The sequence below is a fragment of the Mesorhizobium sp. P2_B5 genome, assembly GCF_056404775.1.
In genome coordinates this window covers 112,695-164,300 of record NZ_JBFUDJ010000001.1, presented here as the reverse complement: position 1 = coordinate 164,300, position 51,606 = coordinate 112,695, and the positions used below count along the sequence as shown (strand labels likewise).

66 protein-coding genes and 1 tRNA gene (2 of these 67 running past the window's edge) are annotated in these 51,606 nt (G+C 62.0%); 35 read left to right on the top strand and 32 right to left on the bottom strand.

What is annotated here, in order from left to right; genetic code table 11:
• Together AC1D1N_RS00865 and AC1D1N_RS00860 are read right to left on the bottom strand one after the other, a co-directional pair.
• Positions 1–1,780: the 5' portion of a response regulator gene (locus AC1D1N_RS00865; RefSeq protein WP_477346166.1), read on the bottom strand. 563 nt of this gene lie to the left of the window's left edge; only the first 1,780 of its 2,343 coding nucleotides appear in the window; it begins with the start codon at positions 1,778–1,780; the stop codon falls past the left edge of the window.
• Between the two features lie 128 nt (positions 1,781–1,908).
• Complete coding sequence (locus AC1D1N_RS00860; protein WP_477346165.1) at positions 1,909–2,124, bottom strand: tautomerase family protein; 216 nt, start codon at positions 2,122–2,124, stop codon at positions 1,909–1,911.
• A 111-nt stretch (positions 2,125–2,235) separates the two neighbouring features.
• Between AC1D1N_RS00860 and AC1D1N_RS00855 the strand changes: the two genes are divergently transcribed.
• The 4 genes from AC1D1N_RS00855 to AC1D1N_RS00840 all read left to right on the top strand — a co-directional run bounded on the left by AC1D1N_RS00855 (position 2,236) and on the right by AC1D1N_RS00840 (position 5,615).
• Positions 2,236–3,129 (top strand): LysR family transcriptional regulator, encoded by an 894-nt coding sequence (locus AC1D1N_RS00855; protein ID WP_477346164.1) that lies wholly within the window; start codon positions 2,236–2,238, stop codon positions 3,127–3,129.
• A 122-nt stretch (positions 3,130–3,251) separates the two neighbouring features.
• Entirely contained in the window at positions 3,252–3,728 is a 477-nt protein-coding gene (locus tag AC1D1N_RS00850) for a carboxymuconolactone decarboxylase family protein (RefSeq protein ID WP_477346163.1), read from the top strand.
• Positions 3,728–4,585 carry a sigma-70 family RNA polymerase sigma factor gene (locus AC1D1N_RS00845; protein WP_477346162.1) on the top strand — a complete coding sequence of 286 codons (858 nt, stop codon included), beginning with the start codon at positions 3,728–3,730 and terminating at the stop codon, positions 4,583–4,585. Before AC1D1N_RS00850 ends, AC1D1N_RS00845 begins: the two co-directional genes overlap by 1 nt.
• Positions 4,586–4,721: 136 nt before the next feature.
• Entirely contained in the window at positions 4,722–5,615 is an 894-nt protein-coding gene (locus AC1D1N_RS00840; RefSeq protein WP_112559558.1) for an aminoglycoside phosphotransferase family protein, read from the top strand.
• 109 nt (positions 5,616–5,724) lie between these two features.
• Here the strand turns inward: AC1D1N_RS00840 and AC1D1N_RS00835 are convergent, their stop codons facing one another.
• Entirely contained in the window at positions 5,725–6,309 is a 585-nt protein-coding gene (locus AC1D1N_RS00835) for a TetR/AcrR family transcriptional regulator (protein ID WP_477346161.1), read from the bottom strand.
• Positions 6,310–6,412: 103 nt separating this feature from the next.
• Between AC1D1N_RS00835 and AC1D1N_RS00830 the strand changes: the two genes are divergently transcribed.
• The 3 genes from AC1D1N_RS00830 to AC1D1N_RS00820 all read left to right on the top strand — a co-directional run bounded on the left by AC1D1N_RS00830 (position 6,413) and on the right by AC1D1N_RS00820 (position 9,264).
• Positions 6,413–7,228: an oxidoreductase gene (locus AC1D1N_RS00830; RefSeq protein ID WP_477347335.1), complete on the top strand. Its 816-nt coding sequence runs from the start codon at positions 6,413–6,415 to the stop codon at positions 7,226–7,228.
• Positions 7,229–7,314: 86 nt separating this feature from the next.
• Positions 7,315–8,175 carry an alpha/beta fold hydrolase gene (locus tag AC1D1N_RS00825; RefSeq protein WP_477347333.1) on the top strand — a complete coding sequence of 287 codons (861 nt, stop codon included), beginning with the start codon at positions 7,315–7,317 and terminating at the stop codon, positions 8,173–8,175.
• A gap of 87 nt (positions 8,176–8,262) precedes the next feature.
• Entirely contained in the window at positions 8,263–9,264 is a 1,002-nt protein-coding gene (locus AC1D1N_RS00820; protein WP_477346160.1) for an NADP-dependent oxidoreductase, read from the top strand.
• 98 nt (positions 9,265–9,362) lie between these two features.
• On the opposite strand, the gene AC1D1N_RS00815 is transcribed toward AC1D1N_RS00820, so the two are convergent.
• On the bottom strand, positions 9,363–10,280 hold the full coding sequence (locus AC1D1N_RS00815; RefSeq protein WP_112559554.1) for a polyprenyl synthetase family protein: 918 nt from the start codon (positions 10,278–10,280) through the stop codon (positions 9,363–9,365).
• Between the two features lie 131 nt (positions 10,281–10,411).
• Between AC1D1N_RS00815 and AC1D1N_RS00810 the strand changes: the two genes are divergently transcribed.
• From AC1D1N_RS00810 to AC1D1N_RS00795, 4 genes are all read left to right on the top strand, one after another.
• Entirely contained in the window at positions 10,412–11,119 is a 708-nt protein-coding gene (locus tag AC1D1N_RS00810) for a biosynthetic peptidoglycan transglycosylase (RefSeq protein WP_477347331.1), read from the top strand.
• A gap of 198 nt (positions 11,120–11,317) precedes the next feature.
• On the top strand, positions 11,318–11,500 hold the full coding sequence (gene rpmF, locus AC1D1N_RS00805) for a 50S ribosomal protein L32 (RefSeq protein ID WP_008834724.1): 183 nt from the start codon (positions 11,318–11,320) through the stop codon (positions 11,498–11,500).
• Positions 11,501–11,716: 216 nt separating this feature from the next.
• Positions 11,717–12,664 carry an agmatinase gene (locus tag AC1D1N_RS00800; protein ID WP_477346159.1) on the top strand — a complete coding sequence of 316 codons (948 nt, stop codon included), beginning with the start codon at positions 11,717–11,719 and terminating at the stop codon, positions 12,662–12,664.
• 162 nt (positions 12,665–12,826) lie between these two features.
• Positions 12,827–13,228 (top strand): hypothetical protein, encoded by a 402-nt coding sequence (locus tag AC1D1N_RS00795; protein WP_477346158.1) that lies wholly within the window; start codon positions 12,827–12,829, stop codon positions 13,226–13,228.
• An 8-nt stretch (positions 13,229–13,236) separates the two neighbouring features.
• Here the strand turns inward: AC1D1N_RS00795 and AC1D1N_RS00790 are convergent, their stop codons facing one another.
• The 3 genes from AC1D1N_RS00790 to AC1D1N_RS00780 form a co-directional block, all read right to left on the bottom strand.
• A complete protein-coding gene (locus tag AC1D1N_RS00790) occupies positions 13,237–13,668 on the bottom strand; it encodes a GlcG/HbpS family heme-binding protein (RefSeq protein WP_112559550.1) in 432 nt (143 codons plus the stop codon).
• A gap of 160 nt (positions 13,669–13,828) precedes the next feature.
• Positions 13,829–14,026, bottom strand: a complete 198-nt coding sequence (locus tag AC1D1N_RS00785; RefSeq protein WP_477346157.1) for a hypothetical protein — start codon at positions 14,024–14,026, stop codon at positions 13,829–13,831.
• Positions 14,027–14,145: 119 nt separating this feature from the next.
• Complete coding sequence (locus AC1D1N_RS00780) at positions 14,146–14,673, bottom strand: winged helix-turn-helix transcriptional regulator (protein WP_112559548.1); 528 nt, start codon at positions 14,671–14,673, stop codon at positions 14,146–14,148.
• Positions 14,674–14,775: 102 nt separating this feature from the next.
• Between AC1D1N_RS00780 and AC1D1N_RS00775 the strand changes: the two genes are divergently transcribed.
• Together AC1D1N_RS00775 and AC1D1N_RS00770 are read left to right on the top strand one after the other, a co-directional pair.
• The gene (locus tag AC1D1N_RS00775; protein ID WP_477346156.1) at positions 14,776–15,609 is read left to right on the top strand and encodes an alpha/beta fold hydrolase; all 834 of its coding nucleotides are present in this window, start codon (positions 14,776–14,778) and stop codon (positions 15,607–15,609) included.
• A gap of 92 nt (positions 15,610–15,701) precedes the next feature.
• Positions 15,702–16,358, top strand: a complete 657-nt coding sequence (locus AC1D1N_RS00770) for a glutathione S-transferase family protein (RefSeq protein WP_436261707.1) — start codon at positions 15,702–15,704, stop codon at positions 16,356–16,358.
• Positions 16,359–16,373: 15 nt separating this feature from the next.
• Here AC1D1N_RS00770 and AC1D1N_RS00765 read toward each other — a convergent pair whose 3' ends face one another.
• From AC1D1N_RS00765 to AC1D1N_RS00750, 4 genes are all read right to left on the bottom strand, one after another.
• Positions 16,374–16,763 (bottom strand): hypothetical protein, encoded by a 390-nt coding sequence (locus tag AC1D1N_RS00765; protein WP_477346155.1) that lies wholly within the window; start codon positions 16,761–16,763, stop codon positions 16,374–16,376.
• 62 nt (positions 16,764–16,825) lie between these two features.
• Positions 16,826–17,089 (bottom strand): ArsR/SmtB family transcription factor, encoded by a 264-nt coding sequence (locus tag AC1D1N_RS00760; protein WP_023706277.1) that lies wholly within the window; start codon positions 17,087–17,089, stop codon positions 16,826–16,828.
• Positions 17,090–17,121: 32 nt separating this feature from the next.
• Positions 17,122–18,465 (bottom strand): MFS transporter, encoded by a 1,344-nt coding sequence (locus tag AC1D1N_RS00755; RefSeq protein WP_477346154.1) that lies wholly within the window; start codon positions 18,463–18,465, stop codon positions 17,122–17,124.
• An 8-nt stretch (positions 18,466–18,473) separates the two neighbouring features.
• Entirely contained in the window at positions 18,474–18,668 is a 195-nt protein-coding gene (locus tag AC1D1N_RS00750) for a DUF1192 domain-containing protein (protein ID WP_112559543.1), read from the bottom strand.
• 163 nt (positions 18,669–18,831) lie between these two features.
• On the opposite strand from AC1D1N_RS00750, the gene AC1D1N_RS00745 reads away from it, so the two are divergent.
• From AC1D1N_RS00745 to AC1D1N_RS00735, 3 genes are all read left to right on the top strand, one after another.
• Positions 18,832–19,842 carry an NAD(P)H-quinone oxidoreductase gene (locus AC1D1N_RS00745; protein ID WP_112559802.1) on the top strand — a complete coding sequence of 337 codons (1,011 nt, stop codon included), beginning with the start codon at positions 18,832–18,834 and terminating at the stop codon, positions 19,840–19,842.
• A gap of 297 nt (positions 19,843–20,139) precedes the next feature.
• The gene (locus AC1D1N_RS00740; protein WP_023670143.1) at positions 20,140–20,280 is read left to right on the top strand and encodes a DUF1127 domain-containing protein; all 141 of its coding nucleotides are present in this window, start codon (positions 20,140–20,142) and stop codon (positions 20,278–20,280) included.
• Positions 20,281–20,602: 322 nt separating this feature from the next.
• Positions 20,603–21,301 carry a DUF1013 domain-containing protein gene (locus tag AC1D1N_RS00735; protein ID WP_112559542.1) on the top strand — a complete coding sequence of 233 codons (699 nt, stop codon included), beginning with the start codon at positions 20,603–20,605 and terminating at the stop codon, positions 21,299–21,301.
• An 86-nt stretch (positions 21,302–21,387) separates the two neighbouring features.
• Here AC1D1N_RS00735 and AC1D1N_RS00730 read toward each other — a convergent pair whose 3' ends face one another.
• From AC1D1N_RS00730 to AC1D1N_RS00720, 3 genes are all read right to left on the bottom strand, one after another.
• Positions 21,388–22,107 carry a helix-turn-helix transcriptional regulator gene (locus AC1D1N_RS00730; RefSeq protein ID WP_112559541.1) on the bottom strand — a complete coding sequence of 240 codons (720 nt, stop codon included), beginning with the start codon at positions 22,105–22,107 and terminating at the stop codon, positions 21,388–21,390.
• 66 nt (positions 22,108–22,173) lie between these two features.
• On the bottom strand, positions 22,174–22,584 hold the full coding sequence (locus tag AC1D1N_RS00725) for a hypothetical protein (protein ID WP_436261702.1): 411 nt from the start codon (positions 22,582–22,584) through the stop codon (positions 22,174–22,176).
• Between the two features lie 181 nt (positions 22,585–22,765).
• Positions 22,766–22,936 (bottom strand): hypothetical protein, encoded by a 171-nt coding sequence (locus AC1D1N_RS00720; RefSeq protein ID WP_112559800.1) that lies wholly within the window; start codon positions 22,934–22,936, stop codon positions 22,766–22,768.
• 210 nt (positions 22,937–23,146) lie between these two features.
• On the opposite strand from AC1D1N_RS00720, the gene AC1D1N_RS00715 reads away from it, so the two are divergent.
• The 4 genes from AC1D1N_RS00715 (at position 23,147) to AC1D1N_RS00700 (ending at position 24,842) form a co-directional block, all read left to right on the top strand.
• Complete coding sequence (locus tag AC1D1N_RS00715; RefSeq protein ID WP_477346153.1) at positions 23,147–23,482, top strand: ArsR/SmtB family transcription factor; 336 nt, start codon at positions 23,147–23,149, stop codon at positions 23,480–23,482.
• Positions 23,479–23,949 carry an SRPBCC domain-containing protein gene (locus AC1D1N_RS00710; RefSeq protein WP_112559539.1) on the top strand — a complete coding sequence of 157 codons (471 nt, stop codon included), beginning with the start codon at positions 23,479–23,481 and terminating at the stop codon, positions 23,947–23,949. The genes AC1D1N_RS00715 and AC1D1N_RS00710 overlap by 4 nt, the downstream gene beginning before the upstream one ends.
• On the top strand, positions 23,942–24,397 hold the full coding sequence (locus tag AC1D1N_RS00705; protein WP_112559538.1) for a DUF417 family protein: 456 nt from the start codon (positions 23,942–23,944) through the stop codon (positions 24,395–24,397). Before AC1D1N_RS00710 ends, AC1D1N_RS00705 begins: the two co-directional genes overlap by 8 nt.
• A gap of 265 nt (positions 24,398–24,662) precedes the next feature.
• The gene (locus AC1D1N_RS00700; protein ID WP_436262101.1) at positions 24,663–24,842 is read left to right on the top strand and encodes a hypothetical protein; all 180 of its coding nucleotides are present in this window, start codon (positions 24,663–24,665) and stop codon (positions 24,840–24,842) included.
• Between the two features lie 31 nt (positions 24,843–24,873).
• Here the strand turns inward: AC1D1N_RS00700 and AC1D1N_RS00695 are convergent, their stop codons facing one another.
• From AC1D1N_RS00695 to tkt, 7 genes are all read right to left on the bottom strand, one after another.
• Positions 24,874–25,596, bottom strand: coding sequence for an SGNH/GDSL hydrolase family protein (locus tag AC1D1N_RS00695; protein WP_436261700.1), 723 nt, complete (start codon positions 25,594–25,596; stop codon positions 24,874–24,876).
• Between the two features lie 60 nt (positions 25,597–25,656).
• Entirely contained in the window at positions 25,657–26,400 is a 744-nt protein-coding gene (locus tag AC1D1N_RS00690; RefSeq protein ID WP_436261699.1) for a DUF899 domain-containing protein, read from the bottom strand.
• Positions 26,401–26,574: 174 nt separating this feature from the next.
• Complete coding sequence (locus AC1D1N_RS00685) at positions 26,575–27,600, bottom strand: class I fructose-bisphosphate aldolase (protein ID WP_436261698.1); 1,026 nt, start codon at positions 27,598–27,600, stop codon at positions 26,575–26,577.
• A 120-nt stretch (positions 27,601–27,720) separates the two neighbouring features.
• The gene (locus AC1D1N_RS00680) at positions 27,721–28,923 is read right to left on the bottom strand and encodes a phosphoglycerate kinase (protein WP_436261697.1); all 1,203 of its coding nucleotides are present in this window, start codon (positions 28,921–28,923) and stop codon (positions 27,721–27,723) included.
• Between the two features lie 123 nt (positions 28,924–29,046).
• Positions 29,047–30,939: a potassium/proton antiporter gene (locus AC1D1N_RS00675; protein ID WP_477346152.1), complete on the bottom strand. Its 1,893-nt coding sequence runs from the start codon at positions 30,937–30,939 to the stop codon at positions 29,047–29,049.
• Positions 30,940–31,134: 195 nt separating this feature from the next.
• Positions 31,135–32,145: a type I glyceraldehyde-3-phosphate dehydrogenase gene (gene gap / locus AC1D1N_RS00670; RefSeq protein WP_192259316.1), complete on the bottom strand. Its 1,011-nt coding sequence runs from the start codon at positions 32,143–32,145 to the stop codon at positions 31,135–31,137.
• A gap of 183 nt (positions 32,146–32,328) precedes the next feature.
• Positions 32,329–34,320 carry a transketolase gene (tkt, locus tag AC1D1N_RS00665; RefSeq protein WP_436261695.1) on the bottom strand — a complete coding sequence of 664 codons (1,992 nt, stop codon included), beginning with the start codon at positions 34,318–34,320 and terminating at the stop codon, positions 32,329–32,331.
• A 261-nt stretch (positions 34,321–34,581) separates the two neighbouring features.
• Here tkt and AC1D1N_RS00660 point away from each other — a divergent pair, with 261 nt between their 5' ends.
• From AC1D1N_RS00660 to AC1D1N_RS00645, 4 genes are all read left to right on the top strand, one after another.
• Positions 34,582–34,854, top strand: coding sequence for a DUF4164 domain-containing protein (locus tag AC1D1N_RS00660; RefSeq protein ID WP_023670128.1), 273 nt, complete (start codon positions 34,582–34,584; stop codon positions 34,852–34,854).
• 12 nt (positions 34,855–34,866) lie between these two features.
• Entirely contained in the window at positions 34,867–35,232 is a 366-nt protein-coding gene (locus AC1D1N_RS00655; RefSeq protein ID WP_023670127.1) for a cell division protein ZapA, read from the top strand.
• 198 nt (positions 35,233–35,430) lie between these two features.
• On the top strand, positions 35,431–36,090 hold the full coding sequence (locus AC1D1N_RS00650) for a peroxiredoxin (protein ID WP_112559528.1): 660 nt from the start codon (positions 35,431–35,433) through the stop codon (positions 36,088–36,090).
• Between the two features lie 144 nt (positions 36,091–36,234).
• The gene (locus tag AC1D1N_RS00645) at positions 36,235–37,107 is read left to right on the top strand and encodes an MBL fold metallo-hydrolase (RefSeq protein ID WP_477346151.1); all 873 of its coding nucleotides are present in this window, start codon (positions 36,235–36,237) and stop codon (positions 37,105–37,107) included.
• Positions 37,108–37,402: 295 nt separating this feature from the next.
• Here AC1D1N_RS00645 and rpoH read toward each other — a convergent pair whose 3' ends face one another.
• Entirely contained in the window at positions 37,403–38,314 is a 912-nt protein-coding gene (gene rpoH / locus AC1D1N_RS00640; protein WP_112559526.1) for an RNA polymerase sigma factor RpoH, read from the bottom strand.
• Positions 38,315–38,482: 168 nt separating this feature from the next.
• Positions 38,483–39,541 (bottom strand): RluA family pseudouridine synthase, encoded by a 1,059-nt coding sequence (locus tag AC1D1N_RS00635; protein WP_477346150.1) that lies wholly within the window; start codon positions 39,539–39,541, stop codon positions 38,483–38,485.
• A gap of 26 nt (positions 39,542–39,567) precedes the next feature.
• Here AC1D1N_RS00635 and AC1D1N_RS00630 point away from each other — a divergent pair, with 26 nt between their 5' ends.
• From AC1D1N_RS00630 to AC1D1N_RS00605, 6 genes are all read left to right on the top strand, one after another.
• Positions 39,568–39,948, top strand: a complete 381-nt coding sequence (locus AC1D1N_RS00630) for a fimbrial protein (protein ID WP_477346149.1) — start codon at positions 39,568–39,570, stop codon at positions 39,946–39,948.
• Positions 39,949–39,958: 10 nt separating this feature from the next.
• The gene (locus AC1D1N_RS00625; protein WP_477346148.1) at positions 39,959–40,372 is read left to right on the top strand and encodes a VOC family protein; all 414 of its coding nucleotides are present in this window, start codon (positions 39,959–39,961) and stop codon (positions 40,370–40,372) included.
• An 84-nt stretch (positions 40,373–40,456) separates the two neighbouring features.
• Positions 40,457–40,531, top strand: a tRNA-Glu gene (locus AC1D1N_RS00620).
• Positions 40,532–40,753: 222 nt separating this feature from the next.
• Positions 40,754–40,906, top strand: a complete 153-nt coding sequence (locus AC1D1N_RS00615; protein ID WP_477346147.1) for a hypothetical protein — start codon at positions 40,754–40,756, stop codon at positions 40,904–40,906.
• A 56-nt stretch (positions 40,907–40,962) separates the two neighbouring features.
• Positions 40,963–41,943, top strand: coding sequence for a hypothetical protein (locus AC1D1N_RS00610; RefSeq protein ID WP_477346146.1), 981 nt, complete (start codon positions 40,963–40,965; stop codon positions 41,941–41,943).
• Between the two features lie 124 nt (positions 41,944–42,067).
• Positions 42,068–42,280, top strand: coding sequence for a hypothetical protein (locus AC1D1N_RS00605; RefSeq protein WP_477346145.1), 213 nt, complete (start codon positions 42,068–42,070; stop codon positions 42,278–42,280).
• Here AC1D1N_RS00605 and AC1D1N_RS00600 read toward each other — a convergent pair whose 3' ends face one another.
• From AC1D1N_RS00600 to AC1D1N_RS00580, 5 genes are read right to left on the bottom strand one after another with little or no spacing between them, the layout of a single operon-like run.
• The gene (locus AC1D1N_RS00600) at positions 42,281–42,799 is read right to left on the bottom strand and encodes a hypothetical protein (protein WP_477346144.1); all 519 of its coding nucleotides are present in this window, start codon (positions 42,797–42,799) and stop codon (positions 42,281–42,283) included.
• A gap of 3 nt (positions 42,800–42,802) precedes the next feature.
• Complete coding sequence (locus AC1D1N_RS00595; RefSeq protein WP_477346143.1) at positions 42,803–43,525, bottom strand: hypothetical protein; 723 nt, start codon at positions 43,523–43,525, stop codon at positions 42,803–42,805.
• Positions 43,515–43,913 carry a hypothetical protein gene (locus AC1D1N_RS00590; RefSeq protein ID WP_477346142.1) on the bottom strand — a complete coding sequence of 133 codons (399 nt, stop codon included), beginning with the start codon at positions 43,911–43,913 and terminating at the stop codon, positions 43,515–43,517. The genes AC1D1N_RS00595 and AC1D1N_RS00590 overlap by 11 nt, the downstream gene beginning before the upstream one ends.
• The gene (locus AC1D1N_RS00585; protein WP_477346141.1) at positions 43,913–44,308 is read right to left on the bottom strand and encodes a hypothetical protein; all 396 of its coding nucleotides are present in this window, start codon (positions 44,306–44,308) and stop codon (positions 43,913–43,915) included. The genes AC1D1N_RS00590 and AC1D1N_RS00585 overlap by 1 nt, the downstream gene beginning before the upstream one ends.
• Positions 44,309–44,314: 6 nt before the next feature.
• Positions 44,315–44,611 (bottom strand): hypothetical protein, encoded by a 297-nt coding sequence (locus AC1D1N_RS00580; protein ID WP_477346140.1) that lies wholly within the window; start codon positions 44,609–44,611, stop codon positions 44,315–44,317.
• Between the two features lie 268 nt (positions 44,612–44,879).
• On the opposite strand from AC1D1N_RS00580, the gene AC1D1N_RS00575 reads away from it, so the two are divergent.
• Entirely contained in the window at positions 44,880–45,110 is a 231-nt protein-coding gene (locus AC1D1N_RS00575) for a hypothetical protein (protein WP_436261687.1), read from the top strand.
• 37 nt (positions 45,111–45,147) lie between these two features.
• Here the strand turns inward: AC1D1N_RS00575 and AC1D1N_RS00570 are convergent, their stop codons facing one another.
• Together AC1D1N_RS00570 and AC1D1N_RS00565 are read right to left on the bottom strand one after the other, a co-directional pair.
• Positions 45,148–46,209: a glycosyltransferase family 2 protein gene (locus AC1D1N_RS00570; protein ID WP_436261686.1), complete on the bottom strand. Its 1,062-nt coding sequence runs from the start codon at positions 46,207–46,209 to the stop codon at positions 45,148–45,150.
• Complete coding sequence (locus AC1D1N_RS00565; protein WP_352591265.1) at positions 46,203–46,721, bottom strand: cupin domain-containing protein; 519 nt, start codon at positions 46,719–46,721, stop codon at positions 46,203–46,205. Before AC1D1N_RS00565 ends, AC1D1N_RS00570 begins: the two co-directional genes overlap by 7 nt.
• 1,054 nt (positions 46,722–47,775) lie before the next feature.
• Here AC1D1N_RS00565 and AC1D1N_RS00560 point away from each other — a divergent pair.
• The 3 genes from AC1D1N_RS00560 to AC1D1N_RS00550 all read left to right on the top strand — a co-directional run bounded on the left by AC1D1N_RS00560 (position 47,776) and on the right by AC1D1N_RS00550 (position 49,870).
• Positions 47,776–48,357 (top strand): VOC family protein, encoded by a 582-nt coding sequence (locus tag AC1D1N_RS00560; protein WP_436261684.1) that lies wholly within the window; start codon positions 47,776–47,778, stop codon positions 48,355–48,357.
• A 25-nt stretch (positions 48,358–48,382) separates the two neighbouring features.
• Positions 48,383–49,267 (top strand): glutathione S-transferase family protein, encoded by an 885-nt coding sequence (locus AC1D1N_RS00555; RefSeq protein ID WP_436261683.1) that lies wholly within the window; start codon positions 48,383–48,385, stop codon positions 49,265–49,267.
• Between the two features lie 234 nt (positions 49,268–49,501).
• Positions 49,502–49,870 carry a hypothetical protein gene (locus tag AC1D1N_RS00550; protein ID WP_477346139.1) on the top strand — a complete coding sequence of 123 codons (369 nt, stop codon included), beginning with the start codon at positions 49,502–49,504 and terminating at the stop codon, positions 49,868–49,870.
• Positions 49,871–49,971: 101 nt separating this feature from the next.
• Here AC1D1N_RS00550 and AC1D1N_RS00545 read toward each other — a convergent pair whose 3' ends face one another.
• On the bottom strand, positions 49,972–50,187 hold the full coding sequence (locus AC1D1N_RS00545) for a hypothetical protein (RefSeq protein WP_142869957.1): 216 nt from the start codon (positions 50,185–50,187) through the stop codon (positions 49,972–49,974).
• 293 nt (positions 50,188–50,480) lie between these two features.
• Between AC1D1N_RS00545 and AC1D1N_RS00540 the strand changes: the two genes are divergently transcribed.
• Positions 50,481–51,386 (top strand): DUF2865 domain-containing protein, encoded by a 906-nt coding sequence (locus AC1D1N_RS00540; protein ID WP_477346138.1) that lies wholly within the window; start codon positions 50,481–50,483, stop codon positions 51,384–51,386.
• Between the two features lie 81 nt (positions 51,387–51,467).
• Here the strand turns inward: AC1D1N_RS00540 and AC1D1N_RS00535 are convergent, their stop codons facing one another.
• Positions 51,468–51,606, bottom strand: the final stretch of a protein-coding gene (locus AC1D1N_RS00535) for a hypothetical protein (protein ID WP_477346137.1). Its footprint extends 215 nt past the window's final position; only the last 139 of its 354 coding nucleotides appear in the window; its start codon lies off the right edge, out of view — the gene reads right to left on this strand; it ends in the stop codon at positions 51,468–51,470.

The following is a 51,606-nucleotide window of genomic DNA, read 5'->3' as shown; positions in this document are numbered from 1 at the left end:
TGCCGAGCAGGATGGCCGAGCGCGCCGGCTTGGTCAGATGCGCGGCAATGCCGAAATCGATGACCATCTTGCCGAAATCGACCTGGTCGACCGAAGTCAACAGCACCATCGGGATAGCGGAGAGACGGCTGTCGGCGGCGATCGCCTTGGCGACGTCGGCGCCGTTCATGCCGGGCATCTGGTAGTCGAGGATAATGCAGTCGACCGCCGCACCGAGCTGGCTGGCCCGATCGAGGAAGGCGAGGCCGACAGCGCCGCTTTCGGCAGCCGCGCAGTCGAAGCTCCAGCTTCTGAGCTGTTCCAGCAGGATCTCGCGGTTGACCGGGTTGTCGTCGATGACCAGCACGCGGGCGCCGGTGACGTCGACCGGCACGATCTCGTCGCGCGAGTCCTGCTGATGCGCAGGCAGCGGCACGGCGAACCAGAACACCGAGCCGCGGCCGATCTCGCTTTCGACGCCGATCTTGCCGCCCATCAGGTCGACGAGGCGGGCGGCAATGGCAAGGCCGAGGCCCGTGCCTTCATGGCGGCGCGTCGACGAGCCGTCGACCTGGGCGAATTTCTCGAACACGTTCTCCAGCTTCTCGGCCGGAATGCCGATGCCGGTGTCCTCGACGCGGACCTTGAGCTGGACCAGACCGTCGACCACCTCGCCGCCGACATCGATCAACACATGACCTTTTTCGGTGAACTTCACCGCGTTGCCGAGCAGATTGGTGACGATCTGGCGGAAGCGTCCGGCATCGCCGACGACATGGGCCGGCAGGCGCGGGTCGACACGCACGATCAGCTCGAGGTTCTTTTCGGCGACGCGCGCCGACACCAGCGTCGCCACGTCCTCGACCGCTTCGGCAAGCCGGAAGGGCGCCGGATCGAGCGTCAGCTGGCCGGCATTGATCTTAGAGAAATCGAGAATGTCGTTGATGATGGTAAGCAGCGCATTGCCGGATTTGACGATGACATCGGTGAAGGTTTTCTGGCGCGCGGTGAGGTCCGTCTTGGCAAGCAGCTCGGCCATGCCCAGCACGCCGTTCATCGGCGTGCGGATCTCGTGGCTCATATTGGCCAGGAATTCCGATTTGGCGCGGTCGGCCGCTTCGGCCTTGAACAAGGATGCGGCGGATTCGGTGAAAGCGCGGCGGATCGCCTTTTCCATCGGCCGGAAAATCCACAAGGCGGCAATGGCAAGAACCGCAAACAAAAGACCGCTTGCCCACAAAAGCAGCCGGTCGCTGGAGGCGTCGGCAAGATGGCGTTCGCCGTCCATGGCGGTGCGCACCCGCACCAGCATCGGCTGGACGAACAGATCGTTCTGGTTGAGGATTTCGCGCGAACTCCATTCGTCGGTCGTTTGCGCCGCCGACATCAGGTTGAAGTTGCGCACCATATCGCGCGACGACCAGAACAGGTCGCCGTTGACGGAAGCGGAGGAGAGTTCGTTGAGGGTCCTGGCCGACAGGCTCGGCTTGATCGCGGCAAGCTGGGCCGAGAGCGTTTCGATCTCGCCGGTCAGGCGTTGCGAATGGCCTCGCGCGGCGGCGGCAAGGCCGTCACGGGTTTCCGTGCGCCAGGCGGTGCTGGCGGTTTCGGCAAAACTGGAGGCATTGCGCAGATCGCGGGTGAAGACGACGAGATTGCTGCTCAGCGCGTCGACGTCGTGACGAAAGGAATTGACGCGGTTGAGCGCAAACATCACGGCGCCGGAGGCCAGCGCGAAGATCAGCAATCCCGAGATATAGCGGATCCGGATCGAACGGATGAAGAAAGAGTATTCCGGCATGCGCAACCCCAACACATACGCATCATTTTAATGGTCGGGATTACGCTTGATTTACATTAAAATTTCGTTCGCGCCGGATCCGTTGCATTCATATGTGCCAAGCACGGACTGGATGCGATATCCCGAACTCAGGCGTCCCTAGCCCGGTAGGCATCCGGAATGACGAAAACTTCGTCGGCGCGACCGTAGCCTCCGTCAGCGACTTCCTCGATCAGCACCATTGTGTAGGGGCGAACGCCTTCGCCGAAATACTCGACGAACATTTGCGTGGTCCTGTGAACGAGTTCTTCCTTTTGTGCCTTCGTCAGAGCGGCCTGCGGTGTCTTGAAGTTGGCAAACGGCATTTTCAGTTTCCTTCAGGTTGAATGCTGCTGGAGTGGATATAGATTGCCGTTTCAGTCCGGATAATCAGCCTCCTGTTGACAGCAGTATTCGGGTCAAGCGAACAATAGGCTATGGATCGACTCGATAGGATGCGGCTGTTCGTTCGCGTGGTGGAACGGCGCAATTTCACAGCGGCGGCGGCCGATCTCGGCCTGCCGCGTTCGACTGCCACCGAAGCAATCAAACAATTGGAGGATCATCTCGGCACGAGGCTCTTGGACCGGACCACGCGCCACGTCGCCACGACGCTGGACGGACAGGCCTATTACGAGCGCTGCCTCTCGATCCTGGGTGAAGTGGAGGATGCGGAGGCCGGATTCCGCAGCGCCGAACCGCGTGGCCTGTTGCGCATCGACGCGCATCCGCTGCTGACGCAGAAATTCCTGCTGCCGGAGTTGCCTGCATTCCTCGAACGCTATCCCCAGATCGATCTCCATATCGGCCAGGGCGACCGGCTGGTCGACCTGGTGCGCGAAGGTGTCGATTGCGTCATCCGTGCGGGCGAACCACAAGACAGCGCCATGATCATGCGACGGCTGGCAATGATCAGCGAAATCACCTGCGCCAGCCCGACCTATCTGGAGCGTCAGGGGAGGCCGGCGTCGCCTGACGCGCTGGGAGGCCACGAGGCCATCGGTTTCGTCTCCTCGCGCACGGGCGAAGTCCTGCCGCTGGAGTTCACGATCGGCACAAAGGTGCATCGCGTCACGCTGCCGGGCCGGGTGAAGGTCAACAATTCGGACACCGCAGCCGCGTTGGCGCGCCTGGGCTTCGGGCTTCTGCAAGCACCACGCTATCGACTCGAAAAAGATCTGGCGGACGGGACACTGGTCGAGGTGCTGCAGGATTTTCCGCCGACGCCGACGGCATTATCGGCGCTCTATCCGCAGAACCGGCAGCTTGCTCCCCGGCTACGCGCTTTCCTGGAATGGGCGTCCCGCATCTTCGCCGAGGCAAGGCTGTGAAGCTCGGATCGGCTTCATCGCTGCGTCAATCCCAGCTGTTGCGCAAAAAAAATCTGGCCTGATGTCACACCAGCCGATCCTGTCTCGTCATGAGAGCGTACCCAACAACAAGGACTGCAATCATGACCGCCAAAATTGACCTCTTCGCCGCCGCCCCTGCGCTGATCAAGCAATGGCAGCGCGCATCCACCGAACTCTCTGTCGCCGCCGGGCTCGAGCACAGCCTCAACGAGCTGGTCAAGCTTCGGGCGTCGCAGATCAATGGCTGCGCCAACTGCATCAATCTGCATGCGACCGAAGCGCGCGAGAATGGCGAGACCGAGCAGCGAATCTATCTGCTGCCGGCCTGGCGCGAGGCGCCCTGCTACAGCGATCGTGAGCGTGCCGCGCTCGGCTGGACCGATGCGCTCACGCGCCTCTCGGAAGGACAGGACCGCGAACGCGCCTATGCCGACCTGAAGGCGCACTTCACTGACGAGGAGCAGGTGAAGCTCACCGTGTTGATCAATATCATCAATGGCTGGAACCGCATCGCCGTCGGCTTCGGGCTTTACACTGACGCAGCAGCGATACGCTCCAGCGCCAAGGCGGCGGCCTGATGACGGAGGCCGCTCCTGAAGATACGGCAGCGGGCTTCGGCCCGCTGCGGCCGGAGCTGATGCGGGTCGCATACCGCATGCTCGGTTCGGTGACCGACGCCGAGGATGTCGTGCAGGAGGCCTTCATTCGCTGGATGGGAACCGACCGGTCGCAGGTGCGCGAGCCCGAAGCGTTCCTGCGCCGTACGGTGACGCGGCTTTGCCTCGACCAGCTCAAATCCGCGCGACGCCAGCGCGAGACCTATATCGGCCCTTGGCTGCCCGAACCGATCGTGGAAGAGGACGACCTGGAAGACGTCACCTTGCCGCTGATGCTGGTGCTGGAGCGGCTTTCGCCGCTGGAGCGGGCGGCCTTTCTGCTGCACGATGTGTTCGGGCTGGAATTCGAGGAGGTCGCGACCGCTATCGAGCGCGACTCCGCGGCCTGTCGCCAACTTGCCGCGCGTGCCCGCGCCCATGTCCGCCAGGCCCGGCCCCGCTTCAAGGTGGAGAAGCAGCGTGGCCTCGAGATCGCCGAGGCTTTCTTCACGGCATCGCGCAGCGGCGACATGCAGGCGCTCGGCGCGCTGTTGACGGAAGATGTCAGCGCCCATGCCGATGGCGGCGGCAAGCGTCCAGCAGCCATGCAGCCGCTGCTCGGCTTCGATGCCGTCATGAAGCAGTACGAGCAGGTGGCGGTCTGGTTGCGCGAGAACGGCTCGACGCTGGTGCGCGTCGGCTTCATCAATGGATTGCCAGGGTTCATCACGCTGGAAGCCGATGGCGAATTGCAGACGACCGCGCTCGACATCGAGGGTGGAAAGATCGCGGCCATCTATGTCATGCGCAATCCAGACAAGCTCCGGCATCTGCATTAGGTAGTAGACTCACAAGCGCGCAGCCACGGGCAGTCGGCAAACGACCTCATTCCGGCTATTGGTCACCTGCCAACAGGGCAAATAGAGGACATACAGTCACTGCACATGTGGTCAAACCACTTGGGAGCGGCAGCTCATGCATAGCGACCAGATGCGCATCGAAATCGACCTCGCACGAGACCTGATCCGCGATCAGTTCCCTCAGTACGAAGATCAGAAGATCGTGCCGCTCGTAACAGCAGGTACCGTCAACGCAATTTTCCGCATCGGCTCGAAGTACGCCGCACGCTTCCCCTTGCGATTGATGGACCAAACCCAATGCACCATCCTGCTGAGGGCGGAAGCGGCTGCGATGAGCGAACTGAAGGAATATTGCCCGTTTCCAACTCCTCAACCGATTGGGCTAGGCAGGCCGAGCCCAGCCTATCCCATGCCCTGGCTCGTACAGAGTTGGATAGAGGGCGAAACGGCGACGCCCAACGGGCTGAGCGGCTCAACAGCCTTCTCACTCGATCTTGCCCGTCTCGTGACCTCGCTTCGCAGGGGAGACGTGAAGGGGCGACGTTTCGATGGGCGAGGGCGAGGCGGGAACCTCTCAGATCATGATGATTGGATGGAGGTCTGCTTCTCCAATAGTGAAGACCTTCTCGACGTCGCGCGTCTCCGGCACCTATGGGCTGTCCTACGCGAACTGCCTCCTCCAGGTTCCGAGGTAATGAGCCATAAGGACCTCATCCCGGCAAACCTCTTGGTACAAGGGGAAAGTCTGGTCGGAGTTCTTGACGGTGGCAGCTTCGGCCCAGCCGATCCGGCGCTCGATCTCGTCGTTGCATGGCATCTGCTCGACCGTGCCCGTCGGGCAGCCTTTCGCGAAGCTATTCAGGCCGGTGAGTTGGAATGGAGGCGCGGCGCCGCATGGGCTTTCCAGCAGGCGATGGGTCTCGTTTGGTACTATCGGGTGACCAATCCGACCATGAGTGCTCTGGGGCGGAGCACGATCTCGCGTCTGCTTGAGGATCTCGCGGTCTAGTCCGCGAAATTCGGTTTCAGTATGGCCGTATCTGGCCGGTTCGTTCGCGAGCTGACCGACCGCTCCCACCAATCTCAGTTTGTTCGCGTTTATGGGTTCACGGCCTAGTCTAGGATGCCTTCCCACCCTCAGGTGTCTGGATCAGCCTGCGCGCCGCATCTGCTCCTGCCGCAAGGATGCGATCCGACAATTCCGTTCCTGCCACCGCGCGGGCCAGTTGAAGCGCTCCGATGAGGGTCGCAAAGACACCCAGCGCATCGCCTTCCGGGTCCTTGCCCTGCGGCAGCGCGGCAGACACCTGCCGCACCTGGGTCAGGAAGCGCTGGGTATAGACCTCGCGCGTTTCAGGCGGCTGGCGCGCGATCTCCGGCAGCAGCGCGGCGGACGCGCAGCCCTTGTCCGGATTGTCCCGGTGCTCGGCCGACAGATACGCCTGAATGGCCATTTCCGGACCGCCCGACGCCAACAACTCCTGAATTTGCTGCGACTGGGCATCCAGGGCCGCCGCCACGCTTTCGCGGATGAGCTCCGCCTTTGATTGGAAATGCGGATAGAAGGCTCCGTTCGTCAGCCCGGCGTCGCCCATGATGGTTGCCAGTCCCGACGCGGCGATGCCGTCACCCCGAAAACGCTGGGCGGCGACCTCCACGATCCGGCCGCGTGACGCGTCCTTCCGGCCTTTTTCGTAGCGCATGACTACGTTTCCTTTCTGTTATTGCATTATGAACATAATGTGATATTATGAGTGTAATTCAAATGGCGCTAGAAAGCTAGCCCTCACGATTTTGGAGCAGAAAATGAAAACGAATTCCGGAAAAACCGCTGTTGTGACCGGGGCCTCCTCGGGCATCGGCCACGCCACCGCCGAGGCCCTTGCACGGGCAGGATTTACCGTCTTCGGCACGAGCCGCCGCAAGGCCAGCAACGGCGCGGACGGGGTGACGATGCTGGCTTGCGACGTGACCGATGGTGACTCCGTCAGCGCCCTCGTCTCAACTGTGCTCGCGCAGACCGGCCGCATCGACCTCCTGGTCAACAATGCCGGTGTCGGCCTGCTGGGAGGCGCCGAGGAATCCTCGGTTGCACAGGTGCAGGCCCTGTTCGACGTCAATCTGTTCGGCGTCATCCAAATGACCAATGCGGTGTTGCCGTCGATGCGGCGGCGCGGCCAAGGGCGCATCATCAATATGGGTTCGATTCTGGGATTGGTACCCGCGCCATACTCAGCTCATTACTCGGCAGTCAAGCACGCGCTCGAAGGCTATTCGGAATCGCTCGACCACGAGGTGCGCGCCTTCAATATTCGCGTCTCGGTCATCGAACCGGCATTCGTCCGCACCGTCTTCGATCAAAACGGGATCGAGCCGGATTCCGTGTTGAAAGAATACGACTGGGCTCGCGCCGGGGTCGAGGCGCTGCTTCGCGATGTGATGCCCAAAGCCGATCGGCCGGAAGTTGTGGCGGATGTGGTCGTCAAGGCGGCGATCGATGCTCGTCCGCGACGGCGCTATACCGCGGGCAAGGCAGCGCGCCAGGTCAGCATGCTGCGCCGCTTTGCCCCTGCAGAGATATTCGACAAGAGCTTGCGCAAGCAGTTCCGCTTGCCGGTCTGAACCACAGCAAGGCGAAGGAGTTCACGCACATGAGACTGGCAACCACAACGCAATTGGTCAGGCGCCACAGCACCGAGGTGCCAAGCATGACATTCAATCAGTCGCCCCGTTCACGGGTATCGTTCCAGGACGCGCCAACGCGCTCTGTCGATGTCGGCGGCACAGCATTTGTTTACCGGGAACTCGGGCCCAGGACGGGCGTGCCGGTGATCCTGCTCAACCATCTGGCCGCTCAGCTGGACAATTTTGATCCACGCATCGTCGATGGCCTTGCCGCGACCCGGCGAGTGATTGCCTTCGACAATCGCGGCATCGGTGCTTCGGGTGGCAAAACGCCGTCAACCATTTCCGAGATGGCGCGGGATGCCGTTGCCTTTATCCGGGCGTTGGGGTTCGAGGAAGTCGATCTCTTCGGCTTCTCACTCGGCGGCTTCGTGGCGCAGGAGATTGTGCTGACTGAGCCCAAGCTTGTGCGCAAACTCATCCTGGCTGGCACTGGGCCGGCCGGTGGCCAAGGCATCGACAAGGTGACGCCGCTGACGATCGTGGACATGATCAAGGGCGCGCTGACTTTTCGGGATGCGAAATATTATCTTTTCTTCACAACGACGCCGAATGGGCGCCGCGCCGCGAAGGCATTTCTGGAGGGGCTGAAAGAGCGCCGGACCAATCGGGACAAGGCGATATCGCTGCGCGCGTTCGGCGCGCAACTCAAGGCGATCAAGGCCTATGGACTGCAGGCGCCGCAAGACCTGAGCGCCATCCGCATTCCCACTTTGGTTGCGAATGGCGATCAGGACAAGATGGTGCCGAGCAGCAATACGCACGATCTCGCCCGGCGAATCCCGGGGGCACAACTGGTGATCTACACGGATGCCGGGCACGGCGGGGTCTTCCAGAATTACGCCGATTTCGTCCCGAAAGCCCTTTCTTTCCTAGAGGCCTGACGCCTCCCCACAGGGCGGCTTTGCAGCGGAAACGCGTGGCTTGTTTCGCCCAGGAACACCAACAGACACTTTCAGAAAGTCACTGCCATGAAGGCGTTCGTTGTCGATAAATATAACAAGAAGGGCATTCTGCGGCTGGCCGAGATGCCGGAGCCGGAGCTGCTGAACAATGATGTCCTGGTCGAGGTCCATGCCGCAGGGGTGAACCTGCTGGATTCCAAAATCAGAACCGGCGAATTCAAGCTCATCCTGCCCTATCGCCGGCCCTTCATCCTGGGCCACGACGTGGCTGGGAGGGTTGTCAGGGTGGGCTCGAAAGTCCGCAAATTCAAACTCGGCGACGCTGTCTATGCGCGGCCGCGCGACGGTCGGATCGGGACATTTGCCGAATTCATCGCAATCGATGAAGCCGATGTGGCCCTGAAGCCCGCAAACCTCAGCATGGAAGAAGCGGCTTCAATCCCTCTGGTGGGTCTGACCGCCTGGCAAGCTCTCATCGAGAGGGCAGGGCTGAAGAAGGGCCAGAAGATCTTCATCCAGGCTGGCTCCGGCGGCGTGGGAACATTCGCCATCCAACTGGCCAAGCACCTCGGCGCGACCGTTGCGACAACGGCGAGCGCGGCGAGTGCCGACCTGGTCAAGGGTCTCGGCGCCGACGTCGTCGTCGACTACAAGAAAGACGACTTCGAGAGCGTCTTATCGGGCTACGACGTCGTCCTGAACAGCCAGGACGCCAAGACGCTTGAAAAATCCCTGAATGTGCTGAAGCCGGGCGGCAAGCTCATCTCCATTTCCGGTCCGCCGGATCCCGAATTTGCCAGGAAGCAGGGACTGAACGTGGTGCTAAGGCTCCTGCTGCGCCTGCTGAGCCGCGGTATCCGGACCAAAGCCAAGCGCCGAGGCGTGGGATTTTCGTTCCTGTTCATGTGGGCGCAAGGTGATCAGCTGAGCAAAATCACGTCCCTCATCGAAGATGGGGCGATCCGCCCGGTTGTCGACAGGGTCTTTCCCTTTGAAGCAACCAACGAGGCGCTGGCTTACGTCGAAACAGGACGTGCCAAGGGCAAGGTCGTCGTCAAGGTCAGATAGCGAGCCCACTCGCTTCGGGGCAATCAAGTGACCCCGGGCAAAGCAGCGCAAAACGGACAAATTCGAGAACGGTTTCAGCTATCCAATTGGCCAAGACGTCAGTTGTTGCGGATTGCCACGAAGCTTGCTGCTGCCTTCAGCAAGGCTGCCTGTTCGCCGTAAGGCTCAAGCAATTCATGCGCCTGCTTGACCAGGCCATGGAGCTGGCTGCGGGCCCAATTGGTGCCGTGCAGCGCCACCAGCGTCGCCTTGCCGGCGGCGGCGTCCTTGCCGGTCGCCTTGCCCATCTGGCTGGCATCGGCGGTCAGGTCGAGGAGATCGTCGGCAAGCTGGAAGGCAAGCCCGACCGCCGAGCCGAATTCGGCCAGCCGATCACGGTCCTGCGGAGCGGCGCCGGCAATGATGGCGCCGGCTTCGCAGGCGAAGCGGATCAGCGCGCCGGTCTTCATCGCCTGCAGCCGGATGATGCCGGCCTCGTCCGGCCGGCTGCGCTCGGCTTCGAGATCGAGCGTCTGGCCGCCGACCATGCCGCCGGCGCCGGCGGCACGGGCCAGCGCCAGCACAAGGGCTGCCCTGCGCTCCGCCGGCAAGGCCGTCGCCTCATCGGCGAGGATATCGAAGGCAAGCGTCAAAAGCCCGTCGCCGGCCAGGATGGCGGTGGCGTCGTCGAAGGCCTTGTGCACGGTCGGCTGGCCGCGGCGCAGATCGTCATCGTCCATAGCAGGCAGATCGTCATGGATCAGCGAATAGCAATGCACGCATTCGAGTGCCGCCGCCACGCGGAGTGCCGCCTCGCCATCGGCGCCAAAAAGAGCGGCACTTTCCATGACCAGGAAGGGGCGCAGCCGCTTGCCGCCGTTCAGCACGCCATGCCGCATGGCCGCCATCAGGCGCTCCGGCCGGGCGATCTCGCCGGCAAGCGTGCGGCCGTCAAGCAACAGCCTGAGCTCGGTCTCGATCGCCGCCGCCCGCACCAAAAGTGCGGCTTCAAAGGCCATTTGCTCGTCTTTCGTCATGGCCGGGAGCGGTAGCCGACACTCAGACGTTGCGCAAGAAGCCTCGCGCCATTATGCCGGAGGCGGGAGAGTGGCGCGGGTGGGGCGGCTTGACGGAACCGATCGTCGATCATGAAACCGAAGGGCTGGACATGGCGCGACCGAGGCGCGTGAACCGCGCCGGTCTGAAGCGCCTGGCACGGCGCTGCCTGGTCGTCGCCGCCGTGCTGGCGGCGATACCCATTGTGCTCACGTTCCTTTACCTGCCGTCCTTCGTGCATCCGATATCGACCTTGATGGTGAAGGACCTGGCGACGTTTTCCGGCTACGACCGGCGCTGGGTGTCGATCGACGATGTTTCGCCGGTGCTGGCCAATTCCGTGATCATGTCGGAGGATGGGCAGTTCTGCTTCCATCGCGGCATCGACCTTGGCGAGTTGCGCGGCGTCGTCGACGACGCGCTGGCCGGCGAGGCAACGCGCGGCGCCTCGACCATCACCATGCAGACGGTGAAGAACCTTTTCCTGTGGTCGCGGCCGCTAGGCTCGGTGCGCAAGGTGGTCGAACTGCCGCTGGCCGTTTATTTCGACGCGGTGATGTCGAAACGGCGGATCATGGAGATCTACCTCAACATCGCCGAGTGGGGACCGGGCATTTACGGCATCGAGGCGGCGGCGCAGCATCATTTCGGCGTTTCGGCAAAACGGCTGTCGCGGCGGCAGGCCGCCCTGCTCGCGGTCTCGCTGCCCAATCCGATCGCCCGCAATCCGGCCAAGCCCGGTCCGGGTCTGCGGCGGCTGGCGTCGCTGATCGAACGCCGCGCCGGTCGTTCCGGGGCCTATGTCGGGTGTTTGGACTAAGCTGCGCCGATATTCAGACGAGGCCGGCTTGACCTCAAATGCCGGCACACCTTGTGGTGCCGGCAAAAAAATTCGCCGCAGTGCTGGCCAAAACGGCGCAGGGCGTGTATAGGCACCCGACTTTCTCAGATTATGGCCCTGACGCGGCCCTTTAACGAGGGCTATCGGGGCATTTTGACCATGTAGTGGAGCATATCCATGGCCGTTCCGAAACGAAAAACCTCTCCGTCCAAGCGCGGCATGCGCCGCTCGGCCGACGCTCTCAAGGCCCCGACCTATGTCGAGGACAAGAATTCCGGCGAAATGCGCCGCCCGCACCACATCGACCTGAAGACCGGCATGTATCGCGGCCGCCAGGTTTTGACGCCCAAGGAAAGCTGAGACCAGCTTTTCGAAGGTTGAATACCAAAAGACCGGCCATTGGCCGGTCTTTTTGCGTTTGATGGCCGCCTGGCTGCTTCGCGCCGTTCTCTATGCCAAAGGCCGAACCGTCGCTGGCGATACACGCAGCCGTCGCGGTGCTGTATTGCGTTGCGTCGCCGCGATTGCGGCTGAAGCACGTGCCTGCACCGTTGGTGGGGCGACAGAGGAAACCGCATGACCAAGCTCACCACAGCGCCGCGCGATGTGTTTCAGACCTTCATGAATTTCCCGCTGGTCGAGGATCTCGATGCGCTGAAGGCCGATGTCGCCATCATCGGCATGCCTTACGGCAGTCCCTACACGATCGACGAGCTGATCAACGACCAGACCAACGCGCCGACCGCGGTTCGGCGCGCCTCGCAGCGCATCAGTCTCGGGCTCGACCGTTATGATTTCGACATTGGCGGGACCCTGTTCGACGGACAGGACGTCAAGGTGGTCGATGTCGGCGATGTCCCCGGCGATGCGGCCGGCGGCCACTACGGGCGGGCCGAAGCGGCGATCCGCAAGATCCGCGCCGCCGGCGCCTTGCCGATCACCATCGGCGGCGATCACGGTATTCCGATCCCGATCTTCCGTGCTCTCGACGGCGAAGGGCCGATCACCCTGGTGCAGATAGACGCCCATCTCGATTGGCGCGACAACGTCAACGGGGTCAGGGAAGGCTATTCCAGCCCCATCCGCCGCGCTTCGGAGATGGCGCATATCGCCGAGATTTTCCAGCTCGGCATCCGCGGACAGGGCAGCGCCAGACTTGAGGAGGTCGAGGCGGCCCGCGCCTACGGCTCCAACATCATCACCGCCGATGAATGGCAGGATATCGGAACGACGGCGCTGCTCAAGCGCATCCCGGATGGCGGCCGCTACTACCTGACCATCGACGCCGACGGTCTCGATCCCGCGGTGATGCCGGCAGTCGAAGGGCCGGCGCCTGGCGGCATCAGCTACCGGCAGACGATCGAGTTGATCAAAGGGCTGTTCGCCAAGGGGCGCGTCGTCGGCATGGACATCGTCGAGATCGCGCCGGCGCGCGACGTCAACGAGATCACATCGATGACCGCCGGCACTATCGTCCTCAACGCCATCGGCGCTGCCGTGCGCACCGGGCAGTTCAGGCGCTGAGCCGGGTGACACGGTTGTTGCACCCGGTCTTCGACCGTGTTCACGGCTGTTAGCGAAAAATCTTGACGGCGTGCTTGCGGGGCATTCTACAGAAGGTGCCCCCATTGTTTACGCAATTCCGGACCGCTCACACTTTCCTGGAATTGCTAGAGGAGACGCCTGATGTTCGGTGCCATCCCGCTGCTGATCGTGCCCTTCGTGGCCTACAATCTCGGACTCCTCGGAATATTCGGCAGTGGCGACGATCCGTGGGCCACCGAAATCTTCTCATTCCGCATGATGTCTGGCGGGGTGTTTTCGATGACGCTCGGCAACCTGATGGTGGTGATCGGGCTGATCTTCCTGTTCCTCGAAATGGTGAAATCGGTGCGCACCACGAACGCCTCGATCATGGACCATCTGTTGTCGACGCTGGTCTTCGTGGCGTTCCTGGTCGAGTTCCTGCTGGTGAAGGGCGCGGCGCACTCCGTCTTCTTCACGCTGATGGTGATCGCCCTGTTCGACGTGCTGGCCGGTTTCTCGGTCTCGATGCGGTCTGCGAGCCGGGATATCAACCTGAACTAGCCGAAGCCTCAGCCCGGGTCGGCGGTGAAGCCGGCGGCCTCGATGCCGGCAATGGCGGCGGCTTCGTCATTGTCCGACGTATCGCCCGAAATGCCGACGGCGCCGATGACGGCGCCTGTATGATCGCGGATCAAAACACCGCCGACGACCGGCAGGACGCGCCCGCCCGAGACGTCGGAAATGCCGGCGACGAGATGCGGCCGCTCCTTGGCGAAGGCCTCGACGCGGCGCGAGCCCATGCCGATGGCTAGCGCGCCATAGGCCTTGCCGGCCGACATTTGCGGGCGCAGGAACGAGGCGCCGTCCTGGCGCTGGAAGGCGACGAGATGAGCGCCGGCATCGAGCACGGAGACGCCGAGCGGCTTCAGCTTCAGCTCGGCGCCCTTGGCGAAAGCGGCGTCGATGATGTGCTTGGCCTTTTCGAGGGTCAGTGCGGTCATGGGTGTCTCCTGTTCAAAACGCGTCAATCATCGGCCTGACACGCGAGATGCGAAATCCCGGTTGCGGTTGAAATTGCTTCGCGTGGGAAAGCGGAATGGCAGGCGGGGGCGTGGCCGATATGCTCAGCCGCTTCCAGTCTGCCATCGACCATGGGAATCGTCAGGCGATTTTTTTCTTGGTCCGCGCCGGCTTCTTGACCGGGGCGGCAGGTGCGTTGGCGAGATCTTCGGCTTCCTTGGCAAGGCGCAATGCCCGGAGCTTGTTGGTCTTGGCCTGGCGAGCGTCGGCCTCGGCGACATACTCCGCCATCGCCTTTTGCCGCACCGTGGCTGCATCTTCCTGCTTCTTGAAACGCATATCTGCCCGGGCGCGGGCAGTATCCTTAGAGTTCTCAACCAAGAGCGTTATCCACCCATAAATTATGTTTTTCAGCCCCTTGATAGCAGAGCCGCCCCATAAATGGGAAAATAAGTTGGTCAGGAGGCGGCGGCCTGGCCGGCGCTCGACGCCTTGCGAGCGACCACCGCCTCGTATCCGGCCTGCAATGTGGCGCGGACGGAAGGCCGCCCCGCCGCTGCAACGGGCGTCCCCAGATGGTCGTGGCGCAACTCGTCCATGAACTGCTCCCACATTGGCGGACCGCCTTTTTCCAGGAGCTCGGCGCGGATCGAAAGTTCTTCGCTGACCGGCAGCCAGACGCGGCCCCAGGCGCCGAGATGGGCCATGATCGGCACCAACGTGATGGCCATTTCGGTCAGGCTGTAGATCGCCTTCTGCTTGTGCGAGGGGTCGTCGGCCTTGGTCAGCATGCCGAGTTCCATCAGCCGCTTCAGCCGGTCGGCCAGGATGTTGGAAGCGATGCCCTCGATCGAGCCGTTGAGCAGCTCGCGAAAGTGGCGTTTGCCGCCAAAAATCATGTCGCGCAGGATGATCAGGCTCCAGCGGTCGCCGAATACTTCCAGCGACAGATTGATCGGGCATCCCGAGCGGTGTTCGGTTTTCATCCGATTCTCCCCAAAAAACTGGTTGCATTATCGTATCGGTTTTATTATCGTGCAACCGATTGCAAAATGCAATCAGTTTGAAGCTTAAGCGAGGAGATTCCCATGACAAAGGCCGCAGCACCCGAAATCGTCTCCCAGGCGTTTGGCGACCCCCGGGATCCAGCCATGCTGCTGATCATGGGCGCCATGGCCTCGATGCTGTGGTGGCCGGAGGCGCTTTGCAAAAAACTTGCCGGCGAAGGCCGTTTCGTGATCCGCTACGACAACCGCGACACCGGCCTGTCGACCAAATATGCGCCGGGTGAACCGCCCTACACGTTCGACGACATGGCGGACGATGCCGTGCGCGTCCTCGACAGCCACGGCATCGGGAAGGCGCATGTGGTGGGGATGTCGATGGGCGGCATGATCGCGCAACGACTGGCGTTGAAACATCCCTCGCGTGTCATCACACTGACGGTGATCAGCAGTTCGCCGGTGGGCATCGACACATCGCATCTGCCGGGGACGACCGAGGCCTATATGGAGCACTCGGCCGACGGCGCCAAGGTCGACTGGTCGGACCGCGAGCAGGTGGTCGGCTTCGTCGTCAAGGACGCCCACGCCATCGCAAGCACCGCGCATCCGTTCGACGAGAAGGCGATGCGGGCATTCATCGAACAGGACTATGACCGATCCGGCGGTTTTTTGAGCGCGACCAACCATTTCATGCTGAAAGGCGGCGAGGATCTGACAGGGCGCCTGCACGAGATCAAGGCTCCGCTGCTCGTCATCCACGGGACGTCAGATCCGATCTTTCCAGTTGAGCATGGCGCGGCCCTTGCCGATGCCATCGCCGGCGCACGGCTTGTCCGCATCGAAGGCGGTGGCCACGAACTGCATCCCCAGGATTGGGACACGATTGCAGCAGCTATCATTGCCCATACCGAGCCCTGACAGAGGCTTGACAGGCTCCTCTGCGGAAAAGCCAGGTGACATTTCGGTGTCGTCAGGCAGTGTCAACGAATTCGAAAACAAGCGAGCAAAGCATGTCTCTGACGTTCCATTTTCATCCGCTGGCTTCGTTCTGCTGGAAGCCGCTGATCGCGTTCTATGAGAACGAGATCCCTTTCACGCCGGTCATCGTCGATCTCGGCGATGAGCAGTCGCGCGCGGCGTTCCTGAAAGTGTCTCCGACCGGCAAGATGCCGGCGCTGCGTGATGAAGCGCGCAAGCGCACGGTGCTGGAATCGACCATCGTCATCGAATATCTCGCCGCGCACTATCCAGGCCCGGTCGAACTCATCCCCGCAGACATCGATCTGGCGCTGGCCGTCCGCCAGGCCGACCGTTTCTATGATTTCTACGTCCAGGCGCCGATGCAAAAGATCGTCGGCGACAGGCTGCGGCCGCAGGACAACACCGATCCGTTCGGGGTCGAGGAGGCGCGCGCGCAACTGCGCAACGCCTACGCGATCGTCGAGGAGGAGATGCGCTCGAAAATCTGGGCGGCCGGCCACACCTTCACCATGGCCGACTGTGCGGCCTCGCCGGCGCTGTTCTACGCCAACAAGGTCGAGCCGTTCGGCGACAAATATCCGGCCGTGAAACGCTACCACGACCGCCTCCTCAAGAGGCCCTCTTTCGCCAGGGTGGTCGAGGAGGCGCAGCCCTATTTCAAGTTCTTTCCCTACAATAACGGCTGATCTGAACGATCTCGCCTATGGCGCGATCAGCTTCTCGCGCCCTTCCGGCTCCACCATCTTGAGCCGGGTTTCGGGTCCGTCGGCTTCGAGGATGACATAGCTGACATCGTCGCCGCCAACGAAGCTCAGCCCGGCGCTGGCGGTCGAGGCAGCGATCTTGACCGAGGGCTGGCCGTTTTCGGGGATCAGCCGGAACAGCACGGTCTCAGCCTCGCCTGCCGTCGCCGGCAGGATCGAAATGCTGGAGCGCAGCCGGCCTTCGCTGTCGACGATCTCAAGCCCGCTGCCGCGCAAGATGCCGGTGCCGTCCTGCGCTTTGGCCGGGAGAACCTGCATCAAGGCGGTGGCGACGACCAAAACCAGATTAACCGCAGTCACGGCACCAAGAAGCGTTTCGCGTCGCATCGGTGGTCCTCCTGTCGTAAGGCAAGGCAAGGACCGGCTGTATTTTCCGCGTCGCGCCCGGCCTATGCTTCCCAGAACTGGTCTAGCCAAATATTGAGCTTGAGGAAGCCGGCACTGCTGACCGTATAGACCCGCCTCGTGCCTTCGGCCTTGGCCTGAACCAGACCGGCGTCCAGCAAAACTTTCAAATGCTGGGACACGGCCGGGCGAGAGACTGGCAGGCCCGAAGCCAGTTCGTTGACGGTTTTCGGGCCGCGCCGGAGCTCTTCCAGGAGATAGCGCCGGTTGGGATCGGCAATCGCCATGAAGGCGTCAGAAAAGATCATGCCTATACTTGTGGGGCAAAGTTTTTCAAATCTCAACCGTCAGCTTCCGCTTTTCTGAGCCGCAATGCTTCAGGGGTGACCGAGCGGTCGGCCGGCTGGGTCTTGAAGGCATCGCGGTCTTCGATCGGCACCGGCGCGCGGCGGCTGATGCGCAGCAGCGTGTAGGCGGCGAGGCTGAGATGCGCCAGAGCGGTGGCCAGGAACAGGCCTTCGGGGCGGAACCAGCCCATCAGGGCGGCGGCAAGCAAGGGCCCAATCATGGTGCCGAACCCGTACAAAAGCAGCAGGCCGCCCGAGACCTTGACGAAATCCTCGGCGCGCGCGTGGTCGTTGGCATGCGCCACCGCGATCGAATAGAGCGTGTAGGCAAAGGCGCCATAGGCGGCGGTGAGCACAATGACGAGAACCGAGGAGTGCGGTTCGAACAGGAAGATCAGGATGGCGAACAGTGCGGCGCCGAAAGCGGCGCCTGCCAGCACGAAACGACGGTCGGTCTTGTCGGAGAGGCGCCCGGCCGGAAGCTGCATGGCGGCACCGGCAACAACCACAAGGCTCATCATCAACGCGATCTCGGCCGTGGAAATGCCGATACGGGCGCCATAGACGGCGCCCAGCGTGCCCCAGGCGCCGTTGGCGATGCCGACCAACAGGCAGGCGACCGCCGACACCGGTGAGTTGGCATAAAGCCCTTTGACGTCGAGCTTGACGTCCTGCAACGGCTTGGGAGACGAGGCCGATGACACCGCAGTCGGGATCAGCGACAGGCAGAACAATATGCCGGTGATCATGAACAGCGATGCCGATTTGACGTCGCCGCCGGCAACGATCATCTGGCCGCCCATGATCGAGGCATAGGTGACCATCATGTAGAGGCCGAAGACGGTGCCGCGGTTCTCATTGGTGGCCTTTTCGTTCAGCCAGCTTTCGATGACCATGAAGGCGCCGGCCATGGTGAAGCCGGTGAAGGCGCGCAGCAGGATCCAGACATATTCGTCGATGATCAGGCCGGTGAGTAGGGCGACGATGGCGCCCGACGCGGCAAAGGCGCCGAACGCCCTGACATGCCCGGCGCGGCGCACCAGCCGCGGTGCGAAGAAGCAGCCGGTGACGAAGCCGCCGGCCCAGGCGGTGCCCATCAGGCCGAGCGATGCGGTGGAAAACCCTTCGATCTGGCCGCGCAACGGCAGCAGCAGGCCGTGCAATCCCGAAGCCGCGAGCAGGAAAGCAGTGCCGCGAAGCAGCGAGAGGATCGGTCTGTAACTTGCAAACATTGTTTGATCCGGCTGGAGGGGCGTGTCATTTCTGAAGACGGGAGCAGCTCTGAAGACAGGCGCATTCGGGCTTTTCGGCGGCGGATGCTCCGACGTCGAAACCAACGCGAAAACTAGCCGCGGCGAAACAGGGCTTCGGCCGCCGATTTGGTGCTGCCCTTGGTCTGCAATTCGGCTTCCAGCCGGGCGATCTCGTCGCGCAGGATGCCGATCCGCTCGGTCAGGTCACCGACCGAAAGCAGCGACAGATCCTGTCCGATCTCATGCGGCCTGGATTTCTTTTTGGGTTCGTCGTCGAAGATCGCCATCGTCGCTCCTCCCTGATTCAGCATTTGGCCGATCCAGCATCGGCCTGATTCAGCATTTGCCTGATCCGGCAATCAGCATACATAGGGCAGGGGTGCTGATGCAAACAGTCGGCAAGAAACTGGCAGCCGGCGACAGACCGGCAGGATCGGGATGGAAAATTTCATGGCGAGCGGACATAAAATTCCGACCAGGATGACGGCCATTGCAATTTCGCAACCGGGCGGACCGCGGGTGCTGAAACCGGAAACGCGCGACGTGCCGGTGCCCGGCCCCGGCGAAATCCTGATCCGGGTGCGTGCGGCCGGCGTCAACCGGCCCGACGTGCAGCAGCGCAAGGGCGCCTATCCGCCACCGCCCGGCGCCTCGGACCTGCCCGGCCTCGAGGCATCGGGCGAAGTGGCAGCCCTTGGCGACGAGATTTCGCGCTGGCGCCTCGGCGACCGGGTCTGCGCGCTGACGCCTGGCGGTGGTTATGCCGAATATGTCAAGGTTCATGCCGGCAGCGTGCTGCCGCTGCCTGCCGGCTTCACCCATACAGAAGCGGCCGCCGTGCCGGAAAACTATTTCACCGTCTGGCACAATGTGTTCGAGCGCGGCGGCCTGAAGAAAGGCGAGACATTGCTCGTGCATGGCGGCTCGTCCGGCATAGGTACCACGGCGATCCAGTTGGCGTCGGCCTTCGGCGCCTATGTCGTCACCACCGCCGGCAGCAAGGAGAAGTGCGACGCCTGCCTGAAGCTCGGCGCCGACCGGGCGATCAACTACCGCGAGGAGGATTTTGTCACCGCTGTCAAGGATGCCACCGGCGGCAAGGGCGCCGACGTCATTCTCGACATGGTCGGCGGCGACTATGTCGCGCGCAACTATGAGGCGGCGGCGGTCGAGGGCCGGATTGTCCAGATCGCCGTCCAGGCCGGCGCGGTGGCGAGCGCCGATTTTTCAAAAATCATGGTCAAGCGGCTGACCCATACCGGCTCGACGCTGCGGCCCCGCACGGTCGAGTTCAAGGCAGCGATCGCTGCAGCGCTCGAAGCGCAGGTGTGGCCGCTGCTCGGCACACGCAAAGTGTCGCCGGTCATGGACATGATCTTCCCGCTGGCCGACGCCTGGCGCGCGCATGAGCGCATGGAAGAGGGCGAGCATATAGGCAAGATCGTTCTCGACGTCGGCTAGGGCATATCGATGTTCAGGTGAGGCCGGTCTGCAAATGATGGCGTCCTGCGCTTCCGGTGCTCACGTACAAAAAGTACGCTCCGCTCCGGTTCTCGGACGCCACCATTTTCGACTCGGCCTGACCTGAATCTCGACACGCCCTGGGCGTTTATCCGCTGCTAGCAAGATGAACAGAACCTTAATGGTGCAATGCAGCATTTGCATTGCGGCTATGCAAAGACGTCTGTTCAATTCGTGTGCAGCACTGCCTATCTAAGCGTCATCGAAACAATTTGATCCAACAACTGGAGGAATACCATGAACCCGATCCGCGCCTTCCGTAACTGGCGTATGTACAACGAAACCGTGCGCGAGCTGAACAAGCTCAACGCCCGTCAGCTCAGCGACCTCGGCATCAGCCGCGGCGACATCGAGCGGATTGCCCGCAAGGCCATCTAATTCGGAGCATGGCCGGTCGTAAGGCCTGGCCATGTGCTGGAAGCAAGAGCCGCAGCAGACGTTTACCGTCGCCGGTTCCGAGCCCGCTGGACCCTGTCCGGCGGGTTTTGTCGTTTTGGACCCTCTTTTTATGACTCGGCATCAACGATCGCCGAGGCCGAGGCTTTTCCGACCTCCACGCAGTCTGCGTCCGGCGGGCACCCTGCGCCAAAAACATTGCGAAACGGCGGCGGAGCGGTTATACAGGCCGCGAATTTCCCATTTTGGTGGCTCTAAACCACCGCCCGCGCGGGAACGCGGGCGAACGAGAAGGATTTTGGAAATGGCCAATACGCTGCTGATGCCCAAGGCGACCGCCGTCTGGCTGGTCGACAACACCGCGCTCTCCTTCGAGCAGATCGCGCAGTTTTGCGGACTGCATCCGCTCGAGGTCAAGGCGATCGCCGACGGCGAATCGGCGCAAGGCATCAAGGGCATGGACCCGATCATGACGGGACAGCTGACCCGCGACGAGATCGCGCGCGCCGAGAAGGATCCGAACCAGCGCCTGAAACTGTCCGACCCCAAGGTGCGGGTGCCGGAATCCAAGCGCAAAGGTCCGCGCTACACGCCGCTGTCGAAGCGCCAGGACCGACCCAATGCCATCCTGTGGCTGGTGCGCAACCACCCGGAATTGAAGGACGCGCAGATTTCCCGCCTGGTCGGTACGACCAAGTCGACAATCGAACAGATCCGCGAGCGCAAGCACTGGAACTCGGCCAATCTGCAGCCGATGGATCCGGTGACGCTGGGTCTCGCCTCGCAGATCGACCTCGACATGGAAGTCAACCGCGCCTCGCGCGGCCGCGAACAGGCGCAGCCGGTCGGTGACACGCTGCTGCCGGCGGCCCTGACCGAGCGGCTGGTGCCGGCGCCGGAGAAGCCGAAGGATGAGGATGCCGAGCTCGACGCCAATGCCGTGTTCGCCAAGCTCTCGGCGCTCAAGTCCAAGAACCCAGATTCGGATGCAGACGACGAGTGAGGAGAGGTCGGCCTTGGCCGGTCGATCGACAACGATTTGTCGATCGAAGCGACGAACGCCCGGAGCCATAGCGAAGGGCAGGTCTGTCAGCTTCGAGCAGCCCGGTCCGGCGTCATGCCGTAATCCTCGGAGCGTTCGACCGCGCGGTAGAAATCGGCAAGCTGCTTGCCGCGCTCCGGCTTGAAGATACGGCCGGCGATGACCACGGAGCCGATGCGGTCGATGCGGAAGGCGCGGAAATCGTCGCGCATCTCGCACCAGGCGACCAGCGTCCATACCTTGCCCCAGAACCATAGGCCGAGCGGACGGATATCGCGCCCGGTGCCGCGACCGGCCTCGTCGCGATAGTCGATGGTCAGCACCTGGCGCTTCTCGACGGCGCGCTCGATCAGGTCGATCGCCTCGCGGGCGGCGTCGCTCACCACCCACATCGGCGTGTGGATCTCGGTGCGGGCGATGCGGTCTTTCTCGGCGTCGGGCAGCACGGCGCCGATCTTGACCAGCGCCTCGTCGGCGGCACGCGCCATGGCCGCACCACCAAAGGCGCGCACCATGCGGGCGCCTGCGACCAGCGCGACGATCTCGTCACGAGTGAACATCAGCGGCGGAAGGTCGAAACCCTCCCTCATCATGTAGCCCACGCCCGCCTCGCCGTCGATCGGCACCCCGGTCGACTGCAGGTCGGCAATGTCGCGGTAGATAGTTCGCTCGGAAACCTCGAGCCAGGTGCCGAGCTTCTGGGCGGTGACCAGCCGGCCACCGCGCAGATGCTGCACGATCTGGAAGAGCCTGTCGGCACGGCGCATCGTATGGTCCCTCGGCTGCGTTTCTATGAATGTCGTGGTCCCCAAACCGGTTCCGGGCGACATCCATTATGGTTTCAATCCTTCGCGCTTGCGCTGCGCGGCAACGAATTCCGCGCCGAAGGACAGTTTCTTCGTCGTCGGCGCGTTGGTGTCGAGCACGCGCCAGAACGGCGCAATCGCTGACAATTCCATGCCGCGCTCGAGATCCTCGTTGGCGGCTTCTGCAACAGTGCGCAGATGATAGCCGATGGTGACCGGACATGTCACTTGCGCCCCGTGCTCGATGGCGAGAGCGGTGCGCAAGGCGCGGACGTCCATCTCGACGCCGTTGGGTATGGAGCGGATGAAATCATCGACCTGGCGGGCCGTCGGCACCAGCATCGGCTGACCCTCGACGACGTCACCTATCGTGCGCGGCGTCGGTTTCACGCCATTGATGCCCGGCGTGTTCAGCCTTTCGTTCCAGCTTTTCACCATTCATGTCTCCTGACACGTTTATGGCATGGTGCTCCTGACAGCATTCTGTCAGGAGCCTACAGCATCGTCGGTAGCGAGCACAAAAAAGGTTTGCGCCAGCCCGGGGCATCGCTGGCCGAGTTTCATGTCAATGATCTGGGCGTTGCAGGGGCCGCATCCAAGCATTGTCTTGAAAAAAGCCTCAGACCTCGCGAATGCGGCTGCGGCCCTCATACATATCGGGCCAGCCAATGTCCTTGCGGATGTCCGCCGGCAGGGAGTTCAAGAAGCGCTGGGTACGGACTTCATTGCGCATCGTGCGGATCTTGCCGACATAGTGCTGTACGCTGTTCAAAATACCAAAGCTGTTCATGACCGTCTCCTCTTCTCTGATGGAGACACTATCGCACACCCCTCCTGACAGCAGTCTGTCAGGAGCATGGCGGCATCCCGTGACTTTTTTTCACCCTGGAATCGTCGGCCAACGTCTGCGTCAAAAAAGGAAATTGCTTCCTGGTTGGTTGACAGCATGAACATCCGTCTGTATCTAACATAAGTGTTAAATAACAAGATGGTTAGATAGATGCAGCCCGACCCGCTTACCGCGACGTTCGCAGCCCTTGCCGATCCGACCCGCCGCGCCATCCTGGCAAGACTGACGACAGGCGAGGCGACCGTGACCGAGCTGGCCGAACCGTTCGATATCAGCGGCCCCGCCATATCGAGACATCTCAAGGTGTTGGCGCATGCCGGCCTGATAAGCCGCGGCCGCGATGCGCAGTGGCGGCCCTGCCGGCTCGAAGTCGACCGGCTGCAAGGCGTCGACCAATGGCTCCAGCATTACCGGCAGCTCTGGGATGGCCGCTTCGACCAGATGGATGACTATTTGCGAGCGCTGCAGAAAGGGGAAGACAAATGACTGACCTGGCAACTGACAGGCACGATGCACGCCAGCGGGCGCTGACGATTACCCGAGTCTTCGAGGCGCCACGGGCGCTTGTCTACAAGATGTGGACCGAGCCGCACCATATGAAACGCTGGTGGGGTCCGCGCGGCTACGCCACCTTGTCGGCGCAGGTAGATATGCGGTTGGGAGGCTTCTGGCGGGTCCATTCACGCAAATACGATGGCACTGAGGTGGCCGAACAGGGCGTGTTTCGCCAGATCGTCGAGGCCGAGCGGCTGGTCTTCACCCACGCCTGGGAAGAAGACGATGGCAGGCCCGGCCATGAAACTCTGGTGACGGTGACGTTCGCCGGCGACGGCGACAAGACGATCATGGTTTTCCACCAGGCCGAGTTCCTGACGATCGAAACCCGTGACGGCCACCTGCAGGGCTGGGGCGAGAGTTTCGACATGCTGAAGGAGTATCTGGGCAATGCGTGATGCCAGCACAAACATCCTGAGAATCGGCCGCTTCATCGCCTTGGCCGGGATCGTGCTGCCGCTGCTTTTGATCGGCGGTCTCAAATTCACCCAGACGGAGGTCGAAGCGCTCAAGCCGCTGATCGGTGGAACACCGTGGTTGGCATGGCTCTATCCGGCGTTCGGTGAGGCCGGTGCGTCGTATTTTCTTGGCATCGTCGAGATTGCGACGGCTTTGCTGCTCGTGGCTTCGCCGTGGGCGGCACGAGCAGGCGTTGCCGCAGGAGCGCTGGCGTCACTGACCTTTCTCACCACCTGTTCGATCATGTTGGCACTGCCGATCTGGGACCCTGCGCTGGGCTTCCCGGCGCTTGGCCCGCTCGGGTCGTTTCTGATCAAGGATGTTGCCTTGCTCGGCATCGCGGTCGTGGTGCTTGGCGAAAGTCTTGGCCGTCTCCGCTCCGCGTGAGGCGGGCCCAAACAAGAGGCGCATTTTTCTTGGCGGCAGAGACAGTACGCCAGCCTGTTGCCGTGTCGGGCGCCAGCCGCGAAGCCTAAGTGGCCGAGTTGGGTGCCGGGACGCCGCAGAGGCGGCTTCCGCGGCTGGCCGACGTCGCGCCGGCACGATAACAGGCACATTCGTGCATGTCACCTGCGGTTGCGGGGAGGATAAGGGCATCGACCAGACACCACAGGGGTGAGTTTCCGGAACGACGCTTTGACAGCCGTCCGCGATGCTGGTCAAAGGCAGCATGTCGAAACTGCTCGCCCTTGTCATCATCGGTATGATGGCCATTCAGCTGATCAAGCCGCTCGGCTGGCCGGGTCTAAAGCGGCGCGGCGATTTCTGGAAGCTGGCGCTGTTGGCCATGGCGGCCATCGCGCTGGCCGGCGCGCTGGGACACTGGACATAGAACCGGCCTGGGTCGAATCTCAACAGACCTCTCAGGCGGTGTTGTCGGCGAGCACCCATCCGACCAGATGTTCGGCCCAGGCGCGGTAGCCTGCTTCCGAGGCATGAAAACCATCGGAGGCAAAACCCACTTCCGGATTGGTGATAGGCAGCCGCGGGGCGGGTACGGCGCCGCGCTCGAAACAAAGGCGCTCGCCCATGCGGTTCATTTCCGTGGCGCGGATCTCAAGGATTTTGCCGAGCAGCGGCGGCATGGCCGGCGCACGGGTGAACTCCAGCACCGGCGACCAGACGACACGCGCCTCCGGCCATTTGGCCCGAAGTGCGTAGAGCAGGCCGCCGAACTCTTTCTTGAAGCGCGGCACGGAGTGGAAATTCTTGGTGTCGTTGGTGCCAATGGCGAGCACAATATGCGTCCATGGATCGGCCGACAGATTGGGCAGCACATGGTCGCGGATCTGCCCCGACGTTGCCGAGTTGAAGCCGGCGGCGCGCCAGCGCACAGCGTTGCCGGTGCGTTGCGCGATCATGACGGCAAGCTGCGCGGCCAGCCCGTCCTCGGAATTGCCGATGCCGACCGAGGCGGCCGAGGAATCGCCCAGCACCAGCAGCGAGATTGCCGGTGCCTTGCCCGATATCTCATGCATCACCGGTCCTTGTGCCGGCAACATGCGGGTGGTGCGGCGGCGCACGCCGAGCCCCTGCCAGACATAGACGGGGTAGGCGAGCCAGGTGAGGAGGGCCGGGAAGCGCATGGCGATACCGTTATAGATTGGCGGCAGGCTTAGCGCATGTTCGGGCTGAGGTGAACGCCTTCAATCGTCGCAGCAGTTCGGCTTGTCCGCGTGCCTGTCCTGATATTCGTCATGCAGCCGCACCCAGTCCATCAGGTTTTGATAGGGGCCATTTTCGTTGCGGCCTTTCGGCGTCATGTCGAGATAATCGTAAGTGCCGATCTGAGCCTCGCCGCCACGGGCGCGCGACGTGAAGGTGAGGAAGATGTCGCCGTTCTCGTTCTTGCAGAAAACGCTGGTGCCGGGAAGATCCTTCGATGTCCGTGGACGTGTCTCGAAATTGTAGGTGGTGTCGCCGGCGGCGATCTGCTTGTCGGTGAACGAGACCTGCATGTCGAAATTGAAATCCGAGGCGTAGGACGACACCCAGTCGAATTTCCAGCCCATGCGCTGCTTGTAAGGCAACAGCTCCGCCAGTGGCGCGCGCGCAACCACGACCAGAGACACGTCGTGATGCCTCAGATGCTGGTTGGCGCCGTCTATATGGTCGGCAAGGAACGAGCAACCTTCGCAGCGATGATCCGACCCTGGCGTCATCATGAAGTGATAGACGATGAGCTGGCTGCGGTTGGCGAACAGCTCCGCCAGGTTCTTCGGGCCTTGCTCTGTCTCGAAGACGTAATCTTTCCGGATCTTCAGCCAAGGCAATTCACGCCGCTCGGCGGCGATGCGCTCGCGAAACCGCGTCAGTTCCTTCTCGCGCGCCAGATGTGCCTTGTGCGCCTCGAACCAGTCTTCGCGCGAAACCACCTTGTTGCTAGGCATGAACTTCTCCCTGTCTGTCATCCCAAGGACGTTCGGAATGGGCAGGAACCGACATCGCCGTCAGCTTTTGCCGAAGGGGAGATAAGGATGGACAAGCTCCATCCCAAGCCCGTTCGCCATAAACAAAAACCCGGGCGCATCGGCCCGGGTTTGAATAAGACGGAAGGACCGCGCTCAGGCAGCTTGTTCGAGGCCAGCCTTCCATTTTCCCAGCGCCGCCAGATGGTTCATGTGGGCGCGATGGGTGAAGGCGGCCTGGCCGGCGGCGACGTTCGATGCCTTGCCGCTCCAGGCCTTTTGCGGGGCGGCCTGCAGGGCGCGGCCGTAGGAGAAGGTCAGCTTCCACGGATGCGGGCCGATGGCGTTGATGGCGTTTAGGTTGGCCGTCGCTTCCTCATCCGACTGTCCACCCGAGAGGAAAGCGATGCCGGGCACCGCAACCGGCACGGTTTCGCGGAAAAGCTTGATCGTCTTCTCTGCGATCTCCTCGGGGCTGTTCGTCTTGCCGGATTTCTTGCCTGATATGACCATGTTCGGCTTCAGGATGGTGCCTTCGAGCACGACGCGCGCCGCATGAAGCTCGTCATAGAGCTTGATCAGCGTCGCCTTCGAGACCGCGTAGCAGGTGTCGATGTCGTGGGCGCCGTCCATCAACACTTCCGGTTCGACGATCGGCACAATGCCGGCTTCCTGGCAAAGAGCGGCATAACGGGCCAGCGCATGGGCATTGGAGGCGATCGAATTGGCCGAAGGCACGCCCTTGCCGGTGTCGATGTCGATCACCGCGCGCCATTTGGCGAAGCGCGCGCCGAGCTTGTAATAATCGGCGAGGCGTTCACGCAGGCCGTCGAGGCCCTCGGTGATGGTGTCGCCGGGAAAGCCGGCCAGGGGCTTGGCGCCGGCGTCGACCTTGATGCCGGGAATGGCGCCCGATGCCTTGATGATTTCGACCAGCGGCGTGCCGTCGGCGGCCTTCTGGCGGATGGTTTCGTCATAGAGGATGACGCCGGAAATGTATTTGGTCATCGCGTCCTTGGCGCGAAACATCATCTCGCGGTAGTCGCGGCGGCTGTCGGCGGTCGATTCGACGCCGATGACGTCGAAGCGCTTCTTGATGGTGCCGGAGCTTTCATCGGCGGCCAGCAGGCCCTTGCCACCGCCCACGATCGCGGCGGCAATGTCTTCGAGACGTTCGCTCATTTTGCTTCTCCTGAAGGGGTCTGTTCCGCGCTTAACGGAAGTCTACCGCCAAAGGAATGGCATCGGAAAGCTCGAATCGATTGAAAGTTCCCGGCGCGTCATTTGGCGCCGTCGTTCCGGTCAGGCCGGCTTTTTCAGCACATCCACGCCGGGCAGTGGCTTGCCTTCCATCCATTCCAGGAAGGCGCCGCCGGCGGTCGAGACATAGGTGAAGTCGTCGGCGACGCCGGCATGGTTGAGTGCGGCCACCGTATCGCCGCCACCGGCGACCGAGACCAGCTTGCCGGCCGCGGTGCGGGCCGCCGCGTGCTTTGCCGCTGCCACCGTCGCATGGTCGAAAGGTTCGATCTCAAAGGCGCCGAGCGGGCCGTTCCAGACCAGCGTCGCGGCGCGGTCGATCCATTCGCCGATCGCCTTCACGGTCTTTTCGCCGACATCGAGGATCATGCCGTCGGCCGGCACGTCCGAGATGGCGACGGTCTCGCAGGCCGCGCCCGCCTTGAATTCCTTGGCGACGACGCCGTCGACCGGCAGGATGATGGCGCAGCCGGCTTCGGCAGCCTCGATCATGATCTGCTTGGCGGTCGGGGCAAGGTCGTGCTCGCACAGCGACTTGCCGACAGCGGTGCCGCGCGCGGCAAGGAAGGTGTTGGCCATGCCGCCGCCGATCACCAGCGCGTCGACCTTCTTCACCAGGTTCATCAACAGGTCGATCTTGGTCGACACCTTGGCGCCGCCGACAATGGCAACGACAGGGCGGACCGGATTGCCCAGACCTTTCTCCAGTGCCTCGAGTTCGGCCTGCATGGTGCGGCCGGCATAGGCAGGCAACAGCCGCGCCAGGCCTTCGGTCGAGGAGTGCGCCCGGTGCGCGGCCGAAAAGGCGTCGTTGACGAAAATGTCGCCATTGGCGGCAAGCCTTTCGGTGAAGGTCGGGTCGTTCTTTTCCTCGGTCTTGTAGAAGCGAGTGTTTTCGAGCAGCAGCACGTCGCCCTTGTTCATGGCGGCGACCGCACTTCCCGCCGTGTCGCCAACGCAATCCGAGGCAAAGCCAACGGGACGGCCGAGCACCTCGGCTGTGGCTTTGGCGATCGGCTCCAGCGAGAATTCGGGCGAGGGACCGTCCTTCGGCCGGCCGAAATGGGCGAGCAGGATGACCTTGGCGCCCTTGCCGGACAGTTCGGCGATGGTCGGCGCAATACGTTCGATGCGAGTGGCGTCGGTGACCTTGCCGTCGGCGACGGGCACATTGAGGTCGACCCGCACCAGCACGCGCTTGCCGCTGATATTGCCGATATCGTCGAGTGTCTTGAAGGCGGCCATGCTGGTTCCTTTCCGTGAAAATCGCCGGGACCATACCTCGCATCAATGACGATGCAAGGCTTGAGCCGGGATGGAAGCGAAAATTTGAGGGCTGGATCGAAGGCAGCGTAGACGATCGCCTTGTCAGCTCTCGGTCGTTGCCTTTTCCACCGTCGGCTCCGCGGCGGCGGGCTTCTCATCAGCTCGTACCTCGGCCACCTGCGTTTCCGTCGGCGTGCGCCAGTTGCGGATGAAGGCGGAGACGCGGTCGCCGATCTCGCCGGCGCTGAGGAACACCGGAACCCGCGCCACCGGCGCGGTCGGCTCGAAGGACAGTCCGAGGCCTGTGATCTTACCCTTGTCGTCGACGTCGCGGACGATCAGCTCGATCGGCCCGATCAGCACCCGGTCGGCATATTCGGCGTGGCCGCCGAGCCTTGCCGTCACCAGCGCGCCGACGGTGAGCTTCTGCTCGGCTTCGGTCAGGCCCGGCGTGTAGGCTGCTTCCAACTCGGCGGCGGAGCGCGCCGGATCGACGGCGAAGGCACCGAAGAAATCGGCATCCTCGGGGTCGACCACGGCGCGGCTGGCGAACAGCTTGTCGAGCAGGCGCGGATAGCGGTCAGGCACGAAGATATAGACCTGGTCGCCGGCAGCGAGCCGGCCCATGTCCTGGAAGCGCATCGAGCGGCCGTCGCGCAGCACCAGCGAGGGCCTGGCCCAGCGCGGGATGCGCTCGCCGCGCGCCACCGGGCTGCCGGGCGCGACGCGATAGGCGAGAAGCTCGTGATGGGCCGAGCCCGGTAGTTCGAGCTCGACCTTGTCCAGCGGACCGAGCCTCGCCGGCACGATCAGGCCGAGGCGGCGTGCCAGCGGCCCGACCGTCCAGCCCTGCACCACCAGCGAGACCAGCACGATGATGAAGGCGGTGTTGAAGATGACGCGGCCGTTCTCAAGCCCGCCGAGCAGCGGGGTGATGGCGAGCAGGATGGACACTGCGCCGCGCAGGCCGACCCAGGACACGAAGGCTACCTCGGGGCGCGGCAGGCGGAACGGGATCAGGCAGAGCCAGACTGCGACCGGGCGGGCGACAAACATCAGGAACAGGCCAAGCGCGATCGCCGGCAGCATGATGGCCGGGAACTGGGAGGGCGTCGCGAACAGGCCGAGGATCAGGAACATGATGATCTGCGCCAGCCACGACATGCCGTCCTGGAAGCGCTTGAGGATGGTAACGGCGCGGATGTCGGAATTGCCGGCAATCAGACCGGCGAGATAGACCGCCAGGAAGCCGGAGCCGCCGATGGCGCCGGCTGCGGCGAACACCATCAGCGACAAGGTCAGCACGAAGATCGGCAGCAGGCCGTGGTCGAGATTGAGCCGGTCGACGAGGCGTACGATGGCAAGGCCGCCAAGCACACCGACAATGGCGCCGAGGCCCATATTGAGCACGAAGCCGAGGAACAGATCGGTGACCAGCACATGGGTCTCGGGATTGGCGTGGGCGGCGATGACCTCGACCAGGGTGATGGTCAGGAAGATGGCGATCGGGTCGTTGGTGCCGGATTCAACTTCCAGCGTGGCGCGTACGCGCTCGCGCAAATTGATTTCGCCAGCGCGCAGCAGGAAAAACACCGCGGCCGCGTCGGTCGAGGCGACAGCGGCACCGAGCAGGAAGGATTCCAGCCAACTGAGGTCGAGCAGATAATAGGCGGCAGCGCCGAACAGGCCGGTGGTGATAAGCACGCCGAAGGTCGCCAGCGACAGCGCCGGCCCGGCGGCCTGGCGAAGCGCATTGAGCGGGGTGCCGAAACCGGAATCGAACAGGATGACGGCCAGCGCCAGTGAGCCGGCAAAATAAGCCACGCGCGCATTGTCGAATTCGATGCCGAGACCGTCAGTGCCGGTGGCAAGACCGATGCAGAGGAACAGAAGCAGCAGCGGAGCGCCGAAGCGGAAGGCGATCAGGCTCGAAAACGCGGCGGCGACGACGAGCGCTGTGCCGACCAGCGTGACGAGATAGATCGCATGCTCCATCCGTGACTTGCCCCTCGAATTCCTCTTCCTCCCGATTTACGGGAGAGTGGGGCGAAGGCATGGCCAGTGCAAGGCGGGAGGGTGGTTTTTTGCCCTATGCCGCTGATTTTCCGGCATTTGGCGGCTCAGCGCGCCTCTGACGAAAAACGCCCGGGCAAAGCCGGGCGTTTGAAGCTGTCAGACGTGGGTCTGCGATCAGGCGATGGTCTTGCCGAAGGCGACAGAGGTGTCGGCCATGCGGTTGGAGAAGCCCCACTCATTGTCGTACCAGGACAGCACCGAAACGAAGTTGCCGTCCATGACCTTGGTCTGGTCGAGCGCCATGATCGAGGAGCGCGGATCGTGGTTGAAGTCGATCGACACATTCGGGTGATGGGTGACGCCCAAAATGCCCTTGAGCTTGCCGTTGGAGGCGGCGATCACCGCTTCGTTGATTTCCTGCACGGTGGTGGCGCGCTTGGCGATGAACTTGAAGTCGACGACCGAGACGTTCGGGGTCGGCACTCGGATCGAGATGCCGTCGAGCTTGCCCTTGAGGTCGGGCAGCACCAGACCGATCGCCTTGGCCGCACCGGTCGAGGTCGGAATCTGCGACAGTGCGGCGGCGCGGGCGCGGTAGAGGTCCTTGTGCATGGTGTCCAGCGTCGGCTGGTCGCCTGTGTAGGAGTGGATCGTCGTCATCATGCCCTTTTCGATGCCGACGGCCTCGTGCAGCACAGCGGCCAGCGGCGCGAGGCAATTGGTGGTGCAGGACGCGTTCGAGATGACGATGTGGTCCTTGGTCAGCTTGTCGTGATTGATGCCGTAGACCACGGTGAGGTCAGCACCTTCGGCCGGCGCCGAGACGACGACGCGCTTGGCGCCGGCGGTCAAATGCGCGGCGGCTTTGTCGCGGGCGGTGAAGATGCCGGTGCATTCGAGTGCGATGTCGACGCCGAGATCCTTCCACGGCAACTGCGCCGGGTCCTTGATTGCCGTGACCTTGAATTTTTCCTTGCCGACGGTGATCTGGTCGCCATCGACGCTCACTTCGTGCGGGAAGCGACCATGGACGCTGTCATAGCGCAGCAGGTGGGCGTTGGTTTCGACCGGGCCGAGATCGTTGACGGCGACGACGTCGATGTCTTTGCGGCCGGACTCATGGATGGCGCGCAGGATGTTGCGGCCGATACGGCCAAATCCGTTGATGGCAACTCTGACGGTCATTTTACTCTCCCTGGGAGCTCGAAAGGCGGCAGATGGGTCCGCAGCTTCATAGCTGCGGATGGCACAAGAATCCAGCCGTAGAAGGCCGAATTTAAATCGATTAGGTTGGTCCAGTCCTGCGAAATCGCCTTTGCGGTTCGCGGGACTGACCGGGATCACTTGCTGTGCAAGTGACCCTGGATATTACTTGCTGTGCAGTCGGGCTTCCGCCGCCTTGGCCGCCGCTTCGGCGGTGATGCCGAAATGCGGGTAGAGCTGTTCGATGGTGCCGGAAGCGCCGAAGCCGTGCATGCCGATGAAGATGCCGTCGGAGCCGATCAGGTGATCCCAGCCCTGGCGGATGCCTGCCTCGATCGCCATCTTGATCGGCGCGTTGCCGATGGTCTTCTTGCGGTAGGCGTCGCTCTGCTGGTCGAACAGTTCGAAGCAAGGCACCGAGACGACGCGGGTCGGGTGGCCGTGCTTTTCCAGCAGGTCGCGGGCGCCGAGCGCAATCTCGACCTCGGAGCCGGTGGCGAAGATCGTCACTGCTGCCTCGCCGCTGGCTGCGGCCAGTTCATAAGCGCCTTGGCTGCTCAGGTTCTTGGCCGAGTATTCGGTACGCACCGTCGGCAGGTTCTGACGGGTCAACGCCAGGGTCGACGGCGTCTTTTCCGTTTCAATGGCGATCTGCCAGCATTCGGCGGTTTCCACCGCGTCGGCCGGACGGAAGACATTGTGGTTGGGGATGGCTCGCAGGGCCGCCAGATGCTCGACCGGCTGGTGGGTCGGGCCGTCTTCGCCGAGACCAATGGAATCATGGGTCATGACGAAGATCGAGCGGATGCCCATCAGCGACGCCAGCCGCATCGAGGGGCGGGCATAGTCGGAGAAGCACATGAAGGTGCCGCCATAGGCGATGAGGCCGCCATGCAGCGTCAGGCCGTTGAGCGCGGCGGCCATGCCATGTTCGCGGATGCCGTAGTGGACATAACGCTGGCCGTAATCGTCGGGCGTGATGTTCTTGGTCTGGCTGGTCTTGGTGTTGTTGGAGCCGGTGAGGTCGGCCGAGCCGCCGATGGTTTCGGGCACGGCGCCGTTGATGACTTCCAGCGCCATCTCCGACGATTTGCGGGTGGCGACCTTCGGCTTGTCGGCCGACAGCTTCTTCTTGTAGTCGGCGATGACGGCATCGAAGTTCGACGGCAGCTTGCCGGCGAGGCGGCGCTCGAACTCGGCTTTCAGCTCGGGCTTGGCCTTGGCAAGGCGGCCTTCCCAGTCGGTGCGCGGCTTGGCGCCGGCTTTGCCTGCGGTGCGCCAGGCGTCGAGGATGTCGGCCGGAATCTCGAAGGGCGGCGAGTCCCAATTGAAGAACTTGCGTGCACCGGCGATTTCGTCGGCGCCGAGCGGCGAGCCGTGCGCCTTGTTGGTGCCGGCCTTGGTCGGGGCGCCGAAGCCGATGGTCGTCTTGCAGGCGATCATCGTCGGCTTGTCGGAATGGCGGGCGGCTTCGATGGCATAGGCGATCGCTTCCGGGTCGGTGCCGTCAATGTGGCTGGCGTTCCAGCCGGAGGCCTGGAAGCGGGCGACCTGGTCGGTGTTGTCGGCGAGCGAGACCGGGCCGTCGATCGAGATGTTGTTGTTGTCCCAGAAGACGATCAGCTTGTTGAGCTTGAGGTGGCCGGCAAGTGCGATGGCTTCCTGCGAGACGCCTTCCATCAGGCAGCCATCGCCGGCCAGCACATAAGTGTAGTGGTTGACGAGGTCGTTGCCGAAGGCGGCGTTCATGATGCGCTCGCCGAGCGCGAAGCCGACCGAATTGGCGAGGCCCTGGCCGAGCGGGCCGGTCGTCGTCTCGATGCCGGTGGCGTGGCCGTATTCGGGATGGCCGGCGGTCTTGGAGCCCAGTTGGCGGAAATGCTTGATCTGGTCGATCGTCATGTCCTCGTAGCCGGTCAGGTGCAGCAGCGAATAGAGCAGCATCGAACCATGGCCAGCCGACAGGATGAAGCGGTCGCGGTCGGGCCAATGGGGGTTCTTCGGATCGTATTTCAGGAACTTCGTGAACAGCACGGTGGCGATGTCGGCGCAGCCCATGGGCAGCCCGGGATGGCCGGATTGGGCCTTTTCAACAGCGTCCATGGCGAGAAAACGGATCGCATTGGCCATCCGGTCATGTTGTTCACGCGACGTCATGGTACCTCCGGGGTGGGGATTTGCGGGCTTGGCAGAGCCCTGGAAAGGGTGCGCGACACATAGCAGGCGCGGGCTTTTAGTCAACAAATCGGCTGCACATTTGCCGGTCTTGTGATGCCGGCGGCAGGCCTACATTAGTGTTAGCAGGGGACAGTCGCGAGAGCTTTGTTGACGTTGCCTTCACCCGGTGCCTAATGTTTCCGGGATAACGCATTCTGAACGCGAGCGATTCGGTGATGGGCAGGGCACAGGACGAAGGCCATGACCGGGGAAACCACACTCAAGGAAGTCATCCACAGGCTGGGCAAGGCCATCGAGGGCCTGGAAAATGCCGTCGCGGCCAAGCTCGAGCATGAGCGCGACTACTCCGAAGCCGAGGCCGAAGTGCAGCGCATGAACGCCGACCGTTCCCGGCTGGCGCAGGAACTCGACAATTCCGAAGCCCGCGCCGAACGGCTGGAAGATGCCAACAAGGAAGTGTCCCGCCGCCTGGTGACCGCCATGGAAACCATCCGCGCGGTGCTGGACAGATAGGAGCTGCAGGCCATGGCACAGGTCACGGTTTCCATCGACGGCAAGCAGTACCGCATGGCTTGCGACGAGGGCCAGGAAGAGCACCTGATCGATCTCGCCGAACGCTTCGACCGTTATGTTTCGCATCTGAAGGATTCGTTTGGCGAGATCGGTGACCAGCGGCTGACGGTGATGGCCGGCATCATGGTGATGGACGAGCTGTCGGAGCTGCAGAAGCGCGTCAAGGGTATGGAGACCGAAGTGCAGACGCTGCGCAAGACGCGCGACGAGGCGCTGACCAAGGCCGACAAGAACGACACCGTGCTGACCAGCGCGCTCGGTGCGCTCGCCCAGCGCATGGAAGACCTGGCCACGTCGCTGGCGGTCAACAAGGCCTGAGCGCACCCTTTTCTCGCAGAAACGAAAGATTGTCGGGCCCAACATTGGGTCCGTAGCACGAAAGTGCTCGTTCCGCCGCCGACAAGAGTTTCCTATTATCTCCCAGCCGCGATTTATGCGCTAAGATGCGGCAATGCCGGAGCGTGGACGCCGCCTTGGTGCCGCTCCTAACGAAATCTGTTGCAGGGGAAATGTGCCATGAGCCTTCGTATCAACGACATCGCGCCCGACTTCACCGCCGAAACCACACAAGGGACGATCAATTTCCATGACTGGATCGGCGACGGCTGGGCGATCCTGTTCAGCCACCCGAAGAACTTCACCCCGGTGTGCACGACCGAGCTCGGCACGATGGCCGGGCTTGAGGGCGAGTTCAAAAAGCGCAACGTCAAAGTTATCGGCATTTCCGTCGATCCCGTTGCGAGCCACGACAAGTGGCAGGCCGACATCAAGACGGCGACCGGCCAGACGGTGAACTACCCACTGATCGGCGACAAGGACCTCAAAGTGGCCAAGCTCTATGACATGCTGCCGGCGGGCGCCGGCGAGACGTCGGAAGGCCGCACGCCGGCCGACAACGCCACGGTGCGCTCGGTCTACGTCATCGGACCGGACAAGAAGATCAAGCTGGTGCTGACCTATCCGATGACCACCGGCCGCAACTTCGACGAGATCCTGCGCGCCGTCGATTCCATGCAACTGACCGCCAAGCACCAGGTGGCGACGCCAGCGAACTGGAAGCAGGGCGAGGACGTCATCATCACAGCTGCCGTCTCCAATGAGGATGCGATCAAGCGCTTCGGCGCTTTTGACACGATCCTGCCCTATCTCAGGAAGACCAAGCAGCCGTCCGCCTAGGTTTTCTCGACCCGGGCGTTATCGATTTTTGTCCTGTTCTGGCAGGGTGTGCTTGACGGGTGCGCCTTGCTGGATGACCATGCTCCTGGTTCATTCCGGCAGAGAAAATCATTCCTGCCGGAGCGAGGGGCAGGGGGCCGGAAATTGGACGCAGCTTTGGCCAAGCCGCTGGTTAGCGGCTTCTACGACAAGCCGACCGGAGCCATACAGTATGTCGTCGCCGATCCGGCGACGAAGCGCTGCGCCATTATCGATCCGATCCTTGATTTCGACGAAAGGTCCGGCGCGACGGCGACGAAAAGCGCCGATGCCTTGCTGGATTTCATCCGGGCAAACGGACTGGAACTCGAATGGATCCTGGATACCCATCCGCATGCCGATCATTTCTCGGCGGCTCGTTATCTTCATGAGAAGACCGGAGCGCCGACGGCGATCGGCGACAGGATCGTCGAGGTCCAGAAACTGTGGAAGGCGATCTACAACTGGCCCGATTTTCCCGCCGACGGGTCGCAGTGGGACCGGCTGTTTGGGGAAGGCGAAACGTTCCTGATCGGCAGCCTTCCGGTCAAGGTGCTGCTCTCGCCGGGACATACGCTCGCCTCGATCACCTATGTCGTCGGCGATGCCGCCTTCATCCACGACACGCTGTTCATGCCGGATAGCGGCTCGGCAAGGGCAGACTTTCCTGGTGGCAGCGCGGCGCGGCTGTGGCGCTCGATCCAGGATATCCTGGCGCTGCCGGACGACACGCGCGTATTCGTTGGCCACGACTACCAGGAGGGTGGCCGCGAGCCGCGTTGGGAAAGCACGGTGGCGGAGCAGAGGGCGAAGAATATCCACCTCGTTGCTGCGCACACCGAGGCCGAATTCGTCGCCTTGCGTGAGGGGCGCGACAAGACATTGCCGATGCCGCGGCTGATCCTGCATGCGCTGCAGATCAACATGAACGGCGGACGGCTGCCGGAGCCGGAAGTCAATGGAAAGCGATATCTGAAGTTCCCGCTGGATGGGCTTTGAGAAATGTCGCGCGGCGTCGCGCTCAAGTCTCTTCTCCCCGTCACTATACGGGGAGAAGGTGGCGGCAGCCGGATGAGGGGCAGCGCCGACGTTTGTTGTGATCGCGCCGCTGCTCCTGTGGTTGGCAAACCCGAAATCTCGGCGCTGCCCCTCATTGTCCTGCCGGACATTTCTCCCCGTATAGTGACGGGGAGAAAGGGCTGTCGCGCCGGTTTCGCCATTCGCCAGCGGACACAAAAAAGGCGGCGCCGGTTTCCTGGCGCCGCCTTCGTGTCTTTCGTAACCGAACCCGACCTTAAGCCGCGGGCTGCGCCTCAATCGTGCGCAGGGCCTGCGTCTGGCGCTTGGCGGCGGCCTTGACCGCGTCCTGCACCTTCTCGAAGGCGCGCACCTCGATCTGGCGCACGCGCTCGCGGCTGATGTCGAACTCGGCCGACAGCTCTTCCAAGGTCAGCGGCTCTTCGGCGAGGCGACGCGCCTCGAAGATGCGCCGCTCGCGATCGTTGAGCACGGCAAGGGCGCCCGACAGCATGCCGCGCCGGTTTTCCAGCTCGTCCTGCTCGATCAGCATGTCTTCCTGGCTTTCGTGGTCGTCGACCAGCCAGTCCTGCCATTCGCCGGATTCGCCTTCGCTGGCGCGGATCGGCGCGTTGAGCGAGGCGTCACCCGACAGGCGGCGGTTCATCGACACGACTTCGGCTTCGGAGACGTTCAGCCTGGTGGCGATCTCGGTGATCTGTTCGGGCTTAAGGTCGCCATCGTCCAGCGCCTGGATCTTGCCCTTCACCTTGCGCAGGTTGAAGAACAGGCGTTTCTGATTGGCGGTCGTGCCCATCTTGACCAGGCTCCACGAACGCAGGATGTACTCCTGGATCGAGGCCTTGATCCACCACATGGCGTAGGTCGCGAGGCGGAAGCCACGCTCGGGTTCGAATTTCTTGACGGCCTGCATCAGGCCGACATTGCCTTCCGAGATCACCTCGCCGATCGGCAGGCCGTAGCCGCGATAGCCCATGGCGATCTTGGCGACGAGCCGAAGGTGGCTGGTGACGAGCTTGTGTGCAGCCGAAGTGTCTTCATGCTCGGCGTAACGCTTGGCGAGCATGTACTCTTCCTGCGGCTGAAGCATGGGAAAGCGGCGGATTTCTTCCAGGTAGCGGCTGAGGCCGCCTTCGCCGGAAACGATACTGGGTAGTGACTGGGCCATGATAGCGCCCCCTCTCTATTGGAGTGATGCCCCCGAAACGCGGCGGGCATATGACGCGAGCACCAAAAGGCTCGCCCGCGACAACCGATTTATATAGGAACAAAACCAGAAAAGACAGGCATTTGTTCAACACGAAACAGTGTGTCACGCCAAAGTGAACAATGCCGCTCAGGTTTTAGATGGCGGGTTCAGAGTGCGAAAGCCGCCGACGAGTTCCTCCATGTCCCTCGGTATCGGCGCCTCGAACCTCATCGGTAGATGGGTAGTCGGGTGACGAAATGCAAGGAGCCAGGCATGCAAAGCCTGCCGGGAAAATGCCTTGACCTGGCTTTTCAGCGGCGCGGGCAGCCGGTTGGCCTTGGTACGGAAGGCCTGGCCGTAATCGGGGTCGCCAATGACGGGATGGCCGATATGAGCCATGTGGACGCGGATCTGGTGGGTGCGGCCGGTCTCCAGCCGGCATTCGACCAGGCTGGCGGTGGCGAACTCCTGCTGGTTTTCGCCGAAACGCTCCTGCACGGTGAAATGGGTGACGGCGTGGCGGGCGTCGTCGCGGCCCTCCGGCACCACGGCGCGGCGCACCCGGTCGGCGGCGCGGCCGAGCGGCGCGTCGACCGTTCCCGTCGGCCGCGGCGGGATGCCCCAGACCAGCGCCAGATAGGCGCGTTCGAGGTCGCCGGTGCGGCCATGGTCGGCAAAGGCCTCCGACAGCGCCTTGTGGGCGCGGTCGGTCTTGGCCACCACCATGACGCCGCTGGTCTCCTTGTCAAGGCGATGGACGATGCCCGGGCGCCTGACGCCGCCAATGCCTGAGAGACTATCGCCGCAATGGTGGATCAGGGCGTTGACCAGTGTGCCGGTCCAGTTGCCGGCGCCGGGATGGACGACGAGCCCGGCCGGCTTGTTGATGACGATCAGCTCGTCGTCCTCATAAAGCACGTCGAGCGCGATGGCCTCGCCCTGCGGTTCGGCTGGTTCGGGTTCGGGCATGACGACCGACACGCGCTCGCCAGCGCTCATCTTGCGCTTGGTCTCGTCGACCGGTTTGCCGTCGATTGTGACAGCGCCCTGTTTAATCAGCATCTGCACGCGGCTGCGCGACATGTCAGGGCCGAGGCTCGCCGCCAGCCACTGGTCGAGGCGCTGGCCGGCCGCTTCCGCGCCGGCTTCGAGCACGGTTGGTTCCGCCTCTATGAATTGTCTGGTCTCTTCGCTATGAGCGCTCATCGAAAAAAGTTCCGGAATGTTCTGCCATGGCCCGGCCCGTTGCCGACGAAGAAGAAAAGCCGCTCGATCCCGAGATCGAAAAGGTGCGCGGCAGGCTCATCCGCTTCATGGCCATCAATCTCGGCCTGCTTTTGCTGGCCCTTATGGTGGTGATCGCGGCCATTGTCTACAAATCGCGCAAAGCGCCGCCCACAACCCCGCCGCTCGCCAACGATATTCCAGTACCGCCCGGCGAGCCGCTCGCGGCCGATATCGTGCTGCCGGTGGGAGCCAAGGTGATCAGCCAGGCGCTGTCGGGCAATCGCATCTCGATCGACGCCGAGCTTGCCGACGGCAGCCGCGCCATCTTCGTCTACGACATCGGCGAGCGCCGCATCATCGGCCGCTTTGCCATCCGCAACAAATGAGCCTGCAGGCATGACCGGGTTTGCAAACCATCGCCGGGTCGCGACCGTCACGCTCGTTGTCGGCAGTTACGATGAGGCGATCGCCTGGTATGTCGAACGGCTGGGCTTTCTGCTGACCGAAGACGTCGATCTCGGCGGCGGCAAGCGCTGGGTGACGGTGGCGCCGGCCAACGGACAGGGCGCCAGGCTGCTTCTGGCTGAAGCTGACGGCGAGGCACAAGAGAAGAGCATCGGCAACCAGACCGGCGGCCGCGTCTTCCTGTTCCTCGAAACCGACGATTTTGCCCGCGACCACAGAGCGATGCTGGACAAGGGCGTCGGCTTCCGCGAAGCGCCGCGCTTCGAGCCTTACGGCACGGTGGCGGTTTTCGCCGATCTCTACGGCAATCTGTGGGACCTGATCGAGCCGAAACGTCAGGTCTGAGCGGCCAATTCAGCCGTTTGTCCAAACCGCTCAAAGGCCGGTTGCTTTTTCCAAACCGTCAGCCTATATCGCCGGTTCTTGAACGCGCCCATCGTCTAGCGGTCAGGACACCGCCCTCTCACGGCGGGAACAGGGGTTCGATTCCCCTTGGGCGTACCAAGAATTTCAAGCACTTAGCTCTGCCCTGTCCAATTTTGTGCAAGTTTTGTGCGATATACGTACATGGACGGCAATTCTGCGCCGCGCCAAATTTGACGTTTGCGCAAACACTGTCATCTTGACAGAGCGGTTGGCAGTCAGGCAGCCGCAGAGGTTCGGTCAATCCTCTCCAAATCCCCGATGACGGCCCATCGTCATTAAATCGGCATTTGGAGTGCGGGAATGGCGATTGACAGTACGTTCTTGATCGACACCAGCTTTCTAGACGATCCCGATAGCTGCGTAGACTTCGATCCAGAAGATTGCGTGTCGCGGGATATGGCAAAGAGACTCATCAAAGAGTGGCTTTCCGGCCCCGGCTCGTTCCGTAGCTGATAGTACTGAAAGGGCACCCCGGATACGGGTGCCCTTCTCAGTCAAGGGAGGTTGATTTGAGCATTCCTGATGGAACAATTGAGCTCGATGCAGAGAACTACAGCCTTCTCGTCTCAATCTTTTCCCATTCGGAGACGCAGCGAAAATACATCGGCTCCAAGGGGACGTGCCGTTTCTGTGGGGAGACCGATCCGAAGAAATTCAAAAATGAGGCTCATACTTTTCCGCACTTCTTCGAAAGCGACAAGATCTTCAACCGGGATGAATGCGACAACTGCAACATTAACTTCGGTCGGAATGAAGGGGCGTTAGCGGAACGGGTAATGCCCTTCCTGACATTGGGAGGCATCAAGGGGAAGAGTGGAAAATCCCCTCAGACAGGACGATCGCTAGGCAGCGCAACCATCAGCGAGAGGCCGGGAACCCCTCGCTCAATTAGTTTCGCAATAAAAGGTCAGGATTTTGGCGACCACGTGTCCGTCGACCCGGCTACTGGGACCTTGAAGTTCAAGATGCCAATTCCACCCGCGAGGTATGTTCCGCTGCTGGCCTACAAAGCGTTGGCAAAGATGGGAGTGGCAATCCTACCCAAGGAACATCTAAAGCACTTCGAAAATCTGAGGGCATGGCTTGCTGGAAAAGATGAATTAGCGCCATCACCGAGAAGCTTTGAGGTGGTCACTTCATATGCAAACGTGATGAATCCAGCACCGATCATTCAGGGTGCTATTCTAACTCGATTGAACGATGATGCACACTTTCCGAAATATGTCTTCGTGTTCGTTGCTGGAGCGATGTGCTTTCAGATAACTCTCGAAACTGACGATGAGCACAATTCGGGAATTGTCCGCCCTTCTGGCGTGATCGGTCTCAAATGGCGAACCGTAATTGGCGACAACCTAGGTGCCCGTAAGATACAAATTGGTTTTCATCACCAGAAATCAGAGGACTGGTCTTCGCCCAATCTCGAAAGTCGAGCCCTGCAAGCTATCAATCTCGAAGTACAACTGTCCCAGGGATCTGCGATTCCCAAGTAGCTCGGGCCGGAAACCGTAGAGTCCATGCCCGAAGTGTGCCGGCGGCGCGACATGTGACACGATGTTGTGCTATGGTGTGTCCAAGTAGTTGCCAGTTTCGTTCAGACAGCCAAAGGGGCAGGCAATGGGATTCATCAAGGAACTATGGCGTGAATTTGTGGCCGCTTTTCAAGCGGGACGACAGGGCGGAGAGGTCGACCGGCAGTATCTCGAAGATCAGGAGATGCAGAAGCTCGCGGCAGCGTGGGGCAATGCCAAAACACTCGCTGAGCGGGAAGCTGCGGGCACCGAAGCTATTAAGTTCGCACTTCGTAGTCCGCCCCGCGAAGAAAAATAGCTACCGCAGCTTGTTTATCATCGTCGTGAACATGCCTGGGGTAGCGCCGGACTTCTTCTGCCGGTAACCCACCCCGTCATCGGATTCCAGAAAGCTGGTGACGATAGTCTCCACCGGAAACGCACCGTAGGCTGATTCAGCCATCACAACCGGCCCGCTGCCATCATCAGACGGCTGCACCGTGAACTTGTGACGCTTTTGAAGGATGTCGGACACGCCCTCCTGAAAGGCTGGCTTGACGCCCGCAGACGCGATGGCCGAGATCAGCGATGCCTCTACCGTCCGCTTAGCCTTGGTGATCTTGTCATCCCTTGCTTTGAGCGTTTTTAGCTCAGCATCGAGGCTCGCCATTTCCTCATAGAGCGCCCGTAGTTCATGGCCCTCCTCCGTGAGGCGAAATAGCTCGGGCTGATCGGGGTCTGCTTCGTACGCGCCCCTGAAGTCCTTCGGGACGTCCTCCAGTGAGTCCACCACAGGTGGGCAGGTGAAAGTGCCGTTCTCATCAATATGCGTTGCCATGGTCTATGCCGCCGCTGCTGCGCTGTAGATGGCCTGCAATTCCTCACGTGCCTTCTTGGCCGCTTCCGCAAGCGCTACGGCTGGCGAATTGGCCATGCTGTTGACGAAGCGAACGAATGACGTGCCTTGGCCCTCTGCAACCGACAGCGCCTTCTTTAGGCGGAAATGCCGCTCATACTCGGAGGGGAAGAATTCCTTGCGGTATCGGTGCCGCACGATCTCCAAGTATGCTGGCGACAAACCGCTCAAGTAGTGCGGCCAGCGCAGAACGGCACCAAGCACCGTCTTGTTCTGCGTCTTGAACGCACCGCTGATTGCCGCCTTGCGCTGCGCTTCCGTCATATTGTTCAGGAATGCGGCGCGGACTTCGGCTTCGGCGGCCGCTGTGGCTGGCAGCAGCGGCGGGGCGGCAGTGTCGCGCTCGAACTGCTCAAGCCCGCTGACGATCTTCGCCCGCGCGGCATCAAGCTTGGTTGCCACGGTCACGGATGCCTTGAGGGCGTGGCTGCGAACCTGCAGCAGCCCGGCTTCGGGGAGCTGGGTCCGATCCTTCATCGTAATCTCGGCGAGCTTGGCGATCCCCAGCGCTGTCTCGCGGGCCAGTTTGATGGATGCGGCGAGGTCGTCCAGATCGGGGTCTTCGACCTTCGTGCGTGTCAGACGGTCCACAACGTGAAACCGTTCAATCGATCGCTCATCGAGCGACATGGGTACATCAGTTGCCATGGTTCTTCTCCTTCAACCTATTTTCCAAGACGAGCAGCCCGTAACTGACCAGCGCAAGACACACCCCGGTCTCGATGAACCCAATGTCGGTAAACACCCGGCGGTTTACGGCCATCATGATCCTCGCTACGTCGCCGACACGGTCTCTGTAGACGCCGCGATCTTTATCGACCCTCACTTTGTCACCCGGGTTGAAGACGGGCCTTTCCAGCGTGACCAGCGCGTCCCGGTTGACGTGCCAACTTGAAAATGAGTTGAGCTTGGTCTTGCGTATCAGTCGCGCCATACGCGGACCGCCCGGATTTTGGGTAAGCCCGGCAACCACCCAGCGGAGTTCGCCTGCTCCAGCTTGTCCCAAGGGCACGATGTCGCCGATCTCGACGCCCATCAGATTTCCTCCGGGAGGGCGTCACGCCATTCAGCCTCGGGAGACACGTCCTTGCCACGCAACATGCAGAAGGCGACGCGCCAGCGAAGAGTCCATTCCGTGGTGCGGTCCTCGCGCCGTAACTTGATGAAGTTGCCGCGTTCGCCATGGATTGCGAACTGTTCGCCCGCCAACTCGTAAACGTCGCGTTTGTCGATGACCGTCTCTGTCGTCCAGCCCGGCGCTTCCAGTGGCAGCAGCGCGCAGAGTACATCGTCGCCATATTGTGTCGGGATAGGGCGCAGGATGAACATGTACCGTCCATCTTCAAGACCAACGACGCCTGCCAGTGTCAGGACGCTGAAAATGATCCACTGGTGGCCGTTTGGTGAATGGAAAACGTCGCCCGCTCGCATGTCGCCTCACATCGGAATTGCGGTTGTTTTGGTGACCGTCTGACGCCGGTTGCGGGCGATGACAGCCAGGCATCCGGCGACAGCATTCGCCACGTCGTCATGCCCATTTGGGTTGTGATCGATTGTCTCGCGGCCCCCGCTGGTCACGCGGCGCTGCATCCCGACGAGTTGCGATACCAGCTTGCCGTGGTCCAGCAGCTGGATCGAGCGGCTGTTGAGCATCGGCAAAAAGTTCAGGAAGAGTTCGCTCTTGTTGAGCGGCGACTTGATGTATCGGATGCCATACCGGTCAAAGGCATCCACGACCCACTGCGCGGCGTAGTTGTCGCCATAGACTGAGTCACAGCCGTATGACTTGAGTGTCTCGGCCGAGAATCGAGACTGAGGCGACAACGCCGGGGCATTCGATCGCCACAGTTCAAAAGGCTTTCGAATCTGCCGGCGTCGAGTTCATTGCCGAGAACGGCGGCGGCGCCGGGGTGCGGTTGAGGAAGCCGTGAAAGCGGTAGGCATGCCGAGTACTGAAAGCTGCTGCTGCCGGTGCAGCGGGCAGCCCTAAAAGGGGAAATATATGATGGACGACGATGTCTATGTACAAGCCTACCGGGACGGCGGGTTGAATGCAGTCAACAATCTTCTCAAGGAGCATTTCCCGGCCGACCGCGATCGGGTGTTGGTCATGGAAGGTCTTCAGGACACCGGCTGTTGGGCGATCACCTGGCATGAGAAGAAACACCCGGACGGCGGAATGTACCGCGATTTCGGACGTGTGAAGGCGTACCTCGGCGACGGGGACGAATAGGATCATCCGGCCGCTTCATGCCCTTTGGCGCCGGCCCCTATCGGCCGATATGCCTTCGCAATTGCCTTAGAGGGGCAGTCCAACGCCAACTCTTCGAGCGCTTGAGCGCCTCCATCTCCACCTTCAAAGCGTCCCTTTCTATCGCGAGAGCCTGTACTTCTGCCGCAAGAGCCTCCGCTCGGCCGTTATCTGGGGCAGCGGGCGGAGGTGGTGTGGGCGGCGGGTCGGGTCTAACCAGGTTTTCGAGACGGTCGACCGCAAGTCGGTTAACGGCGTCGGCTGCTGCTTCGCGAATGATTGCGGTCCAGCCATCGGGATCGACAGACATGATGTCCCAGAAGACCTTTTGTTCCAGGTGTCCTGTCGGAATGGCGACCCGCAGCGGCGCTGGATACCAGATCGATTTCTCACACGCGTTGATAAATCCCGTCAGCCTCGGATTCCCGGAGTCTCTGAGGTTTTTCCACTTAGCGGAGAAATGCAGGCACGTCGGGAGGCGAAGGTAGCGCACGGCGGCGAAGCCCTTGGTGAGCACGATGCGACGCCAGATCTCCCAGTCTCCCGCCCCGTTCACATCTTCTGGCCACACCGTCCGCTCCGCAAGAGCGCTGGCGCGATATACGACGCCTGAGGCCGCTATCGTGTTCCCTCTCGCCATGAATTGACGCCGCTCTTCGGGAAAAAACAGGTTGGTAAGATCAGGACCGCAAATGCCGTCGGTCGAGACCCAGAGGACCTGGCCGTAGACAAGTGCCACCGACGGATCGACGAACTGGCCGCGCATGAGGGCAAGATGATCCTGCATCATCAAGTCATCGTCGGCGGCGAAGGCTATCAATTCCCCGCGTGACGATCGAAGCGCCAGATTTCGATTGGCATAGCCAAAGTGAGGCGCCTTGGGGAAATCAAACCAACGAATGCGCGGGTCGGAAAAGCTCTTCACAACCGCTTCGGTCTCGGGTGCTGCGCCGTCGCCAACGACCAGAAGCTCGAACGATTGCTCCGTCTGCGCCAGCACCGACTGGATCGCATAGGCAAGAGAGTCGGGACGATTATGGGTCGGCATCAGGACGCTGAAGAGCGGCGGAGCGTCTACCATCCCTTGAGGCCGCCAAAGTCGACCGGGATCAAATCGGTATCCAGCGGCAGCCGGTATTTGTCGGGATTGGCGTGGTCATATTGCATTGTAGGAAAATTGATTGCCCTAACGTCCGTCGTGCCGATGTTGTGGTCCGCATGCCAGACGAATCTGGGAATATTCATCAGACGGGGCTGGGCTGAAGACAGAACAATCCGAAATACCTGTCCGCAAGTGCTCGACTCGGGCCTTGGGTCATACAAGACGACCTCCATTTCGCCATCGACAACGAAGTATCGATCCTCGTGAAGCTTGTGCAGCCCCCAACCCTTCACCGTTCCCGGTCGGATGGTAAACATGTAGCAAAAGACCAGCGGATCGGGGTGCCAATTCCAGCGGGTGTCGTAGATTTCGGTGACGCTTCCCCTGTCGTCGACGTGAGCGGTCATGTCGTGGAACGACAGGCCATCGGGAACCTTGGCAATCGGCTTGCCGGATCGAACCGTCTCCTGATCCTTCTGCGCGCCTGCCAACGTCTTTTCGAGAATACTCTGCGTCATAGGGCTCATCCAATCTAACTAGCTTTGGCGGTCCCTCTTATTGCCCTTCTTTCAACTGTCTTTCAACGGCAGTCGTGGAAGGCCACGTGACGATATGTGCACGAATGCCCGCGCCCGGCATGTCGCGTCCGTCCATTCGATTGAAGTTTCAGCCATCGGATCATTCTCACCTTTGAGAGTGACTATTCTGTGAAGCTTTGGCCAGTCTGTTGGTTCAGATGTCCGGCGCCAGCTGCCTGATCGTCCGCGACGTACGAGAGCACCAGATGCGTGCAGTGTTTCTCTGCCACGGCGGGAACAGTTGTTCGATTCCACTTTGGCGTACCAAACAACGGCTGGGCCGTTTCTTCCCTCCACAATTTCAGGCAAGCAGCCGTGCCTATCGCGTTCGACCGCGAGGGTCGGCGGCATCAGCGAAACCCGGCTAGTCCGTATGCCCGATGCACCCAATTTAAGTCAGGCCGCGACGCTTGAAAGCGTAGCAATCTCTGTTACTTGCGGTGCGGGGATAGCATCTGCCGCAACGCGGATTTGGGTCGGGTAAAGCAGGTATGAGTTCGGTGAAAATGACGTGCCCGCACTGCCACGGCAGCGGGAAGGTTTTCGATTGCTTGAAATGGCGTGAGTCGAAAGGGCACTGCTGCCCGCAAGGGACGCATCGAGCTGGCTGCCCGGGGCAGACCATGGCATGCGCCGAATGCGCGGGTCTCGGCATGTTGGCGGAAGCCCAGTTCAGAGCTGTCGCCTAGCGAATATCCTCTTAGCGAATATCCTGCAGCCTTGAAGGCTTGGCTCTCTTTCATCTTCACCGCCATGCGCCGGTCGACATCGTCGCTTCTGGCGCGTCGCTGCCAATTGCACTAGCATCATTGCACGACGCCGTTACGGCGCGCAGAACGCCGGGGAACGGATCGGGAAAAAGCCGCCAGGCATGCACATCCGCCGCGCGCATGGCGTGCGGCGATGGTATGATTTGGCAAGATCCAAGCTCGCCCAAGAAGGCGAGGGGTCGGCGGGGAGGAGACCGATGCAGAAACTGCAATCGCAGGGCGTCCATCACATCACGCTGGTCGGCGCTGGCCGCCAGACGTCGATCGATTTCTGGGAGGGCGTGCTCGGCATGCCGTTCATCTTCGAGCAGCCGAATCTCGACAAGGCCAGCGAAAGCCATCTCTATTTCGATCCCGGCGACGGAAGGCTGATCACCGTCTTCACCGACGAGAGCCGCACGCCGGTCCAGCGGCGCACGCCGACAGAGCCGGGCTGCGTCCACCACATCGCCTTTGCCGTGTCGCGCGTCACCTTTCTGCAGGCGGTCGCCCGGCTCGACGAGCGCGCCATCAAGCACAGCGGCGTCAAGGATCGCGGCTTCATGGACTCGATCTATTTCGAGGATCCGCTCGGCCTGTTGATCGAGCTGGCGTCCTACCGCTTCGAGCCGCCGGCGGGCTTCACCCATGCCGACGTCTTGATGCAGGCACACAAGCTGCGCGTCGCGCGCGGCGACTACAACATCGCTGAAGTGCATCTCGCCGACGCGATCCAGACGCTGGTCGAGTGGTCGCGCACGACCTTGTCGGACGACAGGACGCCGAAGAATCCATACTGACGGCCACAAAAAGGGGAGAACCATAATGGCAAAGACTGCAAAGAGCGCTGGGAAATCTGCGGCCAAGGCCGCGCCGAAAACCGCCGCCAAGCCGGCAGCAAAAGCGGCTGCCAAGCCTGCGGCGAAGGCATCCGCAAAGCCGGCTGCGAAAGACGCGGCGAAGCCGGCCGCCAAGAAGTCCGCGCCGAAGACGGCCAAGGCTGCGAAGAAGCCGGCCTTGAAGATCAGCATGCTGAAGCCGAGCGTCAACAACATGACCGTTCGGGTGTTTGCGCGCGCGGCCGGGTTCGACCCCGCCGAGACCGACGCCTGGGGCCACACGCGTTCGCCCGAATATATGGCACGCAATCCGGCGCATCTAACACCGATGATCGAGGACAAGGGTCTCCCCAGAGGCGTGCTGTGGGAAAGCTGCGCCATCATGCAGTATCTCGCCAACAAGCACGGGCTGGAGAAATTCTATCCCAAGGCGCCGGCCAAGCGGGCGATGGTCGACAGCGCCATGTTCTATCTGATCGGCACGCTCTATCCCTACGTGGCGCGCGCGACCTATCCGGCGCTCGGCTTCCCGCAATATGCCGGCGAGGTCGGCCACAGTGACGCCCATCCGGACAAGAAGTCCGAGGCGCAGAAGGCCGCGATGGCGGCAATTGCCGAGCCGCTGGAGGTGTTTCACTCCTTCTTCAGGGACGGCAAGCCGTTCATCGGCGGCAAGCACCCGTCGATCGCCGACATCCGCCTGGCATCGACGCTCGAATTCCTGGCCGTCATCGACTACCCACTGCCCAAATGGGCGAAGGAGTATGTCGCGGCAATCGAGAAGAAACTCGGCAAGGCCTATGCCGAGCCGGCAGGCGATGTCAGAGGCTATATCGCCTATGTGAAATCACAGGCCAACGCGCAAAGCTAAGGATTCGTTAACCAAAGCCCTGTCTATTGAGGGCAATCCACCCCGCGACCACGGATGTACTGGCGCCGAAGTGGAAGGAAAGGTCGGCGCAATGCCGGCCTTTTTGCTTTTCGCCGATGCGCTGTCAGGCGCGTCCCCGCGCTTCGCCATAAAGTCTGCCATCAGGCATATTGCCATTGCTGGCGTCGACCCTACCATCATCCCCTTGGCGGCCGAGATACGAGGAGCTTTGCGATGAAAGGCGTGGCGAGATTGTTTGCGGTTGTTGGTGCTGTGTTGGCCGGAGGCTACCCGACCAATGCCGCGTCGCTCGACACCATGACGGAGGTCGGCGATGCGATCCAGGCGTGCTGGACGCCGCCGACCGATGCTGGAAATGCGACCGTCACCTTGAGCTTCAGCTTCAAGCGTGACGGCACGCTGATCGGTCCGCCGCGGCCGACGGCGATCAAGGTCGATGGCGACGCCAATGCCAAGAAAGCGTTTGTCGACGCTGCGACCACGGCTCTGCAGAAATGTCTTCCCCTGAGCTTTTCGCCCAAGCTTGCACAAGGCGTAGCTGGCAATGTCTTCACCATGCAGTTCGCCTCGCCCAAGCAATAGCAAGCGGTAGAGCGTTTCACCGTTTCACAGAAACGGCGACCCGCTCTCTCGTTGTTTTGACGCAATTCCGGACGCTCACACTTTTCCTGGAATTGCTCTGATCAGTTGTGCCGGCGCCTTATGTCGACATGCCGTTGCAGGTCCGGTGTCTCGAAGACGTAGTCGGCCCAGGCGGATTCGGGAATCTGCCCGGCCAGATAGCATTCCAAAAGCAGGCTCTGTTCAGGGTCGAGCGCTCTCGGCGCCCGTTCATGGTCCAGTCCCAGCGAGTGGAACAGGTTCCTGGTCAGGCCAGAGACAGTGAAGTGAATAGACATCTTCGGTCTCCTTTGCCCGATACAACGCGACACAGCGGAGAAAGGTTTCAACCGCAAGGGCCGATAACGCGGGATTGATCGCGGTGGCGGCCCAGGCGCGTCGATGCCTCGCTTCGTCTCAATCTTGAAACAAAAGTATAATAGCGAATTTACAGGAGACGGCATAATACACTTGGCGTAAATACCTGGCTGTTGCTGGACTTTCTCTGAATTAGACTTGCCTTATATATTGAGACTCAATCGGCTGGAGCGGCTATCGGCTCCATAGGGTACAAGGACCAGGGGCGCCGATGATGCGTTTGTGGCCAGTCGGAATCTTTGCACTGGTGATGACGGCGACCGTCCTCGGAAGCTCGGCCTCCCTTGCCGATGCTTGCGCCGCACTCAGGGGCCAGATGGCGTCGTCCGGCCGCGGCGGCGGGATCAGCCCCGAGCTTGCGCAGCTGCGCCGCCAGCTTGCGGCGATCCAGGGCCTGGAGAGGCAACGCCGCTGCACGGCGCAAAGTGCGACGGGCGGCTTCTTCAACGCTTGCGCCGACCTCGCCAAAAGCCGCACCCAGGTGCAACGCCAGATCGCCGGCGCCGCGATTTCGGGCCGGGATACGTCCGGTCTGCAGGCCAGGCTCGTCGCGCTCGGCTGCGCGCCCGCCGCCAGGCAACAGAAACAGCGTCCGGCGGGCGCCATGATCGGCAGCAATTCGATGCTGTTTTGCGTTCGCCTGTCCGACGGCTATTTCTTCCCGGCGCCGAAATCGCAATTCGTGCAAGGCAACGATGTCAAGGAGATGGTCGATCAGTGCCGCTACATCTGCGACGATGCCGGCGTCGACCTGTACACGCTGGGCGACCCAAGCCTTGAAACCGAAGAGATGGTCGCGCTCGATACGCGCAAACCCTACAAGGACCTGCCGGCGGCTTTCAAATACCGCAACGACACGACTTTCAAAGCCTGTGACGTCAAGCGCTACTCCAGGCGTGTCGCCGAGTTGAGAGCGCGCACGGTTACGCCAGCCAATATCAGCAACGCCATCATTCCCCTGCCGTCGGCAAAGCCGGACCTCGTGACCGTTGCGCAAATCCCCCGGACCGACGGCTCTACCCCAGAGGCCACGGGCGCTGCCCAGCAGCAGTCGGTCGAAGCTTTGGCCGGCTCGCGGCCGGTCAGGATGGTCGGGCCGGCTTTCTTCCCGGCGGACTGAGCCGCGCGGCGCCGAAATGCCCTGTTTTATCCATGTCTTGATCCCAAAACCGCGGGCCGCTTTTGGGCGACATGCATCAGGCTATTCGCAGACCATCTTGTAGCGTTTGCCGGGTTGGCTGACATTCTTGCAGGTGAGCGGGTTGGCCGGTTCGGAAGTCATCGCGGGCGGGCTGGACCTGACGTGCCGTCTCGACGGAGCCGATGTCGTCTGTCGGCGC

What these genes read in the sequence shown, in the direction of transcription:
- rpoH (WP_112559526.1), bottom strand. Translation starts at nt 38,314, where the DNA reads ATGGCCCAGTCACTACCCAGTATCGTTTCCGGCGAAGGCGGCCTCAGC.
- AC1D1N_RS00570 (WP_436261686.1), bottom strand. Translation starts at nt 46,209, where the DNA reads ATGGTAGACGCTCCGCCGCTCTTCAGCGTCCTGATGCCGACCCATAAT.
- AC1D1N_RS00710 (WP_112559539.1), top strand. Translation starts at nt 23,479, where the DNA reads ATGACTGACCTGGCAACTGACAGGCACGATGCACGCCAGCGGGCGCTG.
- AC1D1N_RS00770 (WP_436261707.1), top strand. Translation starts at nt 15,702, where the DNA reads ATGTCTCTGACGTTCCATTTTCATCCGCTGGCTTCGTTCTGCTGGAAG.
- AC1D1N_RS00815 (WP_112559554.1), bottom strand. Translation starts at nt 10,280, where the DNA reads ATGACGAAAGACGAGCAAATGGCCTTTGAAGCCGCACTTTTGGTGCGG.
- AC1D1N_RS00745 (WP_112559802.1), top strand. Translation starts at nt 18,832, where the DNA reads ATGGCGAGCGGACATAAAATTCCGACCAGGATGACGGCCATTGCAATT.
- AC1D1N_RS00655 (WP_023670127.1), top strand. Translation starts at nt 34,867, where the DNA reads ATGGCACAGGTCACGGTTTCCATCGACGGCAAGCAGTACCGCATGGCT.
- AC1D1N_RS00800 (WP_477346159.1), top strand. Translation starts at nt 11,717, where the DNA reads ATGACCAAGCTCACCACAGCGCCGCGCGATGTGTTTCAGACCTTCATG.
- AC1D1N_RS00715 (WP_477346153.1), top strand. Translation starts at nt 23,147, where the DNA reads ATGCAGCCCGACCCGCTTACCGCGACGTTCGCAGCCCTTGCCGATCCG.
- AC1D1N_RS00820 (WP_477346160.1), top strand. Translation starts at nt 8,263, where the DNA reads ATGAAGGCGTTCGTTGTCGATAAATATAACAAGAAGGGCATTCTGCGG.
- AC1D1N_RS00545 (WP_142869957.1), bottom strand. Translation starts at nt 50,187, where the DNA reads ATGTCTATTCACTTCACTGTCTCTGGCCTGACCAGGAACCTGTTCCAC.
- AC1D1N_RS00850 (WP_477346163.1), top strand. Translation starts at nt 3,252, where the DNA reads ATGACCGCCAAAATTGACCTCTTCGCCGCCGCCCCTGCGCTGATCAAG.
- AC1D1N_RS00540 (WP_477346138.1), top strand. Translation starts at nt 50,481, where the DNA reads ATGCGTTTGTGGCCAGTCGGAATCTTTGCACTGGTGATGACGGCGACC.
- AC1D1N_RS00550 (WP_477346139.1), top strand. Translation starts at nt 49,502, where the DNA reads ATGAAAGGCGTGGCGAGATTGTTTGCGGTTGTTGGTGCTGTGTTGGCC.
- AC1D1N_RS00780 (WP_112559548.1), bottom strand. Translation starts at nt 14,673, where the DNA reads ATGAAAACCGAACACCGCTCGGGATGCCCGATCAATCTGTCGCTGGAA.
- AC1D1N_RS00785 (WP_477346157.1), bottom strand. Translation starts at nt 14,026, where the DNA reads ATGCGTTTCAAGAAGCAGGAAGATGCAGCCACGGTGCGGCAAAAGGCG.
- AC1D1N_RS00690 (WP_436261699.1), bottom strand. Translation starts at nt 26,400, where the DNA reads ATGCCTAGCAACAAGGTGGTTTCGCGCGAAGACTGGTTCGAGGCGCAC.
- AC1D1N_RS00825 (WP_477347333.1), top strand. Translation starts at nt 7,315, where the DNA reads ATGACATTCAATCAGTCGCCCCGTTCACGGGTATCGTTCCAGGACGCG.
- AC1D1N_RS00720 (WP_112559800.1), bottom strand. Translation starts at nt 22,936, where the DNA reads ATGAACAGCTTTGGTATTTTGAACAGCGTACAGCACTATGTCGGCAAG.
- AC1D1N_RS00615 (WP_477346147.1), top strand. Translation starts at nt 40,754, where the DNA reads ATGGCGATTGACAGTACGTTCTTGATCGACACCAGCTTTCTAGACGAT.
- AC1D1N_RS00750 (WP_112559543.1), bottom strand. Translation starts at nt 18,668, where the DNA reads ATGGCGATCTTCGACGACGAACCCAAAAAGAAATCCAGGCCGCATGAG.
- AC1D1N_RS00740 (WP_023670143.1), top strand. Translation starts at nt 20,140, where the DNA reads ATGAACCCGATCCGCGCCTTCCGTAACTGGCGTATGTACAACGAAACC.
- AC1D1N_RS00790 (WP_112559550.1), bottom strand. Translation starts at nt 13,668, where the DNA reads ATGACCGCACTGACCCTCGAAAAGGCCAAGCACATCATCGACGCCGCT.
- AC1D1N_RS00660 (WP_023670128.1), top strand. Translation starts at nt 34,582, where the DNA reads ATGACCGGGGAAACCACACTCAAGGAAGTCATCCACAGGCTGGGCAAG.
- AC1D1N_RS00585 (WP_477346141.1), bottom strand. Translation starts at nt 44,308, where the DNA reads ATGCGAGCGGGCGACGTTTTCCATTCACCAAACGGCCACCAGTGGATC.
- AC1D1N_RS00625 (WP_477346148.1), top strand. Translation starts at nt 39,959, where the DNA reads ATGACCGGGTTTGCAAACCATCGCCGGGTCGCGACCGTCACGCTCGTT.
- AC1D1N_RS00830 (WP_477347335.1), top strand. Translation starts at nt 6,413, where the DNA reads ATGAAAACGAATTCCGGAAAAACCGCTGTTGTGACCGGGGCCTCCTCG.
- AC1D1N_RS00650 (WP_112559528.1), top strand. Translation starts at nt 35,431, where the DNA reads ATGAGCCTTCGTATCAACGACATCGCGCCCGACTTCACCGCCGAAACC.
- AC1D1N_RS00675 (WP_477346152.1), bottom strand. Translation starts at nt 30,939, where the DNA reads ATGGAGCATGCGATCTATCTCGTCACGCTGGTCGGCACAGCGCTCGTC.
- AC1D1N_RS00590 (WP_477346142.1), bottom strand. Translation starts at nt 43,913, where the DNA reads ATGGGCGTCGAGATCGGCGACATCGTGCCCTTGGGACAAGCTGGAGCA.
- AC1D1N_RS00760 (WP_023706277.1), bottom strand. Translation starts at nt 17,089, where the DNA reads ATGATCTTTTCTGACGCCTTCATGGCGATTGCCGATCCCAACCGGCGC.
- AC1D1N_RS00840 (WP_112559558.1), top strand. Translation starts at nt 4,722, where the DNA reads ATGCATAGCGACCAGATGCGCATCGAAATCGACCTCGCACGAGACCTG.
- AC1D1N_RS00680 (WP_436261697.1), bottom strand. Translation starts at nt 28,923, where the DNA reads ATGGCCGCCTTCAAGACACTCGACGATATCGGCAATATCAGCGGCAAG.
- AC1D1N_RS00765 (WP_477346155.1), bottom strand. Translation starts at nt 16,763, where the DNA reads ATGCGACGCGAAACGCTTCTTGGTGCCGTGACTGCGGTTAATCTGGTT.
- gap (WP_192259316.1), bottom strand. Translation starts at nt 32,145, where the DNA reads ATGACCGTCAGAGTTGCCATCAACGGATTTGGCCGTATCGGCCGCAAC.
- AC1D1N_RS00775 (WP_477346156.1), top strand. Translation starts at nt 14,776, where the DNA reads ATGACAAAGGCCGCAGCACCCGAAATCGTCTCCCAGGCGTTTGGCGAC.
- AC1D1N_RS00560 (WP_436261684.1), top strand. Translation starts at nt 47,776, where the DNA reads ATGCAGAAACTGCAATCGCAGGGCGTCCATCACATCACGCTGGTCGGC.
- AC1D1N_RS00835 (WP_477346161.1), bottom strand. Translation starts at nt 6,309, where the DNA reads ATGCGCTACGAAAAAGGCCGGAAGGACGCGTCACGCGGCCGGATCGTG.
- AC1D1N_RS00810 (WP_477347331.1), top strand. Translation starts at nt 10,412, where the DNA reads ATGGCGCGACCGAGGCGCGTGAACCGCGCCGGTCTGAAGCGCCTGGCA.
- AC1D1N_RS00705 (WP_112559538.1), top strand. Translation starts at nt 23,942, where the DNA reads ATGCGTGATGCCAGCACAAACATCCTGAGAATCGGCCGCTTCATCGCC.
- AC1D1N_RS00735 (WP_112559542.1), top strand. Translation starts at nt 20,603, where the DNA reads ATGGCCAATACGCTGCTGATGCCCAAGGCGACCGCCGTCTGGCTGGTC.
- tkt (WP_436261695.1), bottom strand. Translation starts at nt 34,320, where the DNA reads ATGACGTCGCGTGAACAACATGACCGGATGGCCAATGCGATCCGTTTT.
- rpmF (WP_008834724.1), top strand. Translation starts at nt 11,318, where the DNA reads ATGGCCGTTCCGAAACGAAAAACCTCTCCGTCCAAGCGCGGCATGCGC.
- AC1D1N_RS00605 (WP_477346145.1), top strand. Translation starts at nt 42,068, where the DNA reads ATGGGATTCATCAAGGAACTATGGCGTGAATTTGTGGCCGCTTTTCAA.
- AC1D1N_RS00845 (WP_477346162.1), top strand. Translation starts at nt 3,728, where the DNA reads ATGACGGAGGCCGCTCCTGAAGATACGGCAGCGGGCTTCGGCCCGCTG.
- AC1D1N_RS00635 (WP_477346150.1), bottom strand. Translation starts at nt 39,541, where the DNA reads ATGAGCGCTCATAGCGAAGAGACCAGACAATTCATAGAGGCGGAACCA.
- AC1D1N_RS00595 (WP_477346143.1), bottom strand. Translation starts at nt 43,525, where the DNA reads ATGGCAACTGATGTACCCATGTCGCTCGATGAGCGATCGATTGAACGG.
- AC1D1N_RS00600 (WP_477346144.1), bottom strand. Translation starts at nt 42,799, where the DNA reads ATGGCAACGCATATTGATGAGAACGGCACTTTCACCTGCCCACCTGTG.
- AC1D1N_RS00685 (WP_436261698.1), bottom strand. Translation starts at nt 27,600, where the DNA reads ATGAGCGAACGTCTCGAAGACATTGCCGCCGCGATCGTGGGCGGTGGC.
- AC1D1N_RS00860 (WP_477346165.1), bottom strand. Translation starts at nt 2,124, where the DNA reads ATGCCGTTTGCCAACTTCAAGACACCGCAGGCCGCTCTGACGAAGGCA.
- AC1D1N_RS00695 (WP_436261700.1), bottom strand. Translation starts at nt 25,596, where the DNA reads ATGCGCTTCCCGGCCCTCCTCACCTGGCTCGCCTACCCCGTCTATGTC.
- AC1D1N_RS00730 (WP_112559541.1), bottom strand. Translation starts at nt 22,107, where the DNA reads ATGCGCCGTGCCGACAGGCTCTTCCAGATCGTGCAGCATCTGCGCGGT.
- AC1D1N_RS00725 (WP_436261702.1), bottom strand. Translation starts at nt 22,584, where the DNA reads ATGGTGAAAAGCTGGAACGAAAGGCTGAACACGCCGGGCATCAATGGC.
- AC1D1N_RS00795 (WP_477346158.1), top strand. Translation starts at nt 12,827, where the DNA reads ATGTTCGGTGCCATCCCGCTGCTGATCGTGCCCTTCGTGGCCTACAAT.
- AC1D1N_RS00700 (WP_436262101.1), top strand. Translation starts at nt 24,663, where the DNA reads ATGCTGGTCAAAGGCAGCATGTCGAAACTGCTCGCCCTTGTCATCATC.
- AC1D1N_RS00575 (WP_436261687.1), top strand. Translation starts at nt 44,880, where the DNA reads ATGATGGACGACGATGTCTATGTACAAGCCTACCGGGACGGCGGGTTG.
- AC1D1N_RS00855 (WP_477346164.1), top strand. Translation starts at nt 2,236, where the DNA reads ATGGATCGACTCGATAGGATGCGGCTGTTCGTTCGCGTGGTGGAACGG.
- AC1D1N_RS00630 (WP_477346149.1), top strand. Translation starts at nt 39,568, where the DNA reads ATGGCCCGGCCCGTTGCCGACGAAGAAGAAAAGCCGCTCGATCCCGAG.
- AC1D1N_RS00555 (WP_436261683.1), top strand. Translation starts at nt 48,383, where the DNA reads ATGGCAAAGACTGCAAAGAGCGCTGGGAAATCTGCGGCCAAGGCCGCG.